Source organism: Parasphingorhabdus sp. W113, from assembly GCF_055693205.1.
In genome coordinates this window covers 57,672-115,342 of record NZ_CM146328.1, presented here as the reverse complement: position 1 = coordinate 115,342, position 57,671 = coordinate 57,672, and the positions used below count along the sequence as shown (strand labels likewise).

Annotated in this window: 45 protein-coding genes (2 of these 45 cut by a window edge); 16 read left to right on the top strand and 29 right to left on the bottom strand. The window is 59.8% G+C overall.

Going from position 1 to position 57,671, the window contains the following annotated elements:
- Positions 1 to 329, bottom strand: the start of a protein-coding gene (locus tag ACZ1GS_RS00525) for a hypothetical protein (protein WP_472696560.1). The gene continues 1,177 nt to the left of window position 1, outside the view; only the first 329 of its 1,506 coding nucleotides appear in the window; the start codon lies at positions 327 to 329; the stop codon falls past the left edge of the window.
- Positions 330 to 441: 112 nt separating this feature from the next.
- Here ACZ1GS_RS00525 and ACZ1GS_RS00520 point away from each other — a divergent pair, with 112 nt between their 5' ends.
- Entirely contained in the window at positions 442 to 1,665 is a 1,224-nt protein-coding gene (locus tag ACZ1GS_RS00520; protein WP_472696559.1) for a CaiB/BaiF CoA transferase family protein, read from the top strand.
- Positions 1,662 to 1,988, top strand: a complete 327-nt coding sequence (locus ACZ1GS_RS00515) for a DUF1330 domain-containing protein (RefSeq protein WP_472696558.1) — start codon at positions 1,662 to 1,664, stop codon at positions 1,986 to 1,988. Before ACZ1GS_RS00520 ends, ACZ1GS_RS00515 begins: the two co-directional genes overlap by 4 nt.
- A gap of 15 nt (positions 1,989 to 2,003) precedes the next feature.
- Here the strand turns inward: ACZ1GS_RS00515 and ACZ1GS_RS00510 are convergent, their stop codons facing one another.
- Positions 2,004 to 2,774, bottom strand: coding sequence for a hypothetical protein (locus ACZ1GS_RS00510; protein WP_472696557.1), 771 nt, complete (start codon positions 2,772 to 2,774; stop codon positions 2,004 to 2,006).
- Between the two features lie 130 nt (positions 2,775 to 2,904).
- Between ACZ1GS_RS00510 and ACZ1GS_RS00505 the strand changes: the two genes are divergently transcribed.
- The gene (locus ACZ1GS_RS00505) at positions 2,905 to 3,783 is read left to right on the top strand and encodes a LysR family transcriptional regulator (RefSeq protein WP_472696556.1); all 879 of its coding nucleotides are present in this window, start codon (positions 2,905 to 2,907) and stop codon (positions 3,781 to 3,783) included.
- Positions 3,784 to 3,798: 15 nt separating this feature from the next.
- Here the strand turns inward: ACZ1GS_RS00505 and ACZ1GS_RS00500 are convergent, their stop codons facing one another.
- The 8 genes from ACZ1GS_RS00500 to ACZ1GS_RS00465 all read right to left on the bottom strand — a co-directional run bounded on the left by ACZ1GS_RS00500 (position 3,799) and on the right by ACZ1GS_RS00465 (position 12,488).
- Positions 3,799 to 4,452 (bottom strand): TetR family transcriptional regulator, encoded by a 654-nt coding sequence (locus ACZ1GS_RS00500; RefSeq protein ID WP_472696555.1) that lies wholly within the window; start codon positions 4,450 to 4,452, stop codon positions 3,799 to 3,801.
- Positions 4,453 to 4,474: 22 nt separating this feature from the next.
- The gene (locus ACZ1GS_RS00495) at positions 4,475 to 5,344 is read right to left on the bottom strand and encodes a crotonase/enoyl-CoA hydratase family protein (RefSeq protein WP_472696554.1); all 870 of its coding nucleotides are present in this window, start codon (positions 5,342 to 5,344) and stop codon (positions 4,475 to 4,477) included.
- A 191-nt stretch (positions 5,345 to 5,535) separates the two neighbouring features.
- Positions 5,536 to 6,318: an SDR family NAD(P)-dependent oxidoreductase gene (locus ACZ1GS_RS00490; protein WP_472696553.1), complete on the bottom strand. Its 783-nt coding sequence runs from the start codon at positions 6,316 to 6,318 to the stop codon at positions 5,536 to 5,538.
- A 62-nt stretch (positions 6,319 to 6,380) separates the two neighbouring features.
- Entirely contained in the window at positions 6,381 to 7,553 is a 1,173-nt protein-coding gene (locus ACZ1GS_RS00485; RefSeq protein WP_472696552.1) for an acetyl-CoA C-acetyltransferase, read from the bottom strand.
- A 133-nt stretch (positions 7,554 to 7,686) separates the two neighbouring features.
- Entirely contained in the window at positions 7,687 to 9,114 is a 1,428-nt protein-coding gene (locus ACZ1GS_RS00480; protein WP_472696551.1) for an aldehyde dehydrogenase family protein, read from the bottom strand.
- A gap of 89 nt (positions 9,115 to 9,203) precedes the next feature.
- Positions 9,204 to 10,514, bottom strand: coding sequence for a cytochrome P450 (locus ACZ1GS_RS00475; RefSeq protein ID WP_472696550.1), 1,311 nt, complete (start codon positions 10,512 to 10,514; stop codon positions 9,204 to 9,206).
- Between the two features lie 13 nt (positions 10,515 to 10,527).
- Entirely contained in the window at positions 10,528 to 10,953 is a 426-nt protein-coding gene (locus ACZ1GS_RS00470; protein WP_472696549.1) for a nuclear transport factor 2 family protein, read from the bottom strand.
- Positions 10,953 to 12,488, bottom strand: coding sequence for an acyl-CoA synthetase (locus ACZ1GS_RS00465; protein ID WP_472696548.1), 1,536 nt, complete (start codon positions 12,486 to 12,488; stop codon positions 10,953 to 10,955). The genes ACZ1GS_RS00470 and ACZ1GS_RS00465 overlap by 1 nt, the downstream gene beginning before the upstream one ends.
- Positions 12,489 to 12,712: 224 nt before the next feature.
- Between ACZ1GS_RS00465 and ACZ1GS_RS00460 the strand changes: the two genes are divergently transcribed.
- The 3 genes from ACZ1GS_RS00460 (at position 12,713) to ACZ1GS_RS00450 (ending at position 14,543) form a co-directional block, all read left to right on the top strand.
- Positions 12,713 to 13,600, top strand: coding sequence for an AraC family transcriptional regulator (locus tag ACZ1GS_RS00460; protein ID WP_472696547.1), 888 nt, complete (start codon positions 12,713 to 12,715; stop codon positions 13,598 to 13,600).
- Positions 13,601 to 13,719: 119 nt separating this feature from the next.
- A complete protein-coding gene (locus ACZ1GS_RS00455) occupies positions 13,720 to 13,908 on the top strand; it encodes a hypothetical protein (protein WP_472696546.1) in 189 nt (62 codons plus the stop codon).
- Between the two features lie 215 nt (positions 13,909 to 14,123).
- On the top strand, positions 14,124 to 14,543 hold the full coding sequence (locus tag ACZ1GS_RS00450) for a hypothetical protein (protein WP_472696545.1): 420 nt from the start codon (positions 14,124 to 14,126) through the stop codon (positions 14,541 to 14,543).
- On the opposite strand, the gene ACZ1GS_RS00445 is transcribed toward ACZ1GS_RS00450, so the two are convergent.
- On the bottom strand, positions 14,540 to 15,277 hold the full coding sequence (locus ACZ1GS_RS00445) for a 6-phosphogluconolactonase (RefSeq protein WP_472696544.1): 738 nt from the start codon (positions 15,275 to 15,277) through the stop codon (positions 14,540 to 14,542). The two genes, ACZ1GS_RS00450 and ACZ1GS_RS00445, sit on opposite strands and share 4 nt — an antisense overlap.
- A gap of 145 nt (positions 15,278 to 15,422) precedes the next feature.
- Here ACZ1GS_RS00445 and purU point away from each other — a divergent pair, with 145 nt between their 5' ends.
- Entirely contained in the window at positions 15,423 to 16,283 is an 861-nt protein-coding gene (gene purU, locus ACZ1GS_RS00440; RefSeq protein ID WP_472696543.1) for a formyltetrahydrofolate deformylase, read from the top strand.
- A gap of 23 nt (positions 16,284 to 16,306) precedes the next feature.
- On the opposite strand, the gene gspI is transcribed toward purU, so the two are convergent.
- A complete protein-coding gene (gene gspI / locus ACZ1GS_RS00435; RefSeq protein WP_472696542.1) occupies positions 16,307 to 16,738 on the bottom strand; it encodes a type II secretion system minor pseudopilin GspI in 432 nt (143 codons plus the stop codon).
- Positions 16,735 to 17,220: a GspH/FimT family pseudopilin gene (locus ACZ1GS_RS00430; RefSeq protein WP_472698176.1), complete on the bottom strand. Its 486-nt coding sequence runs from the start codon at positions 17,218 to 17,220 to the stop codon at positions 16,735 to 16,737. The genes gspI and ACZ1GS_RS00430 overlap by 4 nt, the downstream gene beginning before the upstream one ends.
- A 98-nt stretch (positions 17,221 to 17,318) precedes the next feature.
- Between ACZ1GS_RS00430 and ACZ1GS_RS00425 the strand changes: the two genes are divergently transcribed.
- From ACZ1GS_RS00425 to ACZ1GS_RS00395, 7 genes are all read left to right on the top strand, one after another.
- The gene (locus ACZ1GS_RS00425; RefSeq protein ID WP_472696541.1) at positions 17,319 to 18,116 is read left to right on the top strand and encodes an enoyl-CoA hydratase-related protein; all 798 of its coding nucleotides are present in this window, start codon (positions 17,319 to 17,321) and stop codon (positions 18,114 to 18,116) included.
- A 2-nt stretch (positions 18,117 to 18,118) separates the two neighbouring features.
- Positions 18,119 to 20,089 (top strand): alkyl/aryl-sulfatase, encoded by a 1,971-nt coding sequence (locus ACZ1GS_RS00420; RefSeq protein ID WP_472696540.1) that lies wholly within the window; start codon positions 18,119 to 18,121, stop codon positions 20,087 to 20,089.
- A gap of 26 nt (positions 20,090 to 20,115) precedes the next feature.
- Positions 20,116 to 21,282, top strand: coding sequence for an acyl-CoA dehydrogenase family protein (locus tag ACZ1GS_RS00415; protein ID WP_472696539.1), 1,167 nt, complete (start codon positions 20,116 to 20,118; stop codon positions 21,280 to 21,282).
- Between the two features lie 11 nt (positions 21,283 to 21,293).
- Positions 21,294 to 22,322, top strand: coding sequence for an acyl-CoA dehydrogenase family protein (locus ACZ1GS_RS00410; protein WP_472696538.1), 1,029 nt, complete (start codon positions 21,294 to 21,296; stop codon positions 22,320 to 22,322).
- A 64-nt stretch (positions 22,323 to 22,386) separates the two neighbouring features.
- Complete coding sequence (locus ACZ1GS_RS00405) at positions 22,387 to 23,364, top strand: NAD(P)H-dependent flavin oxidoreductase (RefSeq protein WP_472696537.1); 978 nt, start codon at positions 22,387 to 22,389, stop codon at positions 23,362 to 23,364.
- A gap of 2 nt (positions 23,365 to 23,366) precedes the next feature.
- Positions 23,367 to 24,152 carry an SDR family NAD(P)-dependent oxidoreductase gene (locus ACZ1GS_RS00400; RefSeq protein WP_472696536.1) on the top strand — a complete coding sequence of 262 codons (786 nt, stop codon included), beginning with the start codon at positions 23,367 to 23,369 and terminating at the stop codon, positions 24,150 to 24,152.
- Positions 24,153 to 24,221: 69 nt separating this feature from the next.
- Positions 24,222 to 24,863 (top strand): VTT domain-containing protein, encoded by a 642-nt coding sequence (locus ACZ1GS_RS00395; protein WP_472696535.1) that lies wholly within the window; start codon positions 24,222 to 24,224, stop codon positions 24,861 to 24,863.
- A 12-nt stretch (positions 24,864 to 24,875) separates the two neighbouring features.
- Here ACZ1GS_RS00395 and ACZ1GS_RS00390 read toward each other — a convergent pair whose 3' ends face one another.
- The 6 genes from ACZ1GS_RS00390 to ACZ1GS_RS00365 form a co-directional block, all read right to left on the bottom strand.
- Positions 24,876 to 25,826, bottom strand: coding sequence for a carbon-nitrogen hydrolase family protein (locus tag ACZ1GS_RS00390; RefSeq protein ID WP_472696534.1), 951 nt, complete (start codon positions 25,824 to 25,826; stop codon positions 24,876 to 24,878).
- A gap of 15 nt (positions 25,827 to 25,841) precedes the next feature.
- Positions 25,842 to 26,813 (bottom strand): alpha/beta fold hydrolase, encoded by a 972-nt coding sequence (locus ACZ1GS_RS00385; RefSeq protein ID WP_472696533.1) that lies wholly within the window; start codon positions 26,811 to 26,813, stop codon positions 25,842 to 25,844.
- Positions 26,806 to 27,204, bottom strand: a complete 399-nt coding sequence (locus ACZ1GS_RS00380) for a RidA family protein (RefSeq protein ID WP_472696532.1) — start codon at positions 27,202 to 27,204, stop codon at positions 26,806 to 26,808. The genes ACZ1GS_RS00385 and ACZ1GS_RS00380 overlap by 8 nt, the downstream gene beginning before the upstream one ends.
- 2 nt (positions 27,205 to 27,206) lie before the next feature.
- Entirely contained in the window at positions 27,207 to 27,965 is a 759-nt protein-coding gene (locus tag ACZ1GS_RS00375) for a crotonase/enoyl-CoA hydratase family protein (RefSeq protein ID WP_472696531.1), read from the bottom strand.
- A gap of 119 nt (positions 27,966 to 28,084) precedes the next feature.
- Entirely contained in the window at positions 28,085 to 29,209 is a 1,125-nt protein-coding gene (locus ACZ1GS_RS00370) for an acyl-CoA dehydrogenase family protein (protein ID WP_472696530.1), read from the bottom strand.
- Between the two features lie 53 nt (positions 29,210 to 29,262).
- Positions 29,263 to 30,477, bottom strand: a complete 1,215-nt coding sequence (locus ACZ1GS_RS00365; RefSeq protein WP_472696529.1) for an acyl-CoA dehydrogenase family protein — start codon at positions 30,475 to 30,477, stop codon at positions 29,263 to 29,265.
- A gap of 145 nt (positions 30,478 to 30,622) precedes the next feature.
- Here ACZ1GS_RS00365 and ACZ1GS_RS00360 point away from each other — a divergent pair, with 145 nt between their 5' ends.
- The gene (locus ACZ1GS_RS00360; protein ID WP_472696528.1) at positions 30,623 to 32,842 is read left to right on the top strand and encodes a molybdopterin-containing oxidoreductase family protein; all 2,220 of its coding nucleotides are present in this window, start codon (positions 30,623 to 30,625) and stop codon (positions 32,840 to 32,842) included.
- 52 nt (positions 32,843 to 32,894) lie between these two features.
- Positions 32,895 to 33,659, top strand: a complete 765-nt coding sequence (locus ACZ1GS_RS00355; protein ID WP_472696527.1) for an SDR family NAD(P)-dependent oxidoreductase — start codon at positions 32,895 to 32,897, stop codon at positions 33,657 to 33,659.
- A 241-nt stretch (positions 33,660 to 33,900) separates the two neighbouring features.
- Here the strand turns inward: ACZ1GS_RS00355 and ACZ1GS_RS00350 are convergent, their stop codons facing one another.
- The 10 genes from ACZ1GS_RS00350 to ACZ1GS_RS00305 form a co-directional block, all read right to left on the bottom strand.
- The gene (locus ACZ1GS_RS00350) at positions 33,901 to 34,752 is read right to left on the bottom strand and encodes a hypothetical protein (RefSeq protein WP_472696526.1); all 852 of its coding nucleotides are present in this window, start codon (positions 34,750 to 34,752) and stop codon (positions 33,901 to 33,903) included.
- A gap of 175 nt (positions 34,753 to 34,927) precedes the next feature.
- Positions 34,928 to 35,488: a gamma carbonic anhydrase family protein gene (locus tag ACZ1GS_RS00345; RefSeq protein ID WP_472696525.1), complete on the bottom strand. Its 561-nt coding sequence runs from the start codon at positions 35,486 to 35,488 to the stop codon at positions 34,928 to 34,930.
- A gap of 207 nt (positions 35,489 to 35,695) precedes the next feature.
- Positions 35,696 to 36,154 (bottom strand): MaoC family dehydratase, encoded by a 459-nt coding sequence (locus ACZ1GS_RS00340; RefSeq protein ID WP_472696524.1) that lies wholly within the window; start codon positions 36,152 to 36,154, stop codon positions 35,696 to 35,698.
- A 24-nt stretch (positions 36,155 to 36,178) separates the two neighbouring features.
- On the bottom strand, positions 36,179 to 37,093 hold the full coding sequence (locus tag ACZ1GS_RS00335; RefSeq protein ID WP_472696523.1) for an SDR family NAD(P)-dependent oxidoreductase: 915 nt from the start codon (positions 37,091 to 37,093) through the stop codon (positions 36,179 to 36,181).
- A 94-nt stretch (positions 37,094 to 37,187) separates the two neighbouring features.
- The gene (locus ACZ1GS_RS00330) at positions 37,188 to 38,747 is read right to left on the bottom strand and encodes a WS/DGAT/MGAT family O-acyltransferase (RefSeq protein ID WP_472696522.1); all 1,560 of its coding nucleotides are present in this window, start codon (positions 38,745 to 38,747) and stop codon (positions 37,188 to 37,190) included.
- Positions 38,748 to 38,888: 141 nt separating this feature from the next.
- Positions 38,889 to 41,039: a site-2 protease family protein gene (locus tag ACZ1GS_RS00325; protein ID WP_472696521.1), complete on the bottom strand. Its 2,151-nt coding sequence runs from the start codon at positions 41,037 to 41,039 to the stop codon at positions 38,889 to 38,891.
- Positions 41,036 to 42,430: an efflux RND transporter periplasmic adaptor subunit gene (locus ACZ1GS_RS00320; protein WP_472696520.1), complete on the bottom strand. Its 1,395-nt coding sequence runs from the start codon at positions 42,428 to 42,430 to the stop codon at positions 41,036 to 41,038. Before ACZ1GS_RS00320 ends, ACZ1GS_RS00325 begins: the two co-directional genes overlap by 4 nt.
- Complete coding sequence (locus tag ACZ1GS_RS00315) at positions 42,411 to 43,400, bottom strand: efflux RND transporter periplasmic adaptor subunit (protein WP_472696519.1); 990 nt, start codon at positions 43,398 to 43,400, stop codon at positions 42,411 to 42,413. Before ACZ1GS_RS00315 ends, ACZ1GS_RS00320 begins: the two co-directional genes overlap by 20 nt.
- Positions 43,401 to 43,437: 37 nt before the next feature.
- Positions 43,438 to 44,931, bottom strand: a complete 1,494-nt coding sequence (locus ACZ1GS_RS00310; RefSeq protein WP_472696518.1) for a TolC family protein — start codon at positions 44,929 to 44,931, stop codon at positions 43,438 to 43,440.
- Between the two features lie 29 nt (positions 44,932 to 44,960).
- Positions 44,961 to 57,671, bottom strand: partial view of an Ig-like domain-containing protein gene (locus ACZ1GS_RS00305; RefSeq protein WP_472696517.1) — the 3' portion only. It continues 1,794 nt past the right edge of the window; 12,711 of the gene's 14,505 nt are visible here — the last part of the coding sequence; its start codon lies beyond the right edge, outside the window — the gene reads right to left on this strand; it ends in the stop codon at positions 44,961 to 44,963.

Sequence of the window (57,671 nt, the reverse complement as noted above, 5' to 3'; positions counted from 1 at the left end):
AGCGCGTTGAGATGCTTCTGCGGACTCTGCCCGCCGACATCGCCATAGATCAGCTTTGCAGGGTCAACCCCGGCGGCCTGCGCGATCGCATCGGGCAGATTGTCGGGCGACCCAAATTGATGGGGCAGCCCGCTGTCATGAAACAGCCGTGTCGCCAGCAGGCAATCCACCGATGCCGTGAGCTTTTCGGCCGCACCGCTATCCGCCAGCGCCGTCTTGACCGCTGCCGAGGCGAGATCCACGGGTGATGGCCAGTCCAGTCCGGTCGAGCCGCCACTGGCCTCGCCCACGCCGACAAGCACCGGTGCCTTTGGATCTGCTATGGTCAATCGTCATCCCCCAAATAAACAGTTCATCAATCGATTAAAGCTGATAACAGACAGACCACAAGGTGCACCTAATAATTTGGAGCACTGCAAAATATGCGCATGTTCAAGGGAGATGATGATGAGCGGATGGCCGAAACTGGAATGGGAAACGGAACCGACCGGTCCGCTCAAAGGACTCAAGATTGTCGATATGTCGACGGTGGTTCTGGGCCCGTTCGCGACGGTCAATTTCGCGGACATGGGCGCCGATGTGATCAAGATTGAAAATGACCAAGGGAAATTTCCCGGCGACATGATGCGCCACGCCGGCGACAGCCCAACCGGCGATCTCGGGCCGATTTTCGCCGCGCTGAACCGCAACAAGAAATCGATCACGCTCAACGCCAAGGAAGAAGCCGACAAGGCGGTGATTGTCGAGCTGCTCAAACATGCCGATGTCTTCTTCCACAATGTCCGGCTTGCCGGAATGGAGCGGCTGGGCCTCGACTATGAGGCGGTCAAGGCGATCAATCCGGGTATTGTCTACGTCCATTGCGCGGGCTTTGGCAAAGGCGGCGATTATTCGCACCGCCAGGCTTATGACGATCTGATCCAGTGTTCCTCCGGCTTTGCGTCGCTGTTCGAAATGCGCGGCGACAGCGGGCGGCCGCTCTACATGCCATCGCTGGTCGCCGACAAGACCATCGGACTGTTCGCTGTGAACGCCACGCTGGCGGCCATGTATCACAAGGAGAAAACCGGCGAAGGGCAATTTGTCCAGGTGCCGATGTTCGAGGCCTTTACCTGGTTCAACATGGTCGAAAATCTGTGGGGTGAAACCTATATTCCCGGCAATGGCCGGCTCGCCTATACCCGGTCGGTCAACCCCAATCGCAAGCCCTATCCGACCAAGGACGGCTTTATCGGCCTGGTCCCCTATAGCGATCAGCAATGGGAGACCTTCTTCGAACTGGGCGGCAAGCCGGGCGTGTTTCAGGAGCCGCGCTTTGCCACCTATTCCGAGCGCACCAAGAATATCACCGCGCTCTACGCGCTGATCGAGGAAATCGCGTCGACCAAGACCACCGATGAATGGCTGGAACTGCTCGACGAGAATAATATCCCGGCGATGCGCTATAACAAGATTGCCGATGTGCTCGAGGATCCGCATCTCCAGCAGGTCGGATTCTGGAACGAACGCGAGGGCGAGAAAACCGGCAAATACCGGTCGATCAAACACCCGGTTCACTATTCCGCCAGCCCGGCCAATGTCTATGCCGATCCGCCCACGCTCGGTGCCGACAATGCAGAGATTCGCGACGCCATCGGCATGCCCAAAGCCGAGGAGGGATCATGAGCGACAAAGCGCCGACCGAGGCCCCCGTCCATGTCATGGCCAATTTCACGGTTCATGATGCGGCAGCCTATCGGATCTATGAGAAAGGCTTTTTCCCGATCCTGAAAAAGCATGGCGGGACGTTCATCACCTTTGATGATGCATCGACCACCTTTGAGGGCAGCGCCCCGCCCGAGGGCCGGGTGGTGTTGTTCAAATTCCCCAATGCCGAAGCCGCCACCGCCTGGTATAATGACCCGGACTATCAGGCGCTGTCCGAGCACCGCAGAGCGGGAACCGAACTCCGGTTCCTCACCATGCTGCACCCGATACCGGGGCGCTAACCCCTTGCGGAATCGTTATTTTGCCGGAACCGCGAGCCGGTAAAACTCGACCTTCTTCACGCCCGGAGTGAAATAGCGCTTGCTGGTTTCCTGATAGACCGGGTTGTTGCGCAACTTGGTAAAGCCGTCGAGCGTGTCCCATTCGACAAAAGTCAGCTGCCCCGGCGCTTCCGAAGGCGCGGCATGGGCTTCAAATTGCGGGTTCCTCATCTTGTAGACAAACCGTCCACCGGACTGATTGACCGCTTGCTCGATGCCTTTGAGATAGAGCTGATAATCCTCGGAATTGTCGGGATTGGTCCAGGCGACCACCAGCGTGTAGGATTTGTCCGCCTTGAACGGCAGATTGAGATCCTCGGCCAGCGGCGCGCTATAGATTTTGAGCTCGTCCCAGGCCGCCGGGCGCAACGCCTTGATCGCTGGCCAGTCGGGATGGTTGGCGAGACCGGTTTCCGATGCCTTGTCGGGATAGGAATAGAAGATCACCGCGCCCGGCTCATAGTCGCTGATGATGATATTCTCGACCGTCAGCATCGCCTCCCGCTGCAAGCCGAACTGATCCGCCAGGGTGAATGCGCTCTTGTAATAGGCTTTGCGCGCATCCTCCGCGCCGGCCTTGGCCTGAGGCACAACAATTGACAGATATTGGCCCTGCTTGAGCGCGAGGCCCGGTTCTGCCGAAGCCACAACCGCGGCTTTGTCTTCGGTGGCCGCAGTACAGGCCGGCGTCAGGGCAGCGATGCTGACCGCAAAAAGACCATAGGCGGAGAGACGTTTGAAATGCATTATGCTTACCTTCTTTAACGAGATGCCGATACCGAATCACCCATCATTGTTGCGTTATCGCACCGTATAAATCGATTTCTTCGAAAATAATTGGATAGATTTTGGGATTGAATGGTGCAATATTGCACCGATGGACAATTGGGACGACTATCGCTTCATCCTCGCACTCGAGCGCGCCGGCACGATACGCGGCGCCGCGCAGCAGCTTGGCGTCAACCACAGCACCGTGTCGCGGCGGCTGGCGACAATCAATACGCGCTATGGCGGATTGATTGTCGAGCAGGCGACCAATGGTTATCAGCCAACAGCGCTCGGCGCCGAAATGGCGGAGGCCGCGCGGCAGATGGAAGCGATCAACTTTGCCGCAGACCGCCGGCAGAAAGCGGCCAGTCAGGATCTCGCCGGTCCGATCACGGTCTCGCTGCCGGGCGTGCTCGGGCAATATCTGCTTAGCGATATGCTCAACCGGTTCAGCCAGGACTATCCTGCCATTCAGTTGCGCGTCGAAAGCAGCTACCGCTTTGCCGATCTCGATCGCGCCGAAGCGGATGTCGTGGTGCGCGGGGTCGAACGGCCACCGGATCATCTCGTCGGCCGCCGCTTGCTGCCCTACGCGCTCAACCATTATTGCAGCCGCGACTATCTCGCCCGGACCGCGCCCGAAGACCGCCGCTGGATTACCGGTCTGCCCCATACCAACCCGGCCAGCTGGATTGCTGAAACGCCTTTCCCGGACGCCCCGGTCAGCTGGCACACGGACGATATCATGATGCGCCATGTCGCAGCGCTTGCCGGCCACGGGATGATCCGCGCGGCTTGCTATATGGCGGATACGGAGCCCGGTCTTGTTCCTTTGCCGGGCAGCACGCCCGCGGCTGGGCTGCCGCTATGGGTGCTGACCCATCCGGACTTGCGCGAAACACCGCGCATCAAGCTGCTGATGCGGGAGATCGCTGCTGCGATCCTTGCGCAACGGGACATAATCGAAGGGCGGTTGAGCGGCGGCTAATTTTCCGGCCGGGCGTCAGCGCGCCAATATTCCCGCCATGATCAGATCGACCGTTTGCTCGCGATAGGCATCGCGCATCTTTTCATCGAAATCCTCGCGGCCATAGCAATATTTCCAGACCAGCTTGCCGGTGAAAAACCGGTCCGCAGCGCCGGTCACCGCCGAATAGAAGAGCTCGGGATCAAGATCACGGAACACCCCGGTCTTGATGCCATCGCCGACAAAAATACTATAGGCTTCCGACAGCGGCTTGAGATATTTGGTCGCAATATCGCGCGCGCCTTCGGGCGGCAGGTCGCGGATCAGGCGCATCGTCAGCCGGTGGATATAGGGATATTGATAATAGGTATCGATGACCGCGCCGATATGGTGACGCAGCTTGTCTTCCGGCGGCATGTCCTTGGCGATCAGCAAGCCGACATCTTCGACAATCTTGGTCATGTCGCGCTCGAGAATCGCCTCGAGCAGGCCGTCCTTGTTGCCGAAATAATATTTGACCAGCGCGCTGTTCAGGCCGGAGCGGACCGACAATTCGCTAAAGGAAATATCGATCGTGTCGCCTTCGCGCATGATCTGGCTCGCGGTTTCAATCAGTTTGCCGCGGGCATTGGCATTGTCGAGACCGGATTCTGCCGGACTGTCTTTTTTTGCCAGTTTATCATCGCTCATCGTCCATCCCCTACTCAAGCGATTACTTATAAACAGGTTCCTCCCACCAAGGGAAGCTATCGGGCAAATCCGAAGAGACTTTATCTGGATAGGATGGGGATCGTTTCTCGAGAAAGCTTGCGACACCCTCTGCGGCATCGTTGGATTTGGCCCGGTTATAGATCAGCCGGCTGTCAATCTTGTGCGCTTCCATCGGGTGGTCGGCGCAGGGAATCTGCCACAGCATCTGGCGGGTCAGGGCGATCGAGACCGGCGCGGTGTTCTCGACAATTTCCTGCGCCAGCGCATAGGCGGCGGGGAGCAGATCTTCCGGTGCGTGGAGCGAGCGGACGAGCCCGCCATCGAGAGCATCCTGCGCCGGGAACACCCGGCCCGTGAGACACCATTCGAGCGCCAGCGGACGACCGACAATATGCGGCAGGAACCAGCTCGCGGCGCCATCCGGCGCGATCCCGCGCCGCGCGAAGACAAAGCCGAAGCGCGACATGTCAGCGGCCAGCCGAATGTCCATCGGCAGCAGCATCGTCGCCCCGACCCCGACCGCAACCCCATTTATCGCGCCAATCACCGGCTTGAGACATTGATAAATCCGCAAGGTCAGCTTGCCGCCGCCATCACGGACCCGGGGATCGGAATAATCCTCGACCGGATCGGAACTGGCAAAGGGCTTGTGGCCATCATCCGGCGTCAGATCGGCCCCGGCGCAAAAAGCCCGGTCACCGGCCCCGGTCACCACCACCGCGCGAACATCATCATCGGCGTCGACACGGTCAAACGCATCGATCATTTCCTTCAACATCGTGTTGGTGAAGGCGTTCATCTTTTCCGGGCGGTTGAGCGTGATCGTCGCGACATGGTCGGCGACATCATAAAGTATCTGGGTGTAGGTCATGGGGAGGATCCTCTTCTTAATACGCCTCTCCCTTGAGGCAGAGGAAACGAGAGCTTGGCAGCTTGCCTGCCTAGCGAAGTTGGTGAGGGGGAGAGGTTCGCGTCTGCTCTCGTCCCCTCACCAAGATTTTCTAGTCCGAAAACGGACAGGCAAATCTGTCCTCTCCCTCAAGGGGAGAGGATGAGCGTCTTTTATCGCGGCGCCATCCGGATGCCGCCGTCGAGCCGGACATCCTCGCCGTTGAAATAGCCGGTTTCGATCATGCACATCGCCAGTTTGGCATATTCGTCAGGCATGCCGAGCCGCGGTGGATGGGGCACCATGGCACCCAGCGCGTCGCGAACATTTTGCGGTGCGCCAGCAAGCAGCGGCGTATCGAAAATACCGGGCAGAATGGTGTTCACCCGAATGCCTTCGCGCGACAGATCGCGGGCAATGGGCAGGGTCATGCCGACGACGCCGCCTTTGGACGCAGAATAGGCCGCCTGGCCGATCTGGCCGTCTTCAGCCGCGACCGACGCGGTGTTGACCATTGCGCCGCGATCGCCATCGGTGAACGGATCCAGAGTCAACATGCCAGCCGCCGATTTGGCGATGCACCGGAACGTGCCGATCAGGTTGACCTGAATGACAAAGTTGAATGCATCCATCGGAAAATGCTTGATCGAGCCGTCTTCCTTCGACCGGCTGGCGGTCTTGATCGCATTGCCAATACCCGCGCAATTGACCAGGATACGCTCCTGGCCATGGGCGGCCCGGGCTTTTTCAAAACCGGCATCGACGCTGTCATCCTCGGTCACGTTGACCTTGCAAAAGGTTCCGCCCAGTTCCGCTGCCAGCGCTTCGCCTTTTTCTTCATTGAGGTCGAACAGGGCGACCTTGACGCCTTTTTCAGCCAGCCGCCGCGCTGTGGCCGCGCCAAGACCGGATGCGCCGCCGGTAATGACGGCCGAGGTGTTCTCATTCAGTTCCATAGTGAGTCTTCTTTCTAAAAATAGCGCCAGGCCGAATTCTTTTCAGCATGGCAAACTGGGGTTCAGTTCAACCGCTCGATAATCGTGACATTCGCCTGTCCACCGCCTTCACACATAGTCTGCAGGCCGGTCTTGGCGCCTTTCTGCTCCATTGCGTTGAGCAGGGTTGCCATCAGCTTGGTACCCGATGCACCGAGCGGATGGCCGAGCGCAATGGCGCCGCCATGGACGTTGATCTTGCTGCGATCCGCGCCGGTATGCTTGAGCCACGCGAGTGGCACCGGTGCAAAGGCTTCATTGACTTCATAGAGATCGATATCATCAATCTTCATGCCGGCGCGTTGCAGCGCCCGGTCGGTAGCGAACAGCGGCTCTTCGAGCATGATCACGGGATCACCGGCGGTCACGGTCAGATTGACGATCCGCGCGCGCGGGGTCAGGCCATGGTCTTTGAGCGCCTGCTCGGAACAGACGAGAACCGCGCTTGAACCATCGCAAATCTGGCTGGCATTGGCGGCGGTAATCGCGCCGCCTTCCTGCAGCAGCTTGACGCCGCCGATGCTTTCCATGCTGGCGTCGAAGCGAATGCCTTCGTCGACCTTGTGCATGTCCTCGCCTTCGGGGGTTTCGATCTTCACGGCGACAATTTCATTGTCAAACCCGCCAGACTGGGTTGCCGCAATGGCTTTCTGATGGCTTTCCAGCGCGAATGCATCGAGATCATCGCGGTTGAAGCCATGTTTCTTGACCAGCATTTCCGCACCCATGAACTGGCTGAACTGTACGCCGGGATAGGCCTCTTCGAGCCGTTCGCTCTTGTTGATGCCGAGCCCCGCATCCTTGAACAGCTTGAACGTCGAACCCATCGGTACGCGAGTCATGCTCTCAATGCCGTGCGCCAGAACCATGTCCTGGGTTCCGGACATCACGCCCTGGGCCGCAAACTGGATGGACTGCTGCGATGATCCGCACTGCCGATCAATCGACACCGAAGGAATGCTGTCCGGGAGTTTCGAGGCGAGCACGGCGTTGCGGCCGACATCGCCCGACTGTTCGCCGCCCTGCATGACGCAGCCGGTAATCACATCTTCAATCGCCGCGGCATCAAAATCATTGCGATCAGCAATGGCATCGAGCGTCGCTGCGCCGAGATCCACGGGGTGTATTCCAGCCAACCGGCCACCGCGCCGCCCACCAGCGGTCCGTACTGCGTCTACAATATAGGCTTCTGCCATAATCCTGCTCCTTGTTCTGTTCGAGTCTCGTGAAATTTAATTGATCGGTTAAACCGCGTCACGGCAAGCGTCAAACAAAAAAGCCGGCCATCACAATAGTGATAACCGGCTTTCTGATCAGCGCGCGCGCCGCTTAAGCGGGCACATTGTCTTTCTTCACCGTGATCACCTGCGGATAGGTGAACTCGAGCAGGCCTTCCTTGCCATATTCGGCGCCAAAGCCCGATTGCTTGTGGCCGCCAAAAGGCGCGAAGGGCGACAGGTGGAGAAATTCATTGACCCACACCGTGCCGGTTTCGAGCTGCTCGGCAATTTCAACGCCCTTGTCCGGGTTGGCGGTCCATACCGCGCCAGCCAGACCATATTCGCTGTCATTGGCGCGCTGAATCACTTCTTCCTCGGTGGAGAATTTCATCAGCGGCATGACCGGGCCAAATTGCTCTTCCGCCACAATCCGCGCGTCTTCGGGCGGATTGTCGAGGATCGTGATCGGCATATAATAGCCCGGGACGTCGGGATCATGATCGCCGCCAACGAGGAATTTATAGCCATTATCCTTAGCGTCCTGCACCAGCTCGAGCACCCGCTCATATTGCTTCTTGTTCTGGATCGGACCGACAGCCGTGCCTTGCTGCGCGCCATCGCCGACTTTGACATGCTTGGCATATTCGGCAATCGCCGCGCTCAACTCGTCATAAATATCTTCGTGGATATAGATGCGCTTCGCGGCAACACAGATTTGACCGGCATTGGTAAAGCTCGACCAGAACAGTTGCTCGGCCACTTTCTCGACATTGGCGTCCGGCAGCACGATCGAGGCGTCGTTGCCGCCGAGTTCGAGCGTGATCCGCTTGAGATCCTTGGACGCGCCTTCCATGATTTTCTTGCCGGTCGCAGTGGATCCGGTGAAGGTGATCTTGTCGATATCGGGGTGGCCGGTGATCATTGGTCCGAGATCATCCTCGCCGGTGATGATATTCACCACGCCCGCGGGTACGACATCGGCAATCAGCTCCGCCAGCCGCAAGGTTGTCAGCGGTGTGAACGGCGATGGTTTGAGCACGATTGTGCACCCGGACAACAAGGCCGGCGCAATTTTCTGGACCGCCATCATGACCGGGAAATTCCACGGCACAATGCCGCCGACCACGCCGACCGGAACCCGCCGGGTGCGGCTCAGCCGCTCGTCGCTATCTTCGTTAATTTCGTCATCAAGATCGAGGGTCGACTGTGCGCCGGCCATCATCGAAGCCCCGATAATTTCGCCTTGCGCCTGAGCATGGGGCTTGCCCTGCTCGCTGGTCAACAACCGGAACAGTTCGTCAGCATTTTCCTTGATCGTCGCCGAAATGGCCTGAACCACAGCGCGGCGCTCTTCGATGGGTTTCTTGCTCCAGGCCGGAAACGCACCCCGCGCGGCGGCAACCGCCTCATTCAATTCGGCTTCCCCGCATGCCGGCACCTGGCCGATGACTTCTTCATTGGCCGGATTGACGACATCCAGCATGGTGTCGGTGGCGATCATCTTCCCGTTGATCAGATTCTTATATTGGATAATCATTTCGCTCTCCTTTGGGTATTTTTGCCTGTTGCTTGTCTGTGGTGCCTATTTTGGGTGCTGATAGCCAATTACAAGGCGGCAAGCGCCTCTCATTTTGATAGAGTGTATCGAATGGGCAGCGTTTTCAGCCCGCCGACAAAGGTCGACTGCGCCCGCTTCGGTTCGCCCGCCAGTTCCAGCGTCTCGATCCGGTCGAGCAGCTCGTTGAACAGAATCTTCATCTCCATCCGCGCCATGTGCAGGCCGAGACATTGATGCGCCCCGCCGCCAAAGGCGAGATGGCGATTGGGCGACCGTGATGCATCAAAACGCCGCGGGTCATCAAACACCGCCGGATCATGATTGGCGGCAACATAGCTGATCATCAGCCAATCGCCCTTGGCGATCGCCTGCCCGCCGACTTCCGTGTCTTCTGCCGCCGTGCGCATGAAATGCTGTACCGGCGAGGTCCAGCGAATCGCTTCCTCGATCAGACCCGGCAACAGATCGCGATCGGCTTTGAGGCGTTGGAACTGGTCCGGATCCTGCGCCAGCGCCATCATCGCCCCCGCGGTTGAAGCCGATGTCGTGTCATGGCCGGCCGCAGCGAGGATGATATAATAGCCCGCCATGTCCCGGTCGCTGAGATGGGCGCCATCCACCTTGGCATTGGCAATCACGCTGGCGACGTCATCGCTCGGGTTGGCGCGCTTTTCTTCGGTCAGCTTGGCGAAATAGGCTTCAAAATCCGCCACCGCGCCAACCACCAGCTGAGTGATTTGTTCGGCTGTCATATTGGCCATGCCGGTCTTGTTGAGATCTTCGTCCTGTCCGCCGAACATCTGCTGGGTGAGAAACAGCATGCGCTGTTCGTCGGACTCCGGAACACCGAGAATCTGCATGACCACATGGAGCGGATAAGGCGCCGAGACCAAAGGCACAAAATCCGCCTCCAGCCCGGCCGCTACCAAGCGGTCGACGGTTGTCTTGGCAAGCTGGCCGAGTTCCGCCTCCATCTGCCTGAGATTTTTGGGCATGAACCAGTCCTGGGTCAGGCGGCGATATTTCGGGTGGGTTGGGGCGTCCAGGGCGACCAGCGAATTGACCAGATGCGGACTGCCCCCGGTGATCGCCTTGACCATTTCTTCGCCGGCGCGCAAGCCGAACACGACCTCGCGCGGTGCGTTGAGAAAGGTGCTATTGTCCTTGCTGATCCGCATGACATCATCATAGCGCGTCACCAGCCAGAACGGATCGTGCAGCGGGTCATTTTCCACCCGAGCGAGACCGGGCTTGCTACGCAGATCGTCAAATAGATCGAGCAAATCATCCCATTCGGCATAGACTTTGGGGTTGATCAGCGACTGAGCAACCGGGGCGGGAACCGGCATGTTATCGGTATGGGATGCAGTATTTGTCATGGTCTTTACCTGTCTAGTGTAAGCTCTGCGCCCCGGCGGCAAAGCCGGTGGTCGGAAGAGCACTCATGTAAATGATGATCTGCCTGATCCGGCCATCATCATCGCAATGGAAAAAATTACAGTTATGCAAATCGCTCTGCGCTCCGGTCCGGGCGTCCTGTAAATGGATGTGAAAACGGACGGCAACGCTGGCCGTGTCGGGGTCCGCAGTTGTGACAAATTCGTCAATCTGGATGGCGCTATAGGCGTCGAGAAAATCCTCGAAATGGGCCTGGATATCGGGCTTCCCGCGAAAGGCGATGGCCAGCGGCGGGATTTCCATCGTGGCATCCGCCGCAATATTGGCCATCAGTCCCGCCATGTCGCGCGCTGCCACCCGGCCGAAATAACCATCGACAGCAAGGTCACGCAGGGCATTAGCGGAGAGCGGAGCGGTCATCAGACGATCTTGCTGCCCTTCTTGCCCCAATATTCATCCCGGAGCAGACGCTTGTAGAGCTTGCCCGTCGCTTCGCGCGGCAATTCGGCACGGAAGTCGATTTGCCGGGGCACTTTCACCCCCGACAGGGTCTGGCGCAGATAGGCTTCCAGTTCCTGCGCAAAGGCATCGCCGGCATCCGCCATGTCCATGGGCTGGACGATGGCGACAACTTTCTCGCCCATATCTTCATCGGGCGCGCCGATCACCGCCGCGTCGGCCACTTTCGGATGAGTGACCAGCAAATTCTCGATTTCCTGGGGATAGATATTGACGCCGCCGGAAATGATCATGAAACTCTTGCGGTCGGTCAAATATAGGAAACCATCCTCGTCCACCTTCCCGACATCGCCGAGCGAGGTCCAGCCATGCTTGTTCGCTGCCGCCTTGGTTTTTTCCGGATCGTTATGATAGGCAAAGGGGGATCCCCCTTCGAAAAAGATCTGGCCTTCTTCGCCGACCGGCACCTCGTCATCATTTTCGTCACAGATGCGGACCGTTCCGAGCAAGGCCCGACCGACAGAGCCCTTGTGTTTCAGCCAGTCTGGGGAGTTGATGAACGTAAAGCCATTGCCCTCGGACCCGGCATAATATTCCATCAATATCGGGCCCCACCAGTCGATCATCGCCTCTTTCACCGGCACCGGACAAGGGGCCGCAGCATGGACCGCGCTCTTGAGGCTCGACACATCATATTTGGCGCGCGTCTCGGCAGGCAGCTTGAGCATGCGATTGAAATGGGTCGGCACCCACTGGCTGACATCGACCTTATATTTCTCGATCAGCGCCAGCGCATCCTCGGGATCGAATTTCTCCATGATGATGACCGTGCCGCCAAGCTTGTGCACGGTCATGCACCAGCGCAGCGGGGCCGCGTGATAAAGGGGCGCGGGCGACAGATAGGTGCAACCCGGCTGAAATCCGAATGCCCCCTGTGCCATCATCACAAGCGCATTGGATTGCCCGATATCTTCATCTTGCGGAAACGGAATGCGCACGCCCTTGGGCCGGCCGGTGGTGCCCGAGCTGTAGAGCATGTCGGTGCCGTGCCGCTGATCGGCAATCGGGGTAGCGGGCAGGCTCTCCAGAACCGGTTCGATCGCACGTTCTGCTTCGCCGCCATAGAGAAATTGCGTCACATCTGGATTGAGCTTTTGGAGCTCGTCCGCGACCGGGCTTTTCATCGCCGAACTGATCAGCAAGGATGCACCGCTGTCCGACAGGATATAGGAAGCCTCTGCTGCGGTCAGCCGGCTGGGAATCGCCACATAGTAGAGCCCGGCCCGCTGGGCCGCCCATACAATGTCGAAAAAGCGCGGGTGGTTTTCCATGAGAACAGCCACCGTGTCTCCGATTTGCAGGCCTTGCTGACGGAACAAATGGGCCAGTCGGTTGCTCGCGCGGTCGAGCTGCGCATAGGTTTCAACTTCCCCGGATCCGGCCATGATGATTGCGGGTTGATCAGGTTTGTCCTGAGCATGCAGATAAGGGTGCATGGGTGTTCGCTCTCCGATTGGGGCGATCGCTTTGGGTCACGATTCGCTTCTGCACCATCATGGTTTAAGCGTGCGATTAAATCAATCACTTGTCGTGGCGCTGTGCTGAGCCCGGCTTGGTCCCGAAAACCGTCAAATTCACCGGTTATCGTGGCCGCATCAGCCTATGCAGTTCAAAGCAAACAAAAAACATGCTATGCGCGGTCCAGGGGAAGGAGTCGGCAATGTCGGATATTCTGCATATGGGCGAAGCCGCTTTCGGCAATTTCACCATTTTGACGCTGTCCGAAGGCCTCGCGGCCCACGCCCATGAAGAAGCACAAATCGTCGTTGCGCTGACGCCGGAAACACAGGACATCATTACCGTCAACGATCGGCCATTGACGCTGAGCTACCATGACGCCGTTTTCGTTAATCCGATGGAAAAACATGACCATCAGCTGGTCACGCAAGGCGGCAAGTTCCTGGTCATTTACCTGCACAGTCATTGGTTGGTCTCGACATTTTCAAAGCCAGCACCGGGCGCGCGGTTTTTCGACAACATCATCCGGCTGACGAGCAAGATGCGCGAGCTGGTCAATCAATTCGTCAAGGCGAACGAGGATCGCCTCCCGGCAGACGAGGCGACTTTGTGGGTGGAACAGTTTATCAACCAGATGACGCTGATGGATGGTACAGCGCGCGACAGCCGTTCAGCCAACCCATCGGATGTTCAAGCCGCAGAAGCGAAGATCGGCGCCGCAATTCACTATATGCGCGGCCACATGCATTTGCACGATGACGTAGAGACTGTGGCGCGGAAAATCGGTGTGTCACGGCAACGGCTGTTCAATCTGTTCCGCTTTCACCTGAACACGACGCCGAATATCTGCTGGAACGCGCTGCGCATGGTCTATGCGAGAAATCAGCTGGCGACATCCTCGGACAGTATAGAATTTCTCGCCTCCGAGCTCGGTTTCTCAGAACCCGGTAATTTTTCCCGCTTCTTCCGACACCAGACCGGATTCTATCCCAGCCAGTTCCGTAGCGCCGCCAAGACCAGAGCCGTGAGCCAAGACCATGGTACCATCCCCGCAAATACCGGCAGCGCTTCCGCTGTCGAACCAAATTGACAAATCTCGTGCCGGGACATAATCACCAGGACTGCAAACGCGCACCAAACCGGTTTCCAGCGGGACGGCCGCCGCGCCATGAGGCGAAGATCATTGTCCTTGATGGAAGTAGATAAGCCATGAACCGACAGCAGAAAATAGTGGCGGACCTGGACAAGATCTTGTTCGAACTCGACGCGCTTGGCCTCTCGGTTGCGGCTTTGAAAATCGCCGAAGCCATCAGCCTGCTGGAAGATCAAGACGATATGCCGATACAATCTTCATCGGTTGTTCAGCGGATTGCTTCGTCAACTGGACCAGCCGAATAGCGAGAATAGATCGTCCGTCAGACCCGGTTCTTGGCTGGCGCCCCAACCGCCCCCTCCAAATAAATACGAAATGATATGGGCATGCGATTCGCCGACTGCCATAGCGGCTTAGTCGAATTGTAAAACCGTCGCGCCAACAGTCGGTTTAATTCGGCTTATCACGCTGGATCGCGCTCACCATGAGACGGTTCGCGAAGCCGCCGGGGGGCACCAGGTTGAAGACATCGAATTTCAGTCCACAAGACGCCATTCCCAATCCCAATAATCCGCGGGGCCGAAATCTCGAGCTTCTGGCGCTGGCCCGGTTCATTCTCCGTTGCAACCAGCAGCGGACGGATTTCATACCGGGCATGGATTGGAGCGATCGGTCGTGGGACATCTTGCTCGATCTTTATGTGACCCCTGCAGAAATGACTGACAACAGCGCCCTTGCCATTGGTCGCCGGCACAAGCTGTCCGAAGCGATCAGCCGCCGGTATATTTCGCTATTGATCGACAGGGCGTATCTCGATGAAGTGAAAACCGGAAATTATCCGCAAAACAATCAGTTCAAGCTCAGTCCAAAAGCCATTGCGGCGATCGAAGACTGGTTGCGGTTTTGTATCGGCGAAGGTCAGGAAAGACTGAACCCCTAGTTTTCCACATAGATATCCACAGGTACGGTCAGGTCGGCAAAGACCCGGCCAATCGGCGCCATGCTGCTCGCGCCCTCGTCAATGGCTTGTTCCAGCTGCATCTGCGCGGCCGCACCGTTCAGCAGCACGAGCACCGTGCGCGCCTCGCAGATGGCGGCCTTGGTAATCGTCACCAACGGGGTGTCGCCATCATCCGGCATGATCCCGACGGCGCGTTTTTCCTTGGGGCCATCCATCGCTTCCTCGATATCGGCGCTGTCCTTGAGGCCGGCCGTGCTGCCATCGGCGCCCATGCCGAGCCAGACCAGATCTGGTGGCCAGTGCAAATCCTGAAGCCGGGCGTCCGCTGCGCCACCGGCTAGGTGATAATCTTCATTCTCGGTGGCGATCGGCAGGACCCGTGCGCCGCGCGTGAGGAACAGCTGTGCCAGTGTCTTGACATGGCTGCGCGGATCATCAACCGACACCAGATAGTCATCGGTTGGAATGATCGTCACATATTTCCACTTAATATCTTTTTCAGCGAGCGCCTCGAGCACCGGCATGGCGTCCGCATCAGCCGGCAAGGCGATGAGCGATTGCCCGCGCGCATCGAGCGCACTTTCGATGATGAATTGAATATCGCCGGTCACCGCTTCGATCATGCTCTGACGGTCGTCAAAATCCCACCATTCGAGTTGCGAGTCTTCGCCTTCGGGCAGATCATCAATATCCCAGGATTCGTTGTCGCTCATGATATGTCCTGATACTCCAATTTCGTATTCATTGCCGGCAATCGTCGCCTAGGCTTCTAATCGCTGCAGCCATCAGCACAAGGAAAATCCCTTTTCAAATGCGCTCTTTTGCGCCAATTGCGTCGGGACAGCGAAGGCGACTTTTATGACTGAAAATTATATTCTGACCCTGACCGCAACAGACCGGGTCGGACTGGTTGCCGCGGTGACCGGCTTTCTGGCCGATCATGACGGTTTCATTCTCGATAGCCAGCAATATGCCGATCTCGCAAGCGAGCGCTTTTTCATGCGGGTCGATTTCAAACGCGCGGGCGACCGCTTTCCCGACGGGCTCGACCAGTTGCAGGAAAAATTCGCGGTCATCGGATCGCGCTATGCACTCGACTGGGCGTTGGTGCGGGGTACCGACAAACCGAATATCGTGATCGCGGTATCAAAGGGCAGCCATTGTCTGAACGATCTGCTCCATCGCTGGAAAACCGGTAGCCTGCCAGTGAATATTGCCGCGGTGGTGAGCAATCACGACAGCCTGCGCGCGCTGACCGAATGGCATGATGTGCCGTTTCACTATCTCCCGGTTGCTGACGACAACCGCGCCGAGCAGGAACAGGCGATCCTCGATATCATGGATCAGCAATCCGCCAGCTATCTGATCCTCGCCCGCTATATGCAGGTCCTGTCGGACAAGCTTTCGACTGAGCTTAGTGGGCGCTGCATCAATATCCATCACAGTTTCCTGCCCGGCTTCAAAGGCGCAAAACCCTATCACCGCGCGCACGCCCGCGGGGTCAAGCTGATGGGTGCAACGGCGCATTTTGTCAGCCCCGATCTCGACGAAGGCCCGATTATCGAACAGGCTGTCGAGCGGGTCGATCACCGAGCCAGCGTCGAGGAGATGATCCGCATCGGCCGCGACATCGAGGCCCAGGTGCTCGCGCGTGCGGTCCAGTGGGCCGGGGAACACCGAATCCTGCGCAACGGCAACCGCACCGTCGTGTTCCGCTGAAAAGCGCCTGAACGACCTTGTCTTTATTGACCGGACGGGTTTTGTGGCGGTGCAGGAACCGGCGCATCCAGGACAATACCGGCAGGCCGCAGGATGGTGAGCGATGCGGGCGCGCCGCTGGCCGCGTCCTGAACCGCAATATCCACCTGGATGAACTGCCCCTCTTCGGTCAGCGTGGCATTTTGGACCCAGATCCAGGTCCGGCCGCCATTTTCCTCCTGGCCTGATGATTCGCCCAGCGAAGGCGGGCGGGGATCGGTCAGCAATTCCACTGCCCGATTGCGCGCGACCGACTGGGCAACCACCCGCAATTCAAGCTCTCCGCTATTGCGCGTGGTATAGCCTTGCAGCCGGATCAGGGCGAGCGCCGCCAGACTGAAGACCGACAGCGCGACGAGCATCTCGATCAGCGTGAAGCCGCCTTGCCGGGGTGGTCTTGGCACCAGACCCGTCATGGCTGAACCTCGTCATTGACCAGCGCAACGTCGCCCATTGGCGCGATGACAATGGATCGTGAAACATCCTGATAGGTCAGTTGCAAGGTCGCCTGATCCGCCGGCAAGCCGGTGCTTTCAAAACTGATCAGCAACGGACCCGCTTCGCCAACCGCCGCAGAGACACCAGGTGACCAGTTGGTCGACCGGAACGGCTTGGTCTCGATGACCGACCAGGCGCCCTTGCGCCGTTCGAGAAAACTGTAGCCCGACGGGGTCACCTGCACCGCCATCGGCCGAGATTGGAGAATGGCATTGTCACGCAGCGCCGCCGTGCGCGCCGCGAAGGTCTGGGCGTCCCGATCCAACCCGTCATCGCCATCGGGGAGCGCGAGCACCGCTACCGAAGCCATCAGGCCGAGAATCACAATCACCACCATCAGTTCCACCAGCGTAAAACCGGCTTGCTCTTGATCTTCTTGCAATTTTGGACAGGATATCATGATCAAAGCTCATCCCTTGGCGCGGAACCCTCTCTTGCAGAACCGGAGCGGGCCTGCAATGGAAGAGCGATCAAAATACAGCCAGGAGTGGGGACAAGATGAGCGACGTCGTTTTATATGACAAACAGGACCGGGTGGTCACGATCACGTTGAACAAGCCGGAGACGCGCAACGCTCTGTCCGGCGACGTGTGCGAGGCGCTGGTCTCCGCGATGAAACGCGCCGATGCCGATAGCGGTGTCAGTTGCGTGGTCCTCGCCGCCAACGGCAAGAGCTTTTCCTCCGGCGGTAATCTCCACGAGATCAAGGCGATGACCAAAGAGCAGAACATGACCCCGCTCCAGATCGAGAATTGGTACAAGACCGGCATCCAGCAGATTCCGCTGACCATGGCGCAGATTTCGGTTCCGGTCATTGCCGCGGTCAACGGCCACGCGATCGGCGCGGGCAATGATCTGACCACGATGTGCGACATCCGCATTGCCGGCGAAGATGCGATTTTTGCCGAGAGCTTTCTGCGTGTGGGCATCATTCCGGGCGACGGCGGAGCCTGGCTGTTGCCCCGTATCATCGGTCAGGCGCGTGCCAACCAGATGCTGTTTACCGGCGAGTTTATCGACGCCCACAAGGCGCTTGATTACGGGCTGGTCTCGGAAGTGGTGGCCAATGACGGGTTGCTCGCCCGCGCCTATGAACTGGCGGAGATGGTCGTCGGCCTGCCACCGCTCGCGATTCGCAAGACCAAGGAACTGGTGCGCACCGCGCAAAGCGTGACGCTGAAGGAAAATCTCGACCAGGCCGCCCTGTTTCAGGGCGTGTTGCAGCAGCTGGACGACCATCAGGAAGCCATTGATGCGATTCTCGAGAAGCGCAAACCGGTGTTCAAGGGGCAATGATCATGACCAAATCCGCATTCGTCACCACCGTTACCAAACTCGCCATGCTGGCCTCCGCGCCGCTTTTGATGGCAGCGGGAGAACCGCCGGAAGGAATCGCCACCGGCGCGACCAAGGCGGCCAATGACCGCGTCGCCGCGCGCTTGCCAATTGCCGACCAGACCGATTTCGACAATGCCAATCGCGGATTCCTGGCGAAGATCGAGGACGCGCAGATTCTCAACCCCGACGGGTCTGTTGCCTGGGAAACCGGTCAGTTTGATTTCGTCAAGGATGCCGCCCCCGATACCGTCAATCCCTCGCTCTGGCGCCAGAGCAAGCTCAACAGCATCCACGGCCTGTTCAAGGTCGAAGAAGGCATTTACCAGCTGCGCGGCTATGATCTTGCGGTGATGACTCTGATCGCCGGCAAGACCGGATGGATTGTCGTTGACCCCCTGACCACCCCCGCTCCGGCCAAGGTGGCGCTCGCGCTCGCGAACGAAACGCTGGGTGCGCGGCCGGTCAAGGCGGTGATCTTCACCCATAGCCATGGCGATCATTTTGGCGGTGTCAGCGGCGTGCTGACCGCGCAGGATCAGCAATATGGCAATGTCGAAATTATCGCGCCCCATGGGTTCCTCCGCGAATCCATTGGCGAGAATGTGCTTGCCGGAACCGCGATGAATCGCCGGGTCCAGTTTCAGTTTGGCACCAACCTGCCAGCCGGACCAGCGGGCCATGTCGGCACCGGACTGGGACAATTTCTCTCAACTGGCGATCTTGCACTGCTCCCGCCGACCAAGACGATAGGCAAGGAAGGCGAGACCGTCATCATTGATGGCGTCACCTTCGAATTCATGGATGCCAGCGAAACCGAGGCGCCGGCTGAACTGGTCTTCTATCTGCCGGAATTCAAGGCCCTGCACAGTGCCGAAGTGGCGACCCGCAATTTCCACAATGTTCTCACCCCGCGCGGGGCGCTGGTCCGCGATACGCTGAAATGGAGCAAGGTCATCGACACCATGCTCGCCAAATATGGCGATCGGGCCGCCGTGCTGCTGGCCAGCCATCACTGGCCGACATGGGGCAGCGAGAATGTCCGGACCGCGCTGACCAACCAGCGCGGCCTGTATCGTTATGTCCATGACCAGACCCTGCGACAAGCCAATCAGGGTGCAACTATGCACGAGATTGCCGAGAATATCGGAGAACCGGATTTCGCCGCCACCGATTTTGGCGTGCGCGATTATTACGGGACGCTCAACCATAACAGCAAGGCGGTCTATCAGCGCTATTTCGGCTGGTGGGATGGCGTGCCGGCCCATTATCACGCCTTGCCGCCGGTTGCCGCAGCGCGCAAATATGTCGCCGCCATGGGCGGCGCCGAACGCGTGCTGACAATCGGGGAAGCCGCCTTTAACAGCGGCGATTATCGCTGGGCGGCCACGGTGTTCAACCATCTGGTGTTCGCCGCACCCGACAATGAACAGGCGAAAAAATGGCTGGCATCGACCTATGAGCAACTGGGTTTTCAGGCCGAAGCCGGCACCTGGCGCAACATCTATCTGTCCGGCGCCAAGGAATTGCGCGAAGGCAATGATCGCGGATCGGGCGTTGCCACCACCAATGCGCGGGTGCTCAACAGCATTCCCGCGATTGACCTGTTCGATGCCTTGGCCGCCCGGTTCAATCCGGCCAAGATGCGCAGCGCCGGCGGGATCATCCAGTTCACCTTCCCGGATCGCAATGAGGCGGTCAGTGTTGATCTGAGCAAATCGGTATTGTTTCCGCGCGCCGGCACCAATGAGCGGGCGATTGCCAATATCACCGTCAGCCGGAGTGACTTCACCCAGCTGCTGATGCAACAGGTCGAGGCCCGGGATCTGATCGTATCGGGAAAGATGAAAGTGCTTGGCAATGTCATTCTGATGGCGACCATGTTCAACGCGCTTGATCCGGTCGACCCCCAGTTCAACATCGTCACTCCCTGAATTTTCTCTGACAGAGGCCCATTGCAATGCAACGTTTCCGTTTTCCCGTCGTCCGGCCTGACCCCGCGCTTGAAGAGTTGCGCGCGGAGCTCCGGGCCTTTCTCAAGGCCGAGCGCGAGGCGGGTCATTTTCGCCCCGAACCGGAATGCTGGATGGCCTCGGCGGATCCGGAATTTTCCCGGAAAATGGGTTCGCGCGGCTGGATCGGCCTGACCTGGTCGACCCAATATGGCGGCCAGGGCAAGACCGCGCTCGAACGCTATATCGTGACCGAAGAGACCTTGCGCGCCGGCGCGCCGGTTGGTGCCCACTGGATTGCCGATCGCCAGCATGCGCCGATGCTGATCGAGCATGGCACCGAAGAACAAAAGCTCGATATCCTGCCCCGCATCGCCGCCGGAGAATGCTATTTTGCCATCGGCCTCAGCGAACCCGGTGCCGGTTCCGATCTTGCCAATGTCAAAACCACGGCAGAGAAAGTGACCACGGAATCGGGCAGCGGCTGGAAAATCAGCGGCCAGAAAATCTGGTCCTCGGGCGCGCATATGAGCCACTATATGGTTGCGTTGCTGCGGACCTCGCCTGCCGATGGCCGCAACCGGCATGTCGGTCTTTCACAGATCATGATCGACCTCAGCCTGCCTGGTGTCACCGTGAAGCCGATTACAGATCTGTCCGGCGATGCCCATTTCAACGAAGTCTATTTCGAGGATGTGATTGTCCCGGAAGACGCCCTGCTCGGTGAGGAAGGCGGCGGCTGGAAACAGGTGACCGGGGAACTGGCGATGGAACGGTCGGGCCCGGAGCGCTTCCTGTCGAGCTATATCACCCTGGAAACCGCGCTCTATCAATTGCACGGCAAATTGGGCTCCGACAGCCAGGCGCGGCTCGGCAAGCTGATTGCCAATTTACGCACCTTGCGTGGCATGTCCTGGGGCATCGCCAATCTGCTTCATGAAGGCGTCTCGCCCGAAACCGAAGCGGCGCTGGTCAAGGATCTCGGCAACCGGCTGGAAAATGATCTGACCCAGCAGGTCCGGGCGATGCTCAACGACCTGCCCGAGGCCGAATGGTCCGAAGAGATGCGGCGGATCATGACCATCGGCGTGTTGCGCTCGCCGCCCAACACCCTGCGCGGAGGCACCACCGAAGTCATGCGGGGCATCACCGCCCGGCAACTGGGCCTGAGATAAGAGATAGCACCATGATCAATACCGAAGCCATGGTCGCCGAGACCGCCGCGAAAATCTTTACTGACCTGTGCGATCGCGAAGTGCCGCACGCCGCCGAAGCCGGCACTTATCCGCAAGCACTGTGGGACGCGTTGCAGGAAAACGGCCTGCCGCTGGCCTGGGTCAGCGAGGATAATGGTGGCTTTGGCGCGGATATCAGCGAAGTGTTCGGCGCCATCTGGGCCTCTGCGTCGGCCGCATCGCCGGTGCCCTTTGCCGAAACCCTAATCGCCAACTGGCTGCTTGATCAGGCCGGCCTGCCCCCGGCACCCGGCAGCGCCAGCTTCGCGCTGAGCGGACAGGAGCCGGCTGCCACCATTCCCTTCGGTACGCAAACGGACCATGTCGTGCTTTTCGATGACAGCCAGAATGCGATTTCGCTGTTCGAAAATCCCACTGGCGGGCGCAAGGCCATCGATGCGCTGTCGCCTGATGGTGCGACCCATTTCGCATTTTCCGGCCAGCGCGCGATTGCCTCGGCGCAGACCAATTTGTCGCGCCGGGCCGCAGAAGCGCTGATCCTGACCGTCCGCGCGGTTCAGATGGCAGCCGCCATGGAAGCGGCGCTGGCGCTTTCAATCGCTTATGTTTCCGACCGGGAACAGTTCGGCCGGCCGCTCTCCAAATTTCAGGCAATCCAGCATCAATTGGCAGTCGCGGCTTCCGAAAGCGCCGCCGCGACCATGGCCGCAACCCAGGCCGCGGCGAGCTTCGCCGACCATGCCGACAACCCCGATCAGGCCTGGCATCAGGCGGTGATCGCGAAAGTCCAGATCGGCCACAGCGTCGAAGCGATCACCGTGCCTTTTCACCAGGTCCACGGCGCCATGGGCTATACCCAGGAATATGACCTGCACCACTATACCCGCCGCCTGTGGGCGTGGCGGGACGCGCTCGGAAACGAGCATCACTGGTCGCGGCTATTGGGCGCAGAGCTTGCCGTAGCGTCACCGGATCAAATCTGGAAAGGCGTGACAACCGGCGACTGGACTGCTAGTTAATCGCACGATTAAGATTCTCTGTTTCCGTCCCGGCGGGACTCCATAAGCGAAGGACAAACCTCTCATGAAAACACGCATTACCGAGCTTTTTGGCATCGAACATCCGATCATTCAGGGCGGAATGCATTATGTGGGATTTGCCGAACTGGCGGCCGCTGTGTCCGAAGCGGGTGGCCTCGGAATCATCACCGGTCTGACCCAGAAGACGCCGGAAGATCTCGACAAGGAGATCAAGAAAGCCAAGGCGCTGACCGACAAGCCAATTGGCGTCAACCTGACCTTCCTGCCGATCGTCAACACACCCGACTATCCCGGCTATATCAAGGCGATCATCGACAATGACATCAAGGCGGTAGAAACCGCAGGCAATAATCCCGCCCAATATCTGCCCGCGCTGAAAGAAGCCGGCGTCAAGATCATCCACAAATGCACCGCCGTGCGCCACGCGCTCAAGGCGCAGAGCATTGGTTGTGACGCGGTCTCGGTCGACGGCTTCGAATGCGGCGGCCATCCCGGCGAAGACGACATTCCCAACATGATCCTGCTGCCCCGCGCGGCGGATGAACTAGACATCCCGTTCGTGTCGTCCGGCGGTCAGGCCGATGCGCGCAGCCTCGTCGCCTCGCTCGCCATGGGCGCCGAAGGCATGAACATGGGCACGCGCTTTATCGCCACCAAGGAAGCGCCGGTGCACCAGAACGTCAAGGATGCGATTGTCGCGGCCAGCGAGCTCGACACCCGCCTGGTCATGCGCCCGCTGCGCAACACCGAACGCGTGTTGAACAACTCAGCGGTCGAGAAGCTGCTCGAGATCGAAAAGGAAAAAGGCGCCGACTTGCAATTTACCGATATTATCGAACAGGTTGCTGGCGTCTACCCACAGATCATGATGGAAGGCACGATGGATGCCGGCGCCTGGAGCTGCGGCATGGTCGCGGGCCTGATCAATGACATTCCGACCTGCAAGGAACTGATCGACCGGATCATGAGCGAAGCCGATGCGATCATCAACGAACGCCTGAAAGGCTTTCAGGCGGCCTGAGCGTGATACCCTATCAACCGCTAAGCCGTTCAATCGCTGGCAAGAAAGCCATTGTCACCGGCGCCGCCAGCGGTATGGGCCGGGCCACCGCGCATCTGTTCGCTTCGGAAGGCGCCACCGTGGCGGTGACCGATCTTGATCAGGCAAAATGCGATGCCGTGGTCGAGGAAATAGCCGCCGCCGGCTATGCCGGGTCGGCGGAAGGCTGGGCGCTGGATGTCAGCAATCCCGATGCGATCAAGGCGGTTGTGGGCGAGATTGCGACGGCCTTTGGCGGCATTGATATTCTCGTCAACAATGCCGGCTTTGCGATCCCTGCCGATGTCGCCGAAGACAGCTATGAAGACAGCTGGGAGCCGACTGTGGCGGTCATGCTGGCCGCGCATCAGCGGATGATCCGGGCCGCCTTGCCCCATCTGCGCGAGGCCGAGCATCCCCGTATCGTCAATATCGCCTCGACCGAAGGCCTGGGCGCCTCGCCGGGCAACAGCCCCTATGTCGCCGCCAAACATGGCGTGATCGGCCTGACTCGCGGACTGGCCGTCGACCTTGGCCGAGAAGCCATTACCGTCAACTGCATCTGCCCGGGCCCGATCCGCACCGGCATTACCGATGCTATCGCCGAAGAGCACAAGACCATATATGCCAAACGCCGAGTGCCGCTACGCCGCTATGCCATTCCCGAGGAGGTTGCCCATATGACGCTGTCCTGCGTCCTCCCTGCTGCGAGCTTTCTGACCGGCGCGGTAATTCCGGTTGATGGCGGCCTGACGATCAAGAACGCCTGACCCGCCCTCGCCGGTCGACGGGCATCGGCAAACTGAAAAGGAACGCCCATCCGCCCGCTGCTCAAAGTGATGCTGGTCATGCTCGGCTTTTTCGGCCTACTGTTCCTGTTCGGGCACGGTTTTGGCTGGCTGACCGCTGACACCATCCGGGCGGCGCTGACCGAAGCTGCGTCACTGGACCACCGCTATCTCTTCGCGCTGGTCATCATCCTGCTATTTGTCGATCTGTTCGTCACCGTCCCGACCTTGACGACCCTGTTGCTGGCGGGATATTTTCTCGGCTTCCCGATCGGTGCGCTAGCCGGATTTCTCGGCATTGGCTGCGGCGCGGCGACCGGCTATTGGGCGAGCCGGCAATGGGGTGGCCGGGCGATCGCCACCATCGTGGGCGATGCCGACCAACGCGAAGAGCTGACCACGACATTCAACCGCCACGGCCCGGTGATGATCCTGCTTGCACGCGCTGCGCCCATGGTCCCGGAGATGACCGCCTGCCTGGCCGGCGCCACGCGAATGCCGTTCTGGCGCTACGGGCTGTTTTTCACCCTCAGCACCGCCCCCTATGTGCTGATCGCCGCCTATGCCGGATCGATCAGTTCGCTGGAGGATCCCAAGCCGGCGATTTTTGCATCCTTGCTGCTCTATGCGGTGCTGTGGACCGGCTGGCTTGTCTTTCGGCGGCGCCAGAGCAAAGCCGAACCGGCGCCTTAGCAGCGCCCGAATTCAGGACTTCCGGACATTTTTCTGGGGTTGCACATTGGCTTGCAGTTCAAACACATCCGGCCGCGCGTAATGGCCGGCGACATCCATGTCGAACTTGCCACGGGTCCGGTCGTCGAGATCAATAGCGGCGGTGAGAATCACCTCCTCGCCAAAGACCGGGCCGGCGAGGACCGCACCCGACGGACCAATGATACAGCTGCCGCCGCTGATCAGCACGGTGTCGGGGGCATTGCCCTGCAGCGCGTCAAAATGCCTATCATCAAGACTGATTATCCCGCGTTCGAGATATTGGCAGGCCGAGAGAACAAAAGCACGGCTCTCCAGCGCGATGGTCTGCATGGTCGGCAGCCACACTGGCCGATCGTCGACCGTCGACACGCAATAAAAATCCGGCTGTGCGTCATAATAATAGCTGCGCAGCAGCGGCATGTAATTTTCCCAGCAGATCGCGCTGACCAGCCGGCCGGCGCTGCTGTCCATGACCGGTAGATCGCTGCCATCGCCCTGCCCCCAGATCAGCCGTTCCATCGCGGTCGGGACCAGTTTGCGATGCACGCCCAGCAGGCTGCCATCTTTCTCGAAACTGAAGGTGGAACAATAGAGCGTCGCCCCCTTGCGTTCGATCGCGCCGACCACCGCCGCCAGACCATTGGCCGCCACCGCCTCGCTCAGCATCTCAAATTCCGGCGACCCGAGCATGATGGCGTTGTCAGAATAGAGCCGGAACAGGTCCCGCCCGGCATCATCACGCGAGCCGACCCGGACGCCAAAGTCGACACCCTTGGGATAGCCGCCGACAAAGGCTTCGGGAAACACCGCGAGATCGCTTTTGGCGGCCTTGGCTTGCGCCAGAAGATCGGCAAATTTCTCTAGGGTCGCTGGCGTGTCAAATGGGTCCGAACCCGCCTGAACGACCGACACTCTGCGGCTGCGGTTGTTGCTGCTCACCATCACACCTCTTTCCGCTCAGGCCTCGCCCCACAAGGCCAGAACAGAGCGCAACGCGGTAACAAAAGCAAGCGGCTGATCGAGCATCAGATGATGTTCTGCCTCCGGCACCGCAATCATCGGGATATGGTCTCCACCCAATTCGCGCAGAAAGGCCGCGCTGTCATTGTCGAACAATTTGCTGTTCTCGCCATAGACGATGGCCAGGCGGTGCGGCAGATTGACAATCCGATGCGGCGCACGAATCCACTGCTCCTGATCGCTCACGCTGCGCTGGAAAACTTTCGGATCGAATTTCCACGACCAGCCGCCGTCTCCGGCCGGTCGCAGCGAATGATAGGCCATATAATCGAACAGGAAGGGCTGCTGCACCGGTTGCGGCGGCGACAGGACAAAGCGGCCATACGCCGTTTCATAGTCGGGATAGACCTTGTTCGGACGATCCGCGCGCCCCGATCCCGGTGGCCCGCCGCCTTCCTTGAAATGCGCCGCCAGTCGTTCCGGCCGCAAGATCATCAGATCACAAATGACCAGGCCGCCAAACCGCGCCCCGGCCAGCTCCATCGCGGTCAGCGCGACACCCGATCCGAAGCTGTGGGCAATGATCTTGGGTGGCACCGGTCCGGAAAACAGATCCAGAGCATCGGCAATGGCCACCATCTGCTCGGCGCGCTTGGTGCCATCGCAATCGGTGATCATCTCGCTTTCGCCCATTCCGGCCAGGTCATAAGCAATAATGTCATAGTCGGCCGCAAGAAACGGCGCGATAAAGGCAAAGCAGCGCGCATGCGCGAGAAAGCCGTGAGTCAGCAGCAGCGGCGGATTGCCGCGCGTGCCCCAACGGAAATAGTGCACTTGATTGCCATCCACTTCGACAAAAGCGTCTTCCCGCGGGACGGCCATGGCAGCGGTGAACCAGTCCGGAAGCGCGTGCCCCCTTGCCCAGCGATCGACAATATCGGTACTGCCGGTTGCGATTTCGTCAGACAATCGCGATCGCCTCGATCTCGATTTGCAGCCCCGGACCGGCGAGCGCCGAACATCCAATGGCAGTGCATGCCGCCTGGTGACCGGCCAAAAACTCCAAGATCTGCCCAAAGGCGTCATTGCCGCGCTCTTCGGTATAATCGACAATGAATACCCGCGCCGACACGATATTTTCCGGACCGGCACCGGCCGAAGCCAGGGCCTTGCCAAGATTATCAGCGGCCAGCTTGGCCTGTTCGGCAATCGTCGGCGGCGGCGGATCGCCCGCTGGCGTCCAGGCCACCTGACCCGAGATGAAGATCATCTTGCCTGGTGTGCAGGTTGTCACCTGAGAATAGCCGATCGCGCCAGCGTCGGGCAGGCTATCGGGATTGATGCGCTCGATATCGGGCATTGCTATTCGCCCTTCCATTCCGGCTTGCGCTTCTGGGCAAAGGCGAGCGAGCCTTCCTGCGCATCCTTCGAGGTGAAGACCGGCGCGGTGATTTCGGCCTGTTTCTTCCAGGCTTCTTCGCTGGTCCAGTCATAGCTTTCGTTGATGATCTTCTTGGTTGCCTTGAGCGCCAGCGGGCCGTTGGCGGCCACCGTGGCGGCCAGTTCAATCGCGGCATCCAGCGCCGGACCATCGGTCAGGCGATTGACAAAACCGACATCATAGGCGCGCTGGGCGGAGAAAAAGTCTCCGGTCAGTGCCATTTCCATCGCCACCCGCTTGCCGACCAGCTGCTGCAGCTTGATCACCCCGCCAGCCGCCGCGACCAGCGAGCGCTTGACTTCGGGAATACCGAATTTGGCGTTGCTGTTGGCAACACACAGGTCACAGGCCAGCGCCAGTTCCAGACCACCCGCCAGGGCATAGCCCTCGACCGCCGCGATGATCGGCTTTTCCGGTCCCTTTTCGGTGATTCCGCCAAAGCCATAGCCTTTCACCGCTGGCGTTTCGCCGCGCAGAAAGCCCTTGAGATCCATGCCCGAGCAGAACGTGCCACCGGCGCCGGTGATGATCCCGGCATTGAGGCTGTTGTCGTTGTCGAGCTGTTCCATTGCCGCGCGAATGCCTTCCGCGGCGGCCTTGGTCATCGCATTTTTAGCCTCGGGCCGGTTGATGGTCACGACGATGAAACCGTCCTGAATATCCGTAAGTACTTCTGACATTTTGCTCTCCTTTTCAGTTATGTGCCCCTGCGAAGGCCGGGGTCCATCTCCCACGATCCTAATTCACCAATGCGGTGAGAGATGGGCTCCTGCCTTGGCAGGAGCACGGATGGGTTTATTCAATCAAATAGCAGCCCTGACAGTTTCGACCGCTGATAAGCGGCATCACCGATCAGCGCGCCGCGGAATATCGCCTGGCGCCGATGCAACTGGGCATCGCAATCATGCGTGAAACCAAAGCCGCCATGAAACTGGATCGAGCGATCGGCCGCCCGGCTGTAGCTGCTATGCGCCTGCGCCGCGGCCATCCGCACGGCAACCTCGCCGCGGCCCTGCTCGCCCCAGCTATGGGCGGCGCTATAGAGATGCGTCCGCGCCTTTTCATATTCGACATAATTGTCGACCGTCGGATGTTTGAGCGCCTGATAGCTACCGATAATCTTGTCAAACTGCTTGCGGGTGCGCAGATAATCCAGCGTATAGTCGATCACCGCCTGCGCGCCGCCGGTCATTTCGGCCGCGTGAATCAGCCCTGCCACCAGTTCGATCTTTTCGATGGTTTCCCGCGAACGGCTGGCGTCAAACAGCGCATCGGCAGCGACCGACACACCGTCCAGCGTCAGTTCAAAACTGCGCGCGGTTTCGTCGATAATCGCTTCCCGGCGCAGCGCGCCATCGGTCAGATCCGCGCGCTCGATCAGCGCAAAACGCACCGCACCGTCGACCATCACCGAGACAATGATCAGCGCGGCACTGTCCGCCCACAAAACCAGTTGCTTCTTACCGGAGAGCTGGACGCGATCGCCATCCGGCTTGCCGGTGCAATCAATATGGCCCAGATCCCAGTCGCCATGATCTTCCCGCAGGGCGAGCGTAGCCGCCGTGCCCTCGGCAATTTTCGGGAGCCATTCCGCCTGCTGCGCTTCGCTGCCGCCGGCCAGCAGCGCCTGCGCGGCGAGCGTGGTTGATCCGAACGGTGTGTTCATCAGGTTGCGGCCCATCTGCTCGGCAATCGGCACCACTTCCGCCATCGACAGCCCGACGCCGCCATGGGCTTCGGGAATCGCAATGGCAAGCCAGCCCAGTTCGCCGATTTCCTGCCACACCGCCGGGTCATAGCCGAGCCCATCGTCGATCAGCGCGCGGACCTTTTCAATCGGGGATTTGTCGCGACAGAAATTGATCGCCACGTCCATCAGTTCAATTTGTTCTTCGGTCGTGCCGATTGTACCTAGATTATCCATTATTTCCCAATCTCTCTCCGCCCAGCATGAGCAGGGTTTTCCATCCGTTTCGCTTATCGCGTTTTCGGCAAGCCAAGCGCATGCTCAGCGACAATATTACGTTGAATCTCCGACGTTCCGCCACCGATGGTCGCGGAAAAACTGTTGAGATAGCTGCGATGCCAATAGCCGTCATCAACCGCATTCTCGTCGCCGACATAATAGCCCGCCTTAGTGCCCTGAAAGCCGAGCGAAAACTCGGTTAGCTCGCGAATCAGCTCGGTCCGCGCCAGCTTGTTCATCAGCGGCAGGCCCATCGGCTTGTCCTGCATCAGTTGCGGCATCCGGCGACGGGTATTGTTGAGGTTCAGCGCCTGAATATCGATCATATATTGCGTCATCTTGTCGCGCATGACCGGGTCGTCGAGCAGGGGCTTGCCGTTGCGCATCGATTTCTTGGCGAGCTCGACAATCTGCATCACGTCGAGCTCCTTGACGAAATAGCCGCCAACCGGCTTGACCTTGGCACCGCGCTCATATTCCAGCGTCTTCATCGCCATCGACCAGCCATTGCCCTCGCCGCCGAACAGGCAGTCGGCGCTGATCCGCGCATCGGTGAAGAAGGTTTGCACAAAACCATATTCACCAGTCAGCTTCTTGATCCGGCTGGTGCTGATCCCGTCAATCTTCATCGGATTGAGGAAGAAGCTCAGGCCCTTATATTTGTTTTCCGCTTCAAAATCGGTTCGCGCGAGCAGGATCATATATTTTGCGCGATCGCCCAGCGAGGTCCAGATCTTCGACCCGTTGAGCACATAGTCATCCCCGTCGCGCACGGCTTTCAGCTGCGCATTGCCGAGATCGCTGCCATGTTCCGGTTCCGAAAAACCCTGGCACCAGATATCTTCGGCATTCAGCATGCCCTTGATATAGGTCTGCTTCTGCTCTTCCGATCCGAGATCGAGGATCAGCGGCCCGGCCCAGCCATTGCCGATGGCATTGAGCATGATCGGTGCGTCATATTTTTTCATCGCCCGTGTGGCGACGCGCTGAAACTCGGTATGCAGGCCGCCGCCGCCATATTCGCTGGGCCAGCTGGCGCCGAGATAGCCCGCTTCGTAAACCTTGCGCTGCCACTCGCGCAGAAAATCAAATTGCTCGTCCGTGCTCACTTCCATAAAGGTCAGTGGCAGCATGAAGCCGGGATCGCGCACGGTGTTTTCCTTGAACCACGCATCGGCGGCTTCGCCATATTCTTTTAACTCGGCGGCATCGGGTTTCTCGGCCATGGATTGTGCTCCTCGTGCGGTTTGATTGCGAACGTCCCTTATCAATAGGGTCAGTGGAAGAATCCTATCGGTTCCCCTACTCTCAATTTAACTGAACGACTAAATTGCAAAAAGCAATGGTCCACAACATCTATCGGAGACTGAAATGGCGATCGAACAGAAACATGTAATGTGCCGGGCCTGTCACGCCCATTGCGGGTTGATCGTCGATTTTGAAGATGGTGTTCCGGTCGCGACCCATGGCGACAAGGACAATCCCGAATTTGGTGGCTATAGCTGCATCAAGGGCCGCCAGCTCGCCAATTATCACAGCCTGCCAACCCGGCTGCTGACCAGCTATAAAGGCATGCGCGACGGTGATCAGCAGCCGATCCACTGGGGCGATGCCGCACAGGAAATCGGCGACAAGATCCAGGCGATCGTCGCCGAACATGGCCCCGATGCGATTGCCTCCTATGTTGGGACCTTTGGCTATAACAATCTCAACGGCCATGCTTTTTTCCTCGCGCTGATGGACGCGATCGGATCGACATCGGTCTATGACAGTGTGACTATCGACCAGCCGGGCAAGGGTGTTGCCCGGGCGCTGGTCGGGTCCTGGCTCGCCGGGGCCCCGCGGATTGACAGCTGGGACGGGCTGATGCTGGTCGGCACCAATCCGATCGTTTCGATGAACGGCGGTCTGGGCATGAACCCGGCGAAGAAATTGCACGACGCCAAAAAGCGCGGGATGCAGCTGGTGGTCATTGACCCGCGCAAGACCGAAAGCGCACGCCAGGCCGATGTCCATCTGCAATGCCGCCCCGGCCAGGACCCGATCCTGCTCGGCGCGATTGCCAAGATCGTGATCAACGAGAAACTCTATGACGCCGAATTTGTCGCCAAGGATGTGCAGGGCTTTGAGGAGCTGAAAAAAGCGGTCCAGCCGTTTGATGCCGGTCCCGCTGCCGAGCGCGCCGGGGTTGCCGCCGAAGATATCGTCAAGGCGGCACGGATGTACGGATCGTGGAAACGCGGCAGCATCAGCGTCGGCACCGGACCGAATATGTCGGGCGGTTGCAATATTACCGAATATCTCAATCTCTCGCTGACCTCGATCATGGGCCACTGGCTGCGCGAGGGCGATCGCAACAAACGCAGCGGCGTGCTGATGAAACCCGCGCCGGCGATTGCTGCCGCTTCCGGGCCGATGGATGCCTGGGGTTTCGGCCGCAAATTGACCAGCCGCGATCTCGAACAGACCATCTCGGGGATGCCGACCGCAGCCCTGCCGGACGAGATCCTGCAAGATGGCCCCAAGAAAGTCCGCGCCCTGATCTGTCTGGGCGGCAATCCCATGCTCGCCTGGCCCGACCAGATCAAGACCTTTGAAGCGATGAAAGATCTTGAGCTGCTGGTCTGTGTCGATCCGCGCATGTCCAAGACGGCCGAAATAGCCGACTATGTCATCGCCCCGAAACTGCATTATGAAGTCCATGGCAACACCGCCGCGCCGGAAATGTTTGGCGGCTTCGGCGCCGGCTGGGGGTTCGAAGACAATTATGCGCAGGCCAGCGCCCCGATCATGGAATCGCCGGAAGGGTCGGATCTGTGTGAAGAATATGAATTTGTGCACACATTGGCGACCAAGATGGACAAGACTCTCAACGTCAAATCCTGGTCCCTGCTCGCCTATCCCGAGGAGCGCGAAGCGAAAGCCACCGCGATACCGCCCGGCGAAACGCCCGATCCGATCACCGCATGGGGGGCCTCGCTTAACGGGTCGCCGGTGCCGATTGCCGATGTCTATGCCGATCCCGAAGCGCATAAGGGCAAGATCATGGATGCGCAGGCGCTGCTCGTGCAGCCCAAGCCGGAAGGCTGGGAAGGCAAGATGTCGGTAGGCAATGCCGACATGATGGCTGAACTGGCGGACTTTGCCGCGGTGCTCGGCGAGCCGGTACCCGAAGAGGAATTCCCGATGCGGATGATCTCGCGGCGGATGTCCGAAATCCACAACAGCAACTGGCACGAAGATCCGGTCCAGCGCAAGCGCGTGCCGCATCATCCGGCCTTCATGAACCCGGATGACATGGCCGAACTGGGGATTGCAAACGGTCAGGTCGTGGAAATCGAATCCGCGCGGTCGATGATCAGCTGCGTCGCGAAAACCGCGCCGGATGTCCGCAGCGGCTGCGTTTCGCTGCCACATAGCTGGGGCGGCAATCCCGATGAAAAAGCCGATCCGCGCGGCGCCGGCGGCAATACCGGCAAGCTGTCCTATAATGACCGCGATTTCGACGAAAAAACCGGCATTCCATTGATGAGCAATATCCCGATCCGGGTGCGTCCGGTGGTTGAAGAAGAAGTCATCGCGGCGGAATGATCGGAAAACCCGACGGCGCTCCGGCAGGGCGTGGTTTTACGGAGACAAGATCATGACCAATCCGCTGTTCGACCTGACTGGCGAAGTGGCCGTCATCACCGGCGCCGGGCGCGGCATTGGCGAAGGCATGGCAAAGACACTCGCCGATGCCGGATGCGATGTCGTTTGCGCCTCACGCAGTGCTGATGAAATTCAATCGGTCGCCGACGAAATCAACGCCAGCAATGCCGGCGGCCGCGCGATCGCACAGGTTACCGATGTGACCAGCGCCGAGGACATGGACGCGCTCGCCCAGCGCGCGGTCGATGAATTTGGCAAGCTCGATATCTGGGTCAATAATGCCGGCGGTTCACTGGTCTCCGCGCCGCTGACCGAACTCGACGAGGCGGAATGGAACAAGACCCTAGCGGTCAATCTGACCTCGGTTTTCCACGGCGTCCGTGCCGCCTGCAAGCATTTTGGCGAAGGCAGCCGGATCGTCAACACCAGCTCGATGGCCGGCCAGGACCCGTTCCCCGGCAGCGGCCATTACAGCGCGGCCAAGGCCGGCGTGCTGATGCTGACCAAGACGCTGGCCCACGAACTCGGCCCCAAGACCCGCGTCAACGCGATCCTCCCAGGCTTTGTCCCGACCGAAACGGTCAAAAAGGCGTTGAGCATGACGGATGCGGATTTTGTCGGCTTCGAAGATACTTTGGGCCTGCCCGCCGGCCGACTGGGTACCCCACAGGATATCGGCGCGCTGACCCTCTACCTGTGCGCACCGGCGTCGGAATGGGTGACTGGGCAATGTATCCGGATCGCGGGTACGCCCTAACGGGGGCAGAGCATTCTGGATATGAAAGCTAGTCTTTCACCATGATCGGAATGTGATCGGGTAATTCAAGCCAGTCATTTTCCGTTATGGAATAGTCTTCTTTGCAAAACTGGATGGCATCATCGAGCGTGTCATACAGATCGTCTCGGGTGCACAAACCCTTCGCAAGCCTGCCATTGGGATGATTGCTGACTTCTGGCCATTGGAAGATTTCCGGGAGGTTGATCCCGATCTTTGGACGTCAGGAACTGGGGCACCCGGCTTGTGCAGCTTTCGCTTCGATTGATTTTTTGTTCTGCGCGACCCGGTCACGCAGCGCATCGAGTTTCATCGCATCGTCCGCGCTGATTGATCGGCGATGCTTCGCCCCCTGACTTTCCATGGATAATATGTCGAGCCATGATTTGAGAAACCCCACTTCCAACGCGAGCAACGCCATGCTGCTGCAATATATCCGGCCGCGACCCGCGCGGCCTTCGGTTTTTTTGAGGCTGGTCCGGATCGAGGGAAATCGCTCTGTCACTTTTTTCTTGGTATCGGCGCAGCAGCCGATCCTTGCCGCCAATCCGCCATAGGAGGCTTCCATTCCGCCGACTTCCATCGCCAAACCATTGAACCAGCTGGAGCGATCGGATCCCGCTCCGGCCGAGTTCCGCTGACCAGCCGGCGCGAACAGCTTGCGCGCTTCCGCGGGAAAGAGCCTGGCGATATAGGTGCCCGCAATTTCAGAGCCGCCGCGATAGGCAATTTTGAACATCTGGAGCGGCTGACCGGTCCGATAGGGATTGCGCGCATGGTTGACCCGGCCGTTTTGAAAGGCCAGGCGCGGGTTGTCCTGATTAAAAGCGAAGGCGCGGTTGCAATAAATATAAGCCGCATCGTGGGCAAGATCGGCATCGGAAGCGACACCGGGAACATGGTCCGGCTTCATGGGATCTGCCGGATGCGCTGCATATCGGTCGCAACCGGCAATCGCCTGTTCCGACGTGAGCGATTGCCAGTCGGGCACGGCAGGGTTTTGCGCCCAAGCAGGAGCCGAAAGGCAAAAGGCCGCCATGGCTGTCGATGCCGCTCGTGATCGCAAATTCCGCATACCGGTCGCCCCTGATTCATGCTGTCTCAAGCGTTTAAGATACTGAAAATGGATCATAACTCAACTGCCCTCGCAGCGGCTCAGAATTGCAGTCTCCGCCTTGCCACCGATCCGCAAAATCCCGAAAGTTGAAATAAGAGAAAAAGCTCAGTCTTTTTTGGCGATGCTTGGAATATCAGTCACTGAGAGACGAAGATGTCATTTTCTGCAAGTCTACCAACTGCTCAGCGCTCAGACGTTCTTCACCCTTCGCATAGTTGCGGGCGATGGTTTCATAGAAGCTGGCATTGAAAAGGGTACGCGCGGAATTGTCCCGCTCACCAATTACTTTCGCCGGAACGCCGGCGATAATGGCGTTTTCCGGGAATATTTTATTCTCGTTGACGATCGAATGGCCCGCGACGATGGAGTTTGCGCCAATCTTGGCTCCGTCCATGATTGTGGCATTGATTCCGATCAGGCACCGGTCACCAATCTCGCATCCATGCAGGGTGACATGATGCGTGATAGAGCAATCCTCGCCAACGATGGTCGGTGTGAAACTGCCCACATGGATCATCACGAAATCCTGAATATTGGTGCGAGCCCCAATTTTGATCTCATGCATTTCTGCGCGCATGACCGCGTTTGGCCAGACCGACGCGCCAGGGCCGACATAGATCTTGCCAAAGAGCTGGGCCGTATCATGGATGAAGGCCGGATCATCCAATGTCACGTCAACGCCGATATGGGGCATAATCAATATCCTCAAAGGGCTATAGTCTGGGCAGCCTTCCGCTGTGCAAAGACCGGTCTTCAGAGTTCGGACGGCAGTTTTCATTGATATGCAGCAGGTTTGCCCGTTACGCAATCTCCGCCTCTGCCTGCGTAACGACCTCCCGCAAAAACAAAAAGGGCCCCGAACCATGTCCGGAGCCCTTCCCAAATTGGTTATCGTCCGAGTTTATCCAACGACAATCATTGCCAGCGACCGCGCGATCAGGGCCGGGGTTTCGATGCCGTCAATTTCCACCGTGACATCATAGGTCATCAGCCAGCGGCCGGGCTGTTTCTCCACCGCATCGACCAGCACGTGGCGCGCGCGGACTTTGGAGCCGGCGCGGACCGGGTTGAGGAAGCGGACCTTGTCATAGCCATAGTTGATGCCCATGACCGCGCCCTCGAGGCCGAGGGTACAGCCATAAGACATGGCCGGCATCAGCGACAGGGTCAGCAGTCCGTGAGCGATGGTGCCGCCAAAGGGCGTATTCTTGGCCTTTTCTTCGTCGACATGGATAAACTGATGATCTTCGGTGCAGTCGGCAAATTTGTTGATCCGGTCCTGGCTGGCTTCAAACCATTCGGACACGCCGACTTCCTTGCCCTTCCAGCTGTCCAGTTCGCTTGCGTTGATTATTGGCATATATCTTCTCCTGTTTGGGGTCTTCTAGCCCTTCATGACTTCCTGCATCCGGCGGAAGAATTTGCCCCCTTGGCCGCCACCATTGGCATATTCCTGCATCCCGGTCTCGTCGAGAATCTGATCGATATTGGCGGCAATGGATTCCGCATTGCGATCGGCTTCCGGCAGCCAGATGCCCTCGGTCTCGAGGATTTTCGCCGCGGCGAAGCCGCCAGCACCGGCGGTCAGGATGGTCTTGGATGGCGCCCCGTCGCTGCACAGATAGACCACCGCGGGCGTCACCGCTTCAGGGACGAGCAATTTCAGCGCTTCTTCCGGCATGATGTCTTCGGTCATGCGGGTGGCGGCGACCGGCGAAATGCAGTTGGTGTGAATGCCCTTGCCCGCGCCTTCCTGATGCAGACTGTTCATCATACCGACCAACGCCAGTTTCGCAGCGCCATAATTGACCTGACCGAAATTGCCATACAGGCCGGTCGATGAGGTCGTCATGACAATCCGGCCATATTGGCGTTCGCGCATATGGTCCCACACCGCCTTGGTGCAATTGGCGCTGCCGGTCAGGTGGACATCCATGACAAACTGGAAATCTTCCATGCCCATTTTGTGGAAGCTCTTGTCGCGCAGCACGCCGGCATTATTGACGAGAATGTCGACATGGCCCCATTTGGCGATCGCATCGGCAACCATTTTTTCGACCGCCGGCATGTCGGTAACGCTGCAACCGGCCGCCATGGCTTCGCCGCCTTCGGCTGCGATCTCGGCGACCACCTGTTCGGCCACGGTTGCAGAACCGCCTGTGCCATCCCGCGCGCCGCCAAAGTCATTGACCACCACTTTTACGCCGCGCCGCGCCAGTTCCATGGCATGCTGTTTGCCGAGACCGGCGCCCGCGCCGGTCACGATTGCTACGCGGTCATTAAATTCTACACTGCTCATCGGAAAATCGCCTCTCGGTTAGGAATTTATCGCGCTGAGGGATGCGCAATCCGACCGAGTGAGTCAAGCCAAGGTGTGGAGATTCGGTTTGCAGCTATTTGGCGGCTTTCCTGCGACCCTTGCCTGCCGTAGCGGCAGCGGAGGTCATCCGCTTCTTCGGTTTTTTTGCAGCTGTCTTCGCCCCAGACTTGCTGGCCGTCTTTTTGGACTTGGCCTTGCGCGCTTTCGCCGCCTTCGCCTTCTTGGCCGCCGCCATCAGATCGGCAAAAGCCTGCTCCGCCATCCCGATATAGACCGCCGGATCGGGCAGCATCTCGCGATCCGCCGTGATCGTCAGCATCAGCTCGCCATTATAGCTGGTGACGGTATGGAACACGCCCATGCCATCGACCGGCAGGCCCATGCCAAAGGACCGCTTTAGTTCCGAACCGGCGAAATACATCGCCATCGGCGGGCCCGGAACATTGGTGACCACCGTATTGATTTGTGGGGCGACCGTCTGGCCGAGGCCCATGCGGGAGGCGAGCTTGGTCGCGGCCGCGGTCAGCCCGGCCGGCATCGCGCCGCTGAGATCCATCAACGCCTTGGCGCCGACGGCTTCGTTCATGCCCTTTGACCGGCTGGTTTCCTTGGCGATAAATTCCAGACGCTTTTCGGGTTCGGCAATATGGGTGCCGAGGCCGATCTGCATCATCGACACCTGGTTGCCACCCGCCGCATCACCATTGTCGTCACGCAGCGATACCGGCGCACCGGCTTTGAGCGTAGCCTCCGGCAGTTCGCCCTTGCCGCTCAAATAAGCGCGCAATGTGCCGCCAACCACGGTCAGCATCACGTCATTAACGGTTGCGCCCGGAAAAGCGGCGCGAATAGTCTTGATATCGGACAGCTTGAAAATCGCCGCGTCATAGACCCGATGCGGGGACATCTTGCGGTTGAGCCGGGTCTTGGGCACCGCCGTCGCGGCATCCTTCTGCTGTTTGTTGTCCCGCAAAAAGTCATACATTTGCTTCGGCACCGGCAGTAATTTTCCGAGATTGCGCAGACCCCGGACCGGATTGGCGACATTGTTGACCTGGGCCCGGGCGAGCAGTGTCAGATCATTGGGCGGGGTTTCCGGCTTCCACTGATAGTCAAAGTCCTGCGGCGCCATTTTTGCATCGAGATCATGCAAGGCGAGGGTCATCTGCAGTCCGGACTGGCCATCCATGGCGGCGTGATGAAACTTGTGCAGCACGGCATAGCTGCCCTTCGGCACACCGGCGACATTGTCGAGACCTTCGATGACCGTAAATTCCCACAGCGGCCGGTTCATATCGAGCGGCCGCGCATAGATCCGCGCCGCCTGGATGCAAAGCTGGCGCCAGTCGCCCGGCTGCGGCAGCGCGATATGGCGGACATGATATTCGAGATCGAAATTCTCGTCCTCGATCCAGTAAGGGTGATCGAGATCGAGTGGCACGCGGACCAGTTTCTGACGGAAAATCCGTGCGCCATCGAGCCGGCCTTCAACATAGGACAAGATATCCTTGAAGCCGACCTTTCCGCCCGGAGCGGTTGCGGGATCGTAGATCAGCAACTGGCCGATATGCATCGGAACATTGCGGGTTTCGGTATAGGCAAACATCGCATCCAGCGCACCGAGTTGTTCCATTATTGTCCCCTTTTCCTGGTCTTGGCCAGTGTTTGCCGCAATCCATGCTGCATCTATGCTGCACCCATGTTGCGCAGCATAAACAGGAATGGTTAAGGATGCGAGTCTGTTAAGCATGTCGCGCAGACCATGCCGAAAGGATCAGTTGCTCAGCGAAGCTTCCTGCCGGAAAAGCCGAGTCAGATTGTCGAGCAGCATACCGAAAAGCGACCGGCCACGCGCGTCAATCTGTACTTCGCCCGGAGTTGTTTGCAGCGCGTCACCGTCACGATAGGCCTTTTTGGCGGCGATCAGCCGCACCCGGTAATAGGCTTTGCGCGGCCGCAAGACGCCATCTTCGTCATCCGCTGCAATGGCACCGCCATGAACCGAAGCAAGAATCGGCTGATCAATCCGTTCCACCGCATTGGATGATTTCTCGACCAGCTTGGTCGCGCGCGAGGCCTGGACCGGATCATCGGGGACAAAGCGACCCAGCGCGTCCGGTTCGATCCGCCAGATATCGTCTTCGCTAACATAGGCTTGCACATCATAGTCATCGGACGTCACGATATGGGCGACGACCTCCGCCCCGCCTAGCCAGCGGCCAGCATGCATATCGGGCGTAATATCGGTGACAATCCCGTCCAGCGGCGCCCGCAGGATCAACCGTTCGCTGCGCAGTTCGAGACCGCTGAGCTGATCCTGTTCCTGTTTCAGCTCGCGGGCCAGCACGACCCGGTTCGACAGGTCGACGGCATCGGCCGCGCCGCGCCCCAGCTGCAATTGCAGCCGGGCGATCCGCACCTTTGTGGCGGCGACCGCCTGTTCCAGCTCCGGGGCGGATAATTGGGCAATGGGCGCACCGGCTTTGACCCGTTCGCCATTGCGGACGAATATCTCTTCGACCTTGCCGGGGTCTCCTGCCACAATCGGCGCCGCCCCCACCGGCGTGAGCACCGCGGTGGCACTGATATGCCGATCCAGTGGCAGAAGGCAGAGCAGCAGGCCGATGCCCGCGAAAAGCATCAGCAACCGGCTGCGCGATGTCGCAACGATCCGGTCTTTCATGCTCGCCCAGACCTTGAGTTCGGCGAGCACTGGGCGCGCGATGAAGACGGCGATCTCGACGACAAACAGGACCACGCCCAGCAGCTTGAAGAACAATGTATAGACCAGCAGCGCGATGCCGATGAACAGCACCAGCCGATAGAGCCAGGTCATCCAGGCATAGACCACCATCGACCGGCGCAAGCGGTCCGGCACCTGTTCCGGCGGGGCGTCACCCAGCGCGAACAGCAATTCGCGCAACCGCCAGCGGCCAAGCGCAAAGGCGCGCGGCTGGAGATTGGGCACGCCGAGCCAGTCGGACAGGACATAATAGCCGTCAAAGCGCATGAACGGATTGAGATTGATCGCCAGGCTCATCACCCAGCTGGTGGTCGCCAATATGAAGGCCACGCTGCGCAGCATGCCATCGGGCAGCAGCACCCAGGCCATGGTCGCCACACCGGCCACCATCAACTCGACCGCCACACCGGCACAGTCGATCATCAGCCGCTTTTTCCGGGAGGTCAGCCGCCAGGCTCCGGAGGTATCGGTATAGAGCACCGGCATCATCACCAGAAAGCTCACCCCCATGGTCGGTACCCGACAGCCAAAGCGGGTCGCGGTATAGGCATGCCCCAATTCGTGCAATATCTTGATCGCGAACAGGCCGAGACCATAAGCGATCAGTCCCTGCAGGCTGAAGAAATAGAGAAAGGATGCCATGAATTGATCCCATTGCCGGGCGACCAGCACCAGACCGGTCAACGCCAGCAGGGCAAAAAACACCAAGCTCGGAAAGGACCAGATCGGCGCCACCCGGTCGACCGTGCGCTCGAGAAAGGCGGCCGGCTTTACGATCGGGATGCGGATGAACAGATAATTGTCCAGCATCCATTTCCACCACGCCTTTTTCGCGGCCTGCTGCTGTTCGGTCAGGCTGGCAACCGTGTCGCCCAGTGGCGTCACCGTCAGACTGTTGGACAGCGAAAATTCGACCACGCGGCCAAACGCATCGTTAATATCCTTTTCGTCCAGCCCTTCCGCACCGAGATCGTCGTGGACCTTGGCGAGGTCACCCGCCGCCCAGCGCGACAGGATTTTGAACTCGATCCGGCCGAGCTGAAAGAACAGATGCCGCACCGGATCAAACAGGGTCCAGCTGGGCGCGCCCGTTACCAGCGCCGCGCCAGGTTCAATCCGCAGCTCTTGCCGCAACGGCGGCAGAAGCGGAGGTTCCGCACCAAGCGCCGCGCTGTCGGTCATAGCCCGATGGTTTGCCGGAAGCTGGCAATGGGGCGGCGCAACAGGGAATAAATCAGCGGCACCCACTCGCCATAAAGCTGTGCGGTACCGCGCGATCCGATCCGCGGATTGCCAGAGACCGGTTTGGCGGTCACCGCAAATGCCAAGGTGCCATCGGCCGTTGGACGCGCCTGATAGCTGGCATTTTCAACCTTGCCTTCGATCGCCCAAAGCGGCTGGGCATCGAGCCAGACCTTGACCCGCGCGCCGCTTTCCAGCGCCATTTGCTCCGCCGCCGGCAGATCGATCCGCAGCGCGATATCGCCGGGGTCGGCCACTTGCAGAATCGGATCGCCAACATTGACCGCACGGCCCTCCCAGTCCCGCCGATCGCTGTAAATCGCCATCCCGCTGCGCGGTGCGGTGATTTGCGACAGGTTCATCACGTCGCTGGCAAAATCATAATCCGCCTGAGCCAGATCATATTCCGCGCGCAACGTGGCTATTTCACGGGATTCATCCTCTTCGCCAAAGGCCGAATTGGTCGAGCGATCAACCCGCGCCTGCGCCACGGCCAGTTTTTCCTGCGCCAGTTTCAATTCGTTGGACAGCTTCACATCGTCGAACGACAGCAGCAATTGCCCTTCTTCCACCGCCGCGTTGGGCGGCACGTGAATCCGCGATATCACCCCGGAAAAAGGCGCAGCAACCATGAACGGCCGCGCCGCGACCACCTCAACCGGCGCCAGCGCGGTCATCCGGACCGGGAACAGGGCAATGACCAGCAACGCAACCGCCACGCCGATTTTCTCCCGCCGCCCGAACCGGCCGAGACGACGCACCGGACGGTTGTCGGTCAACGCCCGCCAGCTATGGCCGATGGTTTCGCTGACCCGGGCCAGGCGAAAAAACTCGCTTTCGCGGAACATATCGTCGCGCATCACCAGCAAGCCGCCAAAGGCTTTGCCTTCGGCATCCTGCAGCGGCTGCCAGCGCGCGACTTTATAAGGATATTCCGCCAGCGCGCCGTCCTCGCTCATCGCCGTCAGCTGAAATTCATGCGGGCTGTCCAGACCATGATCCTTCGCCAGCCGCACCAGCAGTTTCTCGATCGCCTGAATCAGTGGCGCATTGCGATCAACCGAAGCGATGCTCGACGCACAGACGATCTGGAACCCGTCGCCGAGCCGCGGCTGCCGGGCGATGAACATCTGGTCATAGGGCACGATCCGGCGCATCTCGTTGGCGACATGATATTGCAGTTCGGCCACGCCCGGCTGCCGGCGGAGTTCGGCTTCAAACTGCAGCAGGCTGGCGAGCAGATTGGCGTCACCGGACAACGGCGCGGAGCCCGCCGCAACCGGCAGAACGGTCACCCGATTGGCGTCGGAATCAGGAGGGCTGGCGGCCATTGGCTTTGTCCGTTCCGGAGGCCTGATCAGGGCTTTTGACGGGCGCGTCCGGCTTTTCGGCAACCTTGGCCCTGGGCTCGGCAAACACCGCGTTGCCGCTCATGCCCGGCAGCACGAGACTCTCGGTCCGATCGACATTGCCGGTCACCCGGATCGTCTTGCTCACCGGATCCACCGAGGCTCCAAGCCGGGTAATCTGGCCGGTGACCGGCGCGCCGGTTTCGTCAATCGTGAAGGTGAAATCCGCACCGGGTCGCAACCAGGTCAGCCAATTGCTCGGAACGATCAGCTCGACCTCCAGATCGCCGCCGCTCTGGATGGTCAGCAACGGCTGGCCACTCGCGGCAATTTCACCACGATGGGCGATTTCCTCGACCACGGTGCCGGAAAAAGGTGCGTAGACTGCACAGTCGGTGAGGGTTGCCTCTATCGCATTGGCTTCCGCCTGGGCCTTGCCGAGATTGGCTTTGGCCACCGCCACTTCATTCTTCCCGATCGCTTCATATTGATCGAGTTCGACATTGGTATCATAGGTGACGCTATAGGCATTGGCCGCCGCCCGGGCTGCTTTCAGCTGCGCCCGCGTCGCCGAACAGTCAAACCGGGCGAGCAGTGCGCCCTTGCGAAACGACCGCCCCTTGCCGAACGGCATTGACGTGATCCGCGCCGTCATCCGCGAGGCGATGGTCGATTCCATCTTCGGCTTGATGACCCCGCGGACATCCGGTTCGGGCTTGGCGACCGGCTCTGCAGCGGCGTCTTTTTCGGCCTGTTTTGCATCAGCGGTATCAGCGGCCTCCTTGGCGGCAAGCTGCGCTTCGTTCTTTGACCAGTCTGGCCGGTTATCGCCGGTCGCCAGGCCGATGCCCAGCGCCGCCACCAGCGCAATGCCGCCCGCCCAGAACCAGGGCGCGCGGGAAGGCGTTTCTGACTCCGGTTCCGGATTCAACTCACCGCTTTCATCTGTCATCTTCTGCGTCCCTTCCGGCGCTGTGGTCCCGGATCGCTTACTCGCTCAGCGACATCGCCATTTCGCGGTCCTGCCACAATTTTTCCAGCGCGTTGCTCAGCGTCGCGACATCTTCCCGTCCGGTCAATTCGGGACTGAAATCGTCAATCCCCATCGAGGCGAACAGGTTGGCATAAGCATTTTGCGCCTCGGCATAGGCAATATCATATTTGACCTCGGCGACCAGCGTGTTCATTTCCTCGCGCAGCAAGGTCTGCTGGCTCATCGCGCCGGCTTTGTGACCGGAGCGAATCTGATAGAGAATCTTGTCCTGCAGACGGTGCTGATGCGAAGCGGATTCCAGTTCCGATTGCAGATGACCGAAACGTGCCCGCGAGACGTGAACCTGCGTCATCACCGCCATGGTCAGCGCCAGTTCGCGCTGCCGCAGCAGATCATCCTGAGCCCGCACGGCCTTTTTCTTCGGTCCGAGTTTGAACAGGTTGAGCACATTCCAACTCGCCTGCGCGCCATATTGGAACCAGTTATTGTTGAACAGAAAATCGTTGGAATCGACGTTCACGCCGATAATCCCGCGGAAGCTCGGCAAGGCGGACAATAGCGCCGCATCCAGTTCCTTCGAATTGATCCGCTGGCGATAGCTGACTTCGCGCAACTCGGCGCGGTTTTTGAGCGCCGTCATCATCATGTCCTCACCGGAATATTTGACGCTAGGCAAAGTGTCGTTGCGGTCGGGCAGAACCAGCGCGAAACTCGTCCCCGGGCGCAGATTCATCAACGCCGCCAGTTGGGCCTTCGCCACCACCAGCTCGCGTTGCAATTTGCGGATCTCGGACTGGATCTCGACCAGCTCGCGCTGATAGGTCAGGGCCGTCAGCGGCGCCGACAGACGTCGTTCGGCGAGCCGTTCGGAATTGGTCAGGGTCGTCGTGACATTGCCTTCCAGTTGCTTGAGCTTGTTGAGCAGCCGCTCGGCGCTGACCGCCCGCCAGTAGGACGTGCGCACATCTTCGATGATCCGGTTGGCGACCTTGCGGCGGCGTTCCTGCGAGATCAGCACCTCATCGGCTTTCTGCTGCGTGCGCACATAGGACAGGCCAAAGTCCAGCACATCCCAGCTGAGCGACAGGTCGCCGGTAAACAGGTCGCGCTCCGCCGAGGTCGAGGGTTCCAGCGACTGGCGCCGGGTAATCAGGGACAGCGAACTGGCGCCGGAAAAATTATTGCGCCCGGCATAGCCGGCATTGGCGACGAGCTGGGGCAGCATGTCATAGCGCGACAGATTGAGCTCCCGCGTCTTGAGCGTTTCCTCCATCAGCTCGACCTTGTAATCGAGATTATATTTCAGCGCCCGGGCCATCGCGTCATAGAGCCCGATCGGAGCGGCGACCGGCTCCTGCTCCGCATCAACAGCGAGAATATTCTGGCGCGCCGTCGTGTCGATCTGCGACGGCGTCAAGGGTTCCGGCGTGACCGCGCAGCCCCCCAAAAGTGCGAGCAATGAACTGCCGAGGATGAGTTTCTGCTTCATGTTGCTTCCCTTACCTATGCCTGTCTTGTCTAAGCCTGAAACGCAGCAAGCAGCTGCGCGGCTTCATCTGCGGCACTGTTGTCAGCCAGTGCCATGGTGCTGCCCAATGAGGCGGCGCCGCTCGTGTTCTGAGAAAGACTGGCTTCCTCATCAATCTGGATTTCGCCGGTCGCCCCCTGGACCACCACCGGAATTTCGATCACCGCGCCATCGGCCCGGATCGCCCGGACGATCAGACGGATGGTTTCCGCATCCACCGGCCGCTCGATAATTGCGAGACCGCGTGCATCCATCCGGATCCATCCCGGCAGCGGACTGCCATCGCGGGTGCGGAGCTGATATTCGGTGATCCGCGGATCGCTATCGGCGCCGATATCCCGGACTTCCATATAGATCACCCGGTCGCGGACCACGGATTCGATCATGATCTGGTCGCTGCCAGTATCGAGCTGGCGCACCGAAAAGCCGGTCAGCCCTTCGACCAGGAAATCACCAAAGCGCGGATCGAACAGGCGGTCTGCCCCGAAGCGGAGATCGCGGATATGATCGAGATAATCGACAACATCGGAAATCGGATGCCCCTCGCTGTCAAATGTCCCGATGCCGTTGAGCGACCGCAGCCCGTTAACCGCGGTCAGCAGCGGCCGTTCGCCGCCAAGATCCGGATTGGGGTTGAGCGACTTGAAGCCATTGACCGTGTCATCGATGATCAGCGGGGTCGTGATAAACGCACTGGTCTGATCGAGCGTGGTGCTGAGCGGTTCGCTGTCCGGATAGCCAATGCCGGGATTGCCGAGCAATTCGTTCACATTGGCATTGGCCTGGGTGACCGTCACGGTCACAAAGGATTCGACAAAGCCGCCCTGGCCATCGCTGACAATATAGGTGATCGTCGCGACGCCCTGGAATTCCGGTGCGGCAAAGTGCGAGATGGTGCCATCGGGATTGATCACCACTTCCCCGACATCGACCTTGGCGAAGAACACGGTGAGCGGATCACCTTCCGGATCGCTGCTGTTGTCGAGCACCGGAATGATGGTCTCTGCCCCGCCAATGCCGAAGACATTTTCATCGCCATCTACTGGTGGTTCATTGGTGTTACGGACAATCACCTGCACCGTTGCAAAATCGGTTCCGCCATTGCCGTCGCTGATCGCATAGGTGATTGTATCGGTGCCGAAAAAGTCGAGATTCGGCGTATAGGTGATCGTCCCGTCCGGGTTGATCACCACCGTCCCATTGGCCGCCGAAGCGCTGGTAACGGTGAGCGGATCACCGTCCAGATCAACATCATTGGCGAGCACCGGAATGACCACCGGCCGTTCTTCGTCGGTGCTGGCAATGTCATTGGCGGCGACCGGCGGGTCATTGACCGGATCAACCGTGACGGTAATCGTCGCCGTCCGGAAGCCACCCGCGCCATCGCTGACCTGATAGGTGATGACATCCGTTCCATTGAAATTCGGATCGGGCGTATAGGTCAGCGTGCCGTCCGGATTGATCGTGACCGTGCCGTTGGGTGAGGTCGCGCTGACAATGGTCAGCGGATCGCCATCGACATCGTTATCATTGGCCAGCGGCGTCAGCACCACCGGCGTGTCTTCCGGCGTGCTGGCAATATCGGGCTGCAGCACCGGCGGATCGTTAATCGGTGTCACCGCCACCGTGACGGTCGCGGTGGTGGTCCCGCCCTGCCCATCGCTCACGCTATAGGTGATCGTTGTCGGTCCGTTAAAGTCCGGATCGGGAGTGAAGGTGATCGTGCCATCGGGATTGATCACCACCGTGCCGTTGGGTGAGCTCGCATCGGTGACCGTCAGTGGATCCCCGTCATTATCGCTATCATTGGCGAGAACCGGGATAGTCACCGGACTGTCTTCCGGTGTCGTCGCCACATCATCCTGCGCGACCGGGACATCATTGACCGGATTCACCGTAACGGTGACCGTCGCGGTGGCAAAGCCACCCTGACCATCGCTGATCGTATAGGTGATGACGTCGGTGCCATTGAAATCGGCATCCGGCGTGTAGGTCACGGTGCCGTCGGGATTGATCGTGACCGTGCCATTTGGTGCGGTGGCCGCTGTGATCGTCAACGGATCACCGTCGGCATCGCTGTCATTGGCCAGCAGCGGAATCGTGACCGGTGTGTCTTCATCGGTCTGGCTGACATCGGGGAGCGCCACCGGCGGATCATTGACTGCACCAACCGTCAGCGTGACTGTGGCCGTCGCTGTTCCGCCCTGACCATCACTGATCGTATAGGTGACGGTGGTCACGCCGTTAAAGTCCGGATCAGGGGCGAAGGTCACCGTGCCATCCGGATTGATCGTCACCTGCCCGTCGGGCGAAGTGCCGCTGGTGACGGTCAGCGGATCACCATCGACATCGCTGTCATTGGACAAGACATTGAGGGTGATCGGCGTGTCTTCCGGCGTGGTCGCCACATCGTCAACGGCGACCGGATCATCATTGACCGGATTGACCGTCACGGTGACGATGGCGGTCGCGGTGCCGCCCTGGCCATCGCTGATTTCATAGGCAATGGTGTCAATGCCGGTGAAATCCATATCCGGCGTATAGGTGATCGTGCCGTCCGGATTGATGATCACCGTTCCGTTCGGCGCCGTGGCGCTGGTCACGGTCAACGGATCGCCATCAACATCGCTGTCATTGGCCAGCACCGCAATCGTGACCGGGGATTCTTCATCCGTTGCGGTCGTGTCATCCACGGCCACCGGCGGATCATTGACCGCACCAACCGTGACCGTGACGGTCGCCGTGGCGGTGCCGCCATTGCCGTCACTGATCGTATAGGTAATCGTATCCACGCCGTTGAAGTCCGGATCGGGCGTATAGTCTATCGTGCCGTCTGGCAGGATTACCACCGTGCCGTTGGCGGCGCTCGCTGTCGTCACCGTCAGCGTGTCGCCATCGGGATCACTGTCATTGGCGAGGACCGGGATATTGACCGGCAGGTCTTCGGAGGTCGCCGCGCTGTCATTGACCGCGACTGGCGGCGGGTTGCTGATTGTCCAGGTAAAGCTCTGGTCAACCGTTCCGCCCTGACCGTCATCGGCCGTGATCGTCACGCTATAGACACCGCCGCCAACCTGGCTGGCGTCGCTGTCAATCGTGCCCGAGATCACGCCGGTATTCGGATCGATGGTCAGGCCGAGCGGCAGACCGGCGGCGCTATAGCTGAGCGTATCGCCATCCACGTCCGAGAAATTGGCGGCGACCGGTACCGAAACCACCGCGCCGTCAAGCGCCACGCGCGGGACGATCGGGGTGGCGACCGGGGCATCATTCACTGCCCCGACGGTAATTTCCACGGTGGCGGTATCGGTGCCGCCATTGCCGTCGCTGATCGTGTACGTGATTGTGTCCGGGCCGTTATAATCCGGATCAGGCGTATAGGTGAGCGTCCCGTCGGCGTTAATCGTCACATCGCCGCGACCCGCAGTCGCGAGCGTCACGGTCAGCGCATCGCCATCCGGATCGCTATCATTGGTCAGCACCGTGATCGGCGTGGGCGTATCTTCGCTCACGGCGACCGGGCCATCATCGGTGGCCACGGGCGGCGGGTTGGTAACCGTCCACGAGAAGGTCGTGGATACGGCCTCGCCATTGCCGTCATCGGCGGTGATGGTGACCATGTAGATGCCATCACTATCCGGCCCGCCCTGGGACGCACCGGGGTCAATGGTACCAATAATATTCCCGGCAGCATCGATCGACAGACCAGCCGGCAGGCCGGTCTGGCTGAAGGTCAGCATGTCGCCATCGAGGTCATCGAAATTGTCGGCAACGGAAAAAGCGATGATATCCGCATCCGAATTGCCGCGCGCCGGCAGGGCAGCGGCGGTTGGCGCATCATTTTCGGCGCCGACGGTCACGGTGACAATCGCGGTGGATGTGCCGCCCTGCCCATCGCTGATCTGATAGGTGATCGTGTCGGTGCCATTGAAATTCGCATCAGGCGTGTAGGTCAGCGTTCCGTCCGGATTGATCACGACCGATCCATTGGGGGCGCTGGCCACGGTTACCGTCAGACTGTCGCCGTCAGGATCATTGTCGTTCGCCAGCACCGCAATCGGAGCGGTTGGCGTGTCTTCGGTTGTCGATGCGCTATCGTCGGTCGCGGTCGGACCCGGATTGGCAATCGTCCACAGGAAGCTTTGCGTGGTTTCCAGACCGCCATCATCGGTCGCGGTAATCTCGACCTGATAGACGCCGCCATTGACCTGGCTGGCCCCCGGATCAATCGTGCCGGTAATCGCTCCGGTGGTCATGTCGATGGTCAAGCCGGCGGGCAGATTGGCTGCGCTATAGGTCAGCGCCCCGCCTTCCGGATCGCTGAACAGGTCGCCAAAGGGCAGCGAGACCACATCGCTGTCGAGGCCCTGGCGATCGGGCAGGATCGTCGCGTCGGGTTCGTCATTCACCGCGGTAACGGTGATGGTGGCGACAGCCGTGGCAAATTCGCCATTGGCATCCTGAATCGTGTAGGTCACCGTCGCGACGCCGTTAAAGTCGGGGTCCGGCGTGAAGTTAATCGTTCCGTCCGCGAGAATGACCGCGATGCCATTGGTGGCATCGGCGGATATGATCTCGATCGGGGTCAGCGGATCGCCATCGGGATCCACGTCATTGGCCAGAACATCAATATTGACCAGCGTGTCTTCCTCGGCCGTGGCGGTGTCATTAATCGCCCGCGGCGGTTCATTGGTGATCGTCCAGCTAAAGGTCGTACTGACCGATTCGCCAGCGGCATCGGTTGCCGTGACGGTCACCGTATAAAGCCCGCCGGGAACGTCCGAAGATGCCGTGACCCCTGTGGTGCCGCTGACCGTGCCGGTTGCCGGATCAAAGGTCAGGCCGGTTGGCAGACCGGTAATCGCATAGGTCAGCGTCGCATCATCGGCATCACTGAACGCGGCACCAAGCGGAACGCTGATCGCCTCGTTGTTGGAATCGAACAGATCCGGCAATCCCACCGTCTCTGGTGCATCATTGACAGCACTCACCGTCACGTCGACCGTCGCGGTCGCAGTACCACCATTGCCATCACTGATCGTGTAGACAATCGTATCGGTGCCGTTGAAATTCGGGTCCGGCTGATAGGTCAGCGTGCCGTCGGCTTCGATCACCACGACCCCATTGCTCGACGTTGCCGAAATCACCGTCAGGGCATCGCCATCCGGATCATTGTCATTGGCCAGAACCGCAATATTGACCGCCGTGTCTTCGGTTGTGCTAGCTGAATCATTATCCGCCGTCGGCGCCGGGTTGGTGACGATCCAGGTGAAGGTCGAGTCGACCGTCCCGCCATTGCCGTCATCGGCGGTGACGGTCACTGCGTAGATGCCGCCGCCAAGCTGGCTGGCATCAGGATCGATCGTCCCGGTGATATTGCCATTGGTATCGATGGAGAGACCGGCGGGCAGACCGGTGGCGGTAAAGCTCAGCACATCGCCATCAAGATCGCTGAAATTGCCGCTCACGTCGACCGCAACGGTGTCAGAATCCAGATTGGTCTGATTGGTCAGCGGCGGATCGGCAACCGGTGCGTCATTAACCGCGGTGACGGTGACCGTGACCGTTGCGGTGTCGGTGCCGCCATTGCCGTCGCTGATCGTATAGGTGATCGTGTCGGTGCCGTTGAAATTGGCGGCCGGGGTGTAGACCAGCGTGCCGTCGGGATTGATCACCACCGTGCCATTGGGCGCGGTCGCCGAAACAACCGTCAGATCATCGCCGTCGGGGTCATTGTCATTGGCGAGCACGGCAATCGGCGCGCTGGGTGTGTCTTCCGCCGTGGTGGCAACATCATCGGTTGCGGTCGGCGCGGGATTGGCGATCGTCCAGACAAAGCTTGCGCTCACGGTGCCGCCATTACCGTCATCGGCGGTCAGGGTAACGGTGTAGACACCGCCATTGGTCTGGCTCGCCGCGCGGTCAATCGTTCCGGTGATATTGCCGTTCGCGTCGATCGACAGGCCCGCCGGCAGGCCGGTCGCGCTGAAGCTTAGCGTGTCGCCATCGAGATCGCTGAACTTGTCGCTGATATCGAGCGCGATCACGTCGGAATCGAGATTGTTGAGATCGGCCAGCGGCAGGTCGACATCCGGCGCGTCATTGACCGGAGCCACCGTGACCGTGACAGTGGCGGTTGCGGTGCCGCCATTGCCATCGCTGATCGTATAGGTGATCGTGTCGGTGCCGTTGAAATTGCCATTGGGCGTGTAGGTCAAGGTACCGTCGGCTTCGATCACCACCGTGCCATTGGGCGCTGAAGCCGAGGTTAGCGTCAGATCATCGCCGTCCGGATCATTGTCATTGGCCAGCACCGGAATATTGACCGGCACATCTTCATCGGTCGACGCGCTGTCGTCGGTTGCCGCCGGTCCGGGATTGGTCACAGTATAGGTGAAGGTGGATGATACAGTGCCGCCATTGCCATCCGAAGCGGTGACGGTCACTGTGTAGACCCCGCCGCCGATCTGGCTGGCCTGGTTGTCAATCGTCCCCGAAATAATGCCGGTGTCCGGATCAATGGATAGTCCGGCCGGCAGACCGGTGGCCGCAAAGCTGAGCGTATCGCCATCGAGATCAGTGAAATTGCCGGCAGTCGCGATCGCCGGACTGTCGCCATCCAGCGCGGTGGCATTGGGCAACGGCGCAGTCACCGTCGGCGCGTCGTTGACCGGATTCACGGTGACGGCAACCGTGGCGGTCGCCGTCCCGCCATCGCCGTCACTAATCGTGTAAGTGATGATGTCATCACCGTTGAAATTGGCATCGGGCGCGTAGGTGATCGTGCCATCGGCATTGATCGTCACCACGCCATTGGCAGCGGTCGCCGAGATGACCGTCAGCGCATCGCCATCGGGGTCGCTGTCATTGGCAAGAACCGGGATCACCACCGGAACATCTTCATCGGTTACCGCCGTGTCATTCACCGCATCGGGGGCCGGGTTATCGACAACCCAGCTGAATGTCTGGTTGACCGTGCCGCCATTGCCATCATCGGCTGTCACCGTGACGCTGTAGACGCCATCTCCGGCCGGGCCGCCTTGCGAGGCGGAAGGATCCAGCGTGCCGCTAATCTCACCGGCGGCATTGATTGTCAGACCCAATGGCAAGCCGGTCGCGGTAAAGGTTAGCGCGTCGCCATCAACATCGGTGAAGTTGGTCGCAATCGACAGCGCAACGCTATCGGAATCGCTGTCATTTTGCGGCGCGATCGGCGTCGTGACCGGCGCATCATTGACCGCCGTCACCACCACGGTCACCGTCGAAGTCGCAAAACCGCCTTGCCCATCGCTGATCGTATAGGTGATTATATCCGTGCCGTTAAAGTCGGGATCTGGCACATAGGTCACCGTGCCATCCGCGTTGATCGTCACGGTTCCGTTCGGCGCATCGGCGGCAGTGACGGTCAGCGGATCGCCATCCGGGTCGCTGTCATTGCCCAGCACGGCGATATCCACCGGAGTGTCCTCTGGCGTCGTGGCATTGTCCGCCACCGCGACAGGGATGTCATTGACGGCATCCACCGTGACCGCAACCGTGGCGGTCGCCGTTCCGCCATTGCCGTCGCTGATCGTATAGGTGATCGTTGTCGGACCATTGAAGTCCGGAGCCGGCGTGAAGGTGATCGTTCCATCGGCATTGATCACCACCGTGCCGTCCGGCGAGCTTGCCGCGGTGACCGTCAGCGGATCGCCGTCCGGGTCGCTGTCATTGCCCAGCACACCGATGGTGACTGGTGTGTCTTCGTTGGTCGTGGCATTGTCATTCACCGCGACCGGCGCATCGTTGACCGGATTGACGGTCACCGTCACCGCGGCTGTCGACGTGCCGCCATTGCCGTCGCTGATCACGTAGGTGATCGTATCCTGGCCATTAAAGTCAGCATCCGGCGTATAGGTCAGCGTGCCGTCCGCCTCGATGACAACCGTGCCATTGGGGGCGGTGGCCGAGGTCACGGTCAGCACATCGCCATCCGGATCGCTGTCATTGCCCAGCACCGCGATATTGACCGCTGTGTCTTCATCCGTGGTGGCGCTGTCATTGACCGCGGTCGGGGCCGGATTGATCACCGTCCAGGTGAAGGTCTGGCTGGTCGTCAGACCGTCGGGATCGGTGCCGGTGACGGTGACGCTATAGACCCCGCCCCCGACCTGGCTGGCGTCGCGATCAATCGTGCCGCTGATGATCCCGGTGGTGGGATCGAGGCTGAGACCGGCGGGCAGACCGGTGACACTGAAGGCCAGTACATCGCCATCCAGATCGCTGAAGAAGCTGCCGGTATCGACCGACACCGCCTGATTGTCTTCATTGTTGATATTCGGGATCGGCAGCGATTCCGGCGCGTCATTCACCGCCACCACATCCACCGTCAGCGTCGCCGTCGCCACGCCGCCCTGGCCGTCAGACACGGTGTAGGTGACAACCGCCTCGCCATTGAAATTCTCGGCTGGCGTGAAGGTCAGCGTGCCATCCGGATTGACCACAACCGTGCCATCGGTCGTACTTGCCGAGGTGATCATCAGGGGATCGCCATCGGGATCGGTGTCGTTGGTCAGCACAGCCACCGTGACCGGCGTATCTTCGGGTGTGGTTGCCACATCATCCACCGCTACCGGCGGAATATTCTGAACCGAATAGACAAAGCTGGTCGACACCGACTCGCCTGATGGATCGGTCGCGGTAACGGTCACAATATAGGGCCCGTTGACCGACGTGTCCGGATCCAGCGTGCCGGTGATCAAACCGGTATCCGGGTCAATTGACAAGGCCGGCGGCAGACCGGTGGCGGAGAAGGTCAGATCATCGCCATCGACATCATCAAAGCCCTGCGCCGTGGGAACCGAAACGGTTGCGCCGTCATCGCCATTCTGATTGGCGAGACCCACCGTGGTCGGGCCGTCATTGACCGCATTGACGGTCACCGTCACCGTCGCGGTCGAAAAGCCGCCTTCGCCATCGCTGATCGTATAGATGATCGTGTCTTCGCCGTTGAAATTGGCATTAGGCGAATAAGCCAGCGTGCCATCGGCATTGATCGTCACCGTGCCATTGCCCGCTTCCGCTTCGGTGATCGTCAACGGATCGCCGTCGCTGTCGACATCATTGGCGAGCACCGGAATATTGACCGCCGTGTCTTCATCGGTGGTCACATTGTCATTGGACGCCACCGGTGCCGGATTGGTCACGGTCCAGGTGAAGCTGGTCGAAACGGTTCCACCGCGCCCGTCATCAGCGGTCACGGTGATCGCGTAGCTGCCGCCACCCACCTGGCTGGCGCTGCGATCGATGGTGCCGGAAATAACACCGGTTGCCGGGTCAATCGTCAGGCCTGCGGGCAAGCCGGTTGCGCTGAATGTCAGGCTATCACCATCCGGATCGCTAAACGCGCCGGCCACCGGCAGGTCGATGATCTGGCTGTCGAGATTGGTCTGATCCCCGATGGAGCCTGATGTTGTCGGCACATCATTGACGTCTGCCACGGCGATGGTGATGGTCGCGATATCGGTGCCGCCTTCGCCATCCGAAATCTCGTAGGTCACAATATCGGTGCCGTTAAATCCGGGATTGGGCGTATAGGTGAGCGTGCCATCCGGATTGATCACGACGCTGCCATTTTGAGCGGACGCCGCGGTGACTGTCAGATCATCGCCATCCGGATCGCTGTCATTGGCCAGCGGCGTTAGCGTCACCGGCGTGTCTTCATCGGTACTGGCGCTGTCGTCCACGGCATCCGGACCCGGATTGGTGACGTTGAAGGTGATCGTCTGGCTGGTGGTTCCGCCATTGCCATCCGACACCGTAACCGTCGCCATGTAGGTGCCGCCATTGGTCTGGCTGGCGCTGTTGTCAATCGTCCCGGAAATGACGCCGCTGTCCGGATCAATTGACAGGCCCGGCGGCAGATCGGTCGCCGCATAGGTCAGCGTGTCGCCGTCAACATCGCTGAAGTTGCCAGCCACGGGAACCGACAAGGTCGCGCCATCTTCCGCGTCTTGCGGCGGCAAGGCGGTGCCCACTGGCGCATCATTGACCGGCGTGACGGTCACGGTGATCGTCGCGGTGGCGGTGCCGCCCTCGCCGTCGCTAATCGTGTAGGTAATCGTTGCCGTACCGTTGAAATTGGCCGGCGGAGCATAATTGACCTGATTGCCGACAATTGTCGCCTGTCCAACCGATGCCGCCGCTGCGATCAAGGTCAAGGGATCGCCATCCGGATCGCTGTCATTGGGCAGCACGTCGATCAGCACCGGCGTGTCTTCGGCGGTGGATGCGCTGTCATCGGCCGCCACCGGACCGGGATTGGTCACCGTCCAGCTAAATGTCTGCGTGGTGCTGAGACCGCCGGCATCGGTGGCCGTGACCGTGACGGAATAGACGCCATTGGTGCCGCCCTGACTGGCCGACCGATCGAGCGTGCCAGTGATCAAACCGGTGGCGCTGTCGATTCCGAGACCGGCTGGCAGCCCGGAAACAGAATAGGTCAAGGTCGCATCATCGCTGTCGGTAAACCCACCGGCCGTCGCCACGCTGATACCACCATCGGCATCCGCATTGGTCTGCGGAGGCAGCGACCCGACCGGAGTCGGCGCATCATTCACTGCGGCAATGGTCACCGCAACGGTTGCGGTCGCGGTGCCGCCTTCGCCATCGCTGATCGTATAAGTGATCGTGTCGGACCCGTTAAATCCGGCATCGGGTGTATAGGTCAGCGTGCCGTCAGGATTGATCACCACTGTGCCATTGGCCGCGCTCGCAGCAATGACCGTTAGAGCATCGCCATCGGGATCATTGTCATTCGCCAGCACATTGACTGTGACGGCCGTGTCCTCGGTGGTCGAGGCGCTGTCATTGGCGGCAGTGGGACCAGGATTGGTCACCGTCCAGGTGAAAGTCTGAGTCGCCGCCATGCTCTGGAAATCGGTGGCGGAAACCGTGACCGTGTAGAGCCCGTTGGTGCCGCCCTGGCTGGCGCTGTTGTCAATCGTGCCGGTGATTTCGCCGGTGCTGCTGTTGATCGACAGCCCGGGCGGCAAGCCCGTCGCGCTATAGCTGATCGTCGGACCATCCTGATCCGCGAAACCCGATGCCGTCGCAACACTAATCCCGGCGTCTGCGTCGCTATTGCTCTGGGGTGGCAGGGTGCCCACCGGGGTCGGACCATCATTCATCGCGACGACCGTCATATCATAAATGGCGCTGTCGGTGCCGCCCTCGCCATCGCTGATTGTATAAGTAATGATGTCGCGGTCGTTGAAATCCGGATTGGGTGTATAGGTCAGCGTACCATCGGGATTGATCACCACCGTGCCATTGGGCGCGCTGGCCGAGATCACCGTCAGCGGCGAATCGCCGTCAGGGTCGCGATCATTGCCGAGCACATTGATCGTCGCTGGCGTGTCTTCCGGTGTGGATCCGCCATCATTATTGGCTTGCGGCGGCGGATTGGTGATCGTCCAGGCAAAATTCTGCGTTGCCGACTCACCACCGGGATCGGTGGCGGTCACCACGATCGAATAGACACCGCCAGACCCGCCCTGGCTCGCGCTGTTGTCGATCGTGCCGGTAATCGCGCCGGTGCTGCTGTTGATGGACAGGCCGGGCGGCAATCCGGTTGCCGAATAGGTCAGCTCATTATTGCTGTTATCGGCATCCCGAAAGCCTTGCGACGTCCCCACGAAAATGCCCTGCGCGGCATCCACATTCTGTTGTGGTGGCAGGCTGCCCACCGGCTCCGGCGCGTTGTTCACCGGTGTCACGATGATATCGACCGTCGCGGTCGATGTCCCGCCGCGTCCATCGCTGATCGTGTAGGTGATCGTATCGGTACCCGAAAACTGGTCATCCGGCGTATAGGTGAGCAGCCCGCCCGCGCCGATGGTGACGGTGCCGTTGCCCGCATTGGCGGCGATGACCGACAGCGTATCGCCGTCGCCGTCAAAATCATTGGCCAGCACATTGATACCGGTGATCGGCGTGTTCTCCGGCGTCGTGCGATCGGCGTCATTGACCGCGGTCGGCGGATCGTTAATCTCGACCACATTGATCGTCGAGGTCGCCACGTTGGAGCTCAAAACCGAGTTGGCAAAGCTGATCGTGATATTGCGATCGACCGTCGCCGGGCGCTCGCCAACCGATTCAAACGTGATCGCCCGCAGCGCCAGGCGATAGTCGCGAGCACTCGCCGCGCCGGTCAGTTCGACCCCGCTATCCGTGCGGGTATAGCTAATGCCGCGCACCGTACCCGAAGCCGCGTCCGATCCGTTGACCAGCAGCCGGTCGCCGGATTGCGCATTGGTCAGAGCGATCGAAGCGGTCTCGACTTGCCCGTCGGGATTGGTAATCCGTACATCCCGGTCAACAATGCCGACACCGCTGCTGTTCTCGACATAGGTGCCTTCATAGGCCGAACCCGTTGCCGTGCTGTTGTTGCGATCCAGATCGAGACGCGGGATGGAAACCGTAACGCCGCCCCCGCCGAGATTGAAATCGGAATCCCCGTCATGACTGAACGTCGCGCCACCAATAACCGACTTCACCAGGCCATAGGTGGCATTAAACCCTTTGGTATCGAGCCAGTTGAAGCGCGCTGCTGACAAGCTGGTTGGTGGATTGGCCGTTTCATTCTGGGTGCCGGATGCCGTAACCGTTCCGGGCTCATTGGTGAACAGGATATTGGTCGTCCCGCCGCTCTGGTATGATGA

What these genes read in the sequence shown, in the direction of transcription:
- ACZ1GS_RS00425 (WP_472696541.1), top strand. Translation starts at nt 17,319, where the DNA reads ATGAGCGACGTCGTTTTATATGACAAACAGGACCGGGTGGTCACGATC.
- purU (WP_472696543.1), top strand. Translation starts at nt 15,423, where the DNA reads ATGACTGAAAATTATATTCTGACCCTGACCGCAACAGACCGGGTCGGA.
- ACZ1GS_RS00345 (WP_472696525.1), bottom strand. Translation starts at nt 35,488, where the DNA reads ATGCCCCATATCGGCGTTGACGTGACATTGGATGATCCGGCCTTCATC.
- ACZ1GS_RS00520 (WP_472696559.1), top strand. Translation starts at nt 442, where the DNA reads ATGATGATGAGCGGATGGCCGAAACTGGAATGGGAAACGGAACCGACC.
- ACZ1GS_RS00420 (WP_472696540.1), top strand. Translation starts at nt 18,119, where the DNA reads ATGACCAAATCCGCATTCGTCACCACCGTTACCAAACTCGCCATGCTG.
- ACZ1GS_RS00415 (WP_472696539.1), top strand. Translation starts at nt 20,116, where the DNA reads ATGCAACGTTTCCGTTTTCCCGTCGTCCGGCCTGACCCCGCGCTTGAA.
- ACZ1GS_RS00490 (WP_472696553.1), bottom strand. Translation starts at nt 6,318, where the DNA reads ATGGAACTGAATGAGAACACCTCGGCCGTCATTACCGGCGGCGCATCC.
- ACZ1GS_RS00325 (WP_472696521.1), bottom strand. Translation starts at nt 41,039, where the DNA reads ATGACCGACAGCGCGGCGCTTGGTGCGGAACCTCCGCTTCTGCCGCCG.
- ACZ1GS_RS00515 (WP_472696558.1), top strand. Translation starts at nt 1,662, where the DNA reads ATGAGCGACAAAGCGCCGACCGAGGCCCCCGTCCATGTCATGGCCAAT.
- ACZ1GS_RS00375 (WP_472696531.1), bottom strand. Translation starts at nt 27,965, where the DNA reads ATGTCAGAAGTACTTACGGATATTCAGGACGGTTTCATCGTCGTGACC.
- ACZ1GS_RS00430 (WP_472698176.1), bottom strand. Translation starts at nt 17,220, where the DNA reads ATGATATCCTGTCCAAAATTGCAAGAAGATCAAGAGCAAGCCGGTTTT.
- ACZ1GS_RS00500 (WP_472696555.1), bottom strand. Translation starts at nt 4,452, where the DNA reads ATGAGCGATGATAAACTGGCAAAAAAAGACAGTCCGGCAGAATCCGGT.
- ACZ1GS_RS00335 (WP_472696523.1), bottom strand. Translation starts at nt 37,093, where the DNA reads ATGAGCAGTGTAGAATTTAATGACCGCGTAGCAATCGTGACCGGCGCG.
- ACZ1GS_RS00380 (WP_472696532.1), bottom strand. Translation starts at nt 27,204, where the DNA reads ATGCCCGATATCGAGCGCATCAATCCCGATAGCCTGCCCGACGCTGGC.
- ACZ1GS_RS00390 (WP_472696534.1), bottom strand. Translation starts at nt 25,826, where the DNA reads ATGGTGAGCAGCAACAACCGCAGCCGCAGAGTGTCGGTCGTTCAGGCG.
- ACZ1GS_RS00485 (WP_472696552.1), bottom strand. Translation starts at nt 7,553, where the DNA reads ATGGCAGAAGCCTATATTGTAGACGCAGTACGGACCGCTGGTGGGCGG.
- ACZ1GS_RS00445 (WP_472696544.1), bottom strand. Translation starts at nt 15,277, where the DNA reads ATGAGCGACAACGAATCCTGGGATATTGATGATCTGCCCGAAGGCGAA.
- gspI (WP_472696542.1), bottom strand. Translation starts at nt 16,738, where the DNA reads ATGACGGGTCTGGTGCCAAGACCACCCCGGCAAGGCGGCTTCACGCTG.
- ACZ1GS_RS00310 (WP_472696518.1), bottom strand. Translation starts at nt 44,931, where the DNA reads ATGAAGCAGAAACTCATCCTCGGCAGTTCATTGCTCGCACTTTTGGGG.
- ACZ1GS_RS00410 (WP_472696538.1), top strand. Translation starts at nt 21,294, where the DNA reads ATGATCAATACCGAAGCCATGGTCGCCGAGACCGCCGCGAAAATCTTT.
- ACZ1GS_RS00495 (WP_472696554.1), bottom strand. Translation starts at nt 5,344, where the DNA reads ATGACCTACACCCAGATACTTTATGATGTCGCCGACCATGTCGCGACG.
- ACZ1GS_RS00510 (WP_472696557.1), bottom strand. Translation starts at nt 2,774, where the DNA reads ATGCATTTCAAACGTCTCTCCGCCTATGGTCTTTTTGCGGTCAGCATC.
- ACZ1GS_RS00480 (WP_472696551.1), bottom strand. Translation starts at nt 9,114, where the DNA reads ATGATTATCCAATATAAGAATCTGATCAACGGGAAGATGATCGCCACC.
- ACZ1GS_RS00475 (WP_472696550.1), bottom strand. Translation starts at nt 10,514, where the DNA reads ATGACAAATACTGCATCCCATACCGATAACATGCCGGTTCCCGCCCCG.
- ACZ1GS_RS00360 (WP_472696528.1), top strand. Translation starts at nt 30,623, where the DNA reads ATGGCGATCGAACAGAAACATGTAATGTGCCGGGCCTGTCACGCCCAT.
- ACZ1GS_RS00330 (WP_472696522.1), bottom strand. Translation starts at nt 38,747, where the DNA reads ATGGAACAACTCGGTGCGCTGGATGCGATGTTTGCCTATACCGAAACC.
- ACZ1GS_RS00365 (WP_472696529.1), bottom strand. Translation starts at nt 30,477, where the DNA reads ATGGCCGAGAAACCCGATGCCGCCGAGTTAAAAGAATATGGCGAAGCC.
- ACZ1GS_RS00355 (WP_472696527.1), top strand. Translation starts at nt 32,895, where the DNA reads ATGACCAATCCGCTGTTCGACCTGACTGGCGAAGTGGCCGTCATCACC.
- ACZ1GS_RS00455 (WP_472696546.1), top strand. Translation starts at nt 13,720, where the DNA reads ATGAACCGACAGCAGAAAATAGTGGCGGACCTGGACAAGATCTTGTTC.
- ACZ1GS_RS00395 (WP_472696535.1), top strand. Translation starts at nt 24,222, where the DNA reads ATGCTGGTCATGCTCGGCTTTTTCGGCCTACTGTTCCTGTTCGGGCAC.
- ACZ1GS_RS00350 (WP_472696526.1), bottom strand. Translation starts at nt 34,752, where the DNA reads ATGCGGAATTTGCGATCACGAGCGGCATCGACAGCCATGGCGGCCTTT.
- ACZ1GS_RS00505 (WP_472696556.1), top strand. Translation starts at nt 2,905, where the DNA reads ATGGACAATTGGGACGACTATCGCTTCATCCTCGCACTCGAGCGCGCC.
- ACZ1GS_RS00340 (WP_472696524.1), bottom strand. Translation starts at nt 36,154, where the DNA reads ATGCCAATAATCAACGCAAGCGAACTGGACAGCTGGAAGGGCAAGGAA.
- ACZ1GS_RS00405 (WP_472696537.1), top strand. Translation starts at nt 22,387, where the DNA reads ATGAAAACACGCATTACCGAGCTTTTTGGCATCGAACATCCGATCATT.
- ACZ1GS_RS00320 (WP_472696520.1), bottom strand. Translation starts at nt 42,430, where the DNA reads ATGGCCGCCAGCCCTCCTGATTCCGACGCCAATCGGGTGACCGTTCTG.
- ACZ1GS_RS00465 (WP_472696548.1), bottom strand. Translation starts at nt 12,488, where the DNA reads ATGCACCCTTATCTGCATGCTCAGGACAAACCTGATCAACCCGCAATC.
- ACZ1GS_RS00315 (WP_472696519.1), bottom strand. Translation starts at nt 43,400, where the DNA reads ATGACAGATGAAAGCGGTGAGTTGAATCCGGAACCGGAGTCAGAAACG.
- ACZ1GS_RS00470 (WP_472696549.1), bottom strand. Translation starts at nt 10,953, where the DNA reads ATGACCGCTCCGCTCTCCGCTAATGCCCTGCGTGACCTTGCTGTCGAT.
- ACZ1GS_RS00460 (WP_472696547.1), top strand. Translation starts at nt 12,713, where the DNA reads ATGTCGGATATTCTGCATATGGGCGAAGCCGCTTTCGGCAATTTCACC.
- ACZ1GS_RS00370 (WP_472696530.1), bottom strand. Translation starts at nt 29,209, where the DNA reads ATGGATAATCTAGGTACAATCGGCACGACCGAAGAACAAATTGAACTG.